A 55,944-nucleotide genomic window follows, 5' to 3' on the forward strand; every position below is an offset into this window, starting at 1 on the left:
GTCGCCCATCGTGGCAGCTTTGCCCAAGTGTGGCGCTACTTCCCATGTGCCGGACGGCTCGCGTAATGCACCGCCGCGCGCTGTTGTCGCGCCACGTACCGCCAATCTATAGGCAGGCGGTGCGGGTAGCGGCACATAGGTGGGATCGAACAGGCCCGCAACGCTTTGCCCCTCCCGCACGTGAATGCCCCACGAAGTGCGCAGCGTTTCGGTAATTCGGTCACCGTTGCTCAACCGGCTGCCGACCAGCGCGAACGGCTTGCCTCCGCTATGGTTGTCTCCCGCGCCGTCGATAATCGCGGCCTCGCTACCGTCGTCGTAGGTCACTACATCGCCGACGCAGGCGACTTCCAATCCGGCCAATGTCAGGCCGCCGGTTGCGGTGGTGACACGTCCACCGCGTTCCGTGAGCGCGCCAACGGTGGCGAAAAGATGGGTCGGTGCTTTGAGTTCGTTTTTCATCCGGCTTCCCTGTCTCAGTAAATGGAATGGCTGCCTAGAGACGCTATTCCAGATAAGAAACGTCGATCAATCGGACGAATATGATTCAGAGCTGGTAACTTCTATTACTTGTTCCGTTCTGCCTGTTGCATTGACCGCGCGTGCGCGAATGCGCTAGCTCAATCGCGGATACTCAGTCCCTGCGCACGCGCAGCAGGAACTTCTGCAGCTTGCCCGTCGGCGTGCGCGGCAGCGCCTGCGCGAACGTGAATTCGCGCGGGATCTTGTACGCGGCCAGCCGCTCGCCGCAGAACGCGCGCAGTGCATCCGCGTCGGGCACGCTGCCCGCGCGCAGCACCACGTGCGCGACGACCGTCTCGCCCCAGTCGGGATGCGGGACGCCGACGACGGCCGCCTCGGCGATGTCCGGGTGCGCGCCGAGCACGTCCTCCACTTCCTTCGAATAGACGTTCTCGCCGCCCGTCACGATCATGTCCTTCAGCCGGTCGACGATGAACAGGTAGCCATCCTGATCGATCCGTACGATGTCGCCGGTGCGATACCAGCCGTCCGGCGCGAACGCGGCGCGCGTCGCGGCCGCATCGTCGAGATAGCCGAGCATCATGCTGTCGGTCTTCAGCCAGATCTCGCCGGTCTCGCCCGGCTGCGCGTCGAGGCCGTCCATCCGCACGACGCGCAGATCGACGCCCGGGCCGCCGGTGCGGCCGATCGACCCGGCCTTCGCGATCTGCTCGTCCGGATACAGCGTCGTGCCGGCCGGCCCTGCTTCGGTCATGCCGTACACCTGGAAGAACGCGTTGCTGCGATACGCACGCGTGAGACGTTCGGCCTGCGCGGGGCCGATCGGGCCGCCGCCGTACAGCCACGCGCGCACGCTCGACAGGTCGAACGCCGCGAACCCGTCGATCGTGTCGAGCGGCAGCAGGTACGACACCGGCGCGCCGAAATACAGCGTCACGCGCTCGCGCTCGATGGCCTGCAGGAAGCGCAGCGGATGGTATTCGCGCAGCAGCACGACGGTGCCGCCCGCGTACAGCGTGCCGCCGAACCAGTTGTTGAGCGGCGACGAATGCCAGATCGGCATCGCCATCAGCGTGCGCTCGTGGCGGCCGATGCCGGTCGCGAGCGCCGCCTGCATCGCCGCGAGCGTCACGGTGCGGTGGCTGTGCACGCAGCCTTTCGGGTGGCCGGTCGTGCCGGACGTATAGAGGATCTGCGCGATGTCGCCCTCGGCCGGCTCGATGCCCGCGAGGCCGTCCATCGTCGCGCACAGCGTGTCGAAGCACGGCACGCCGTCGAGTTCGCCTTCGGTCACGAGCCGCCGCGCGGGATGCACGAGGCGTTCGACCACCGGCGCGAGCGCCACGTCGAACAGCAGCGCCTTGCTGCGGCTGTGTTCGAGCACGTAGTCGACTTCCGGCGCCTGCAGCTTGTGGTTGACCGGCACGAACGTCGCACCGAGCCGCCACGCGCCGAACATCAGGTCGACGAAGGCCGGCGTGTTGAAGCACATCGCGGCGACACGGTCGCCGGCCGCGACGCCGAGCGCGCTCAGCACGGCTGCCGCGCGGTGCGAGCGCTCGCGCGCGGCGGCATAGGTGATCGTCGCGGATTCGCTGACGAGGAACGGCTGGTCGGGCGTCGCACGGGCGGCGCGGTCGAGGGCGGCGACGAGGTTCATCGGGACTCCGGGCGGGCGAACGAAGGCGAACTGGGCCTTACCGAGCTATCCAAAGGGCATCAGGCCGGGTACGCGCGCTGCAGCAGCGCGGCGACGTCGATCGCGTGCGGATCGAAGCCGCCTGCGATGCGGCCCCAGTCGGGCGCGGCGAGCCGCGTCACGACGAATGCGTCGGCAACGGCCGCCGGCGCATCGCGGCGCAGCAGGCACGCCTGCGCGAGCACCGCGAGCCGCTGCGCGAACACGCGGCCCGACGCCTCGAGCGTGTCGGCCGGCGCCGCGAGCATCGCGCGCAGCGCATCGAGCGCCATGCGGATGCGCGGTTCGCCCGCACCGAGATCGGCGAGTTCGTCGAACAGCGCAGCGACCGCGTCGGGCTCGCGCGATATCGCGCGCAGCACGTCGAGGCACATCACGTTGCCCGAGCCTTCCCAGATCGAGTTGACGGGCGCCTCGCGGAACAGCCGCGCGATCGGGCCGTCGTCGACGTAGCCGTTGCCGCCGAACACTTCCATCACCTCGCCGGTCAGCTCGACCGCGCGCTTGCACACCCAGAATTTCGCGGCGGGCGTGACGATGCGCTTCCATGCGCGTTCGCGCGGCGAGTCGTCGCGCTCGAACGCGTCGGCGAGACGCATCGACAACGACAGCGCGGCTTCGCTCTCGAGCGCGAGATCGGCGAGCACGGTGCGCATCAGCGGCTGCTCGGCGAGCGCGCGGCCGAACGCATGGCGCCGGCGCGTGTACGCGATCGCCTGCACGACGCCCTGGCGCAGCATCGCCGCGCTGCCGAGCACGCAGTTCAGCCGCGTGGTGGTGGCCATCTCGATGATGGTCGGGATGCCGCGGCCTTCGTCGCCGAGCATGATGCCCCACGCGTCGTTCAGCTCGATCTCGCTGCTCGAGTTGCTGCGGTTGCCGACCTTGTCCTTCAGCCGCTGGATCTCGATCGCGTTCTTCGTGCCGTCCGGCCGCCAGCGCGGCACGTAGAAGCACGACGGGCTGCCGGCTTCGGTGCGCGCGACGACGAGGTGCGCGTCGCACATCGGCGCCGAGAAAAACCACTTGTGGCCGCGCAGCCGGTATTCGCCGCCGCGGCCGCCCGCGCCGACGGCGGTCGCGAGCGTCGTGTTCGCGCGCACGTCGGAGCCGCCCTGTTTCTCGGTCACGCCCATGCCGAACCAGATCGAGCGCTTGTCGGCGACCGGCACGTCGCGCGGATCGTAGTCGTTGCTGTAGAGCTTGTCGCGCAGCAAGTCCCACAGCACGGGCTCCTTCTGCAGCACGGGAATCGCGGCCTGCGTCATCGTCGCCGGGCACAGCGTGCCGGCCTCGATCTGGCCATGCAGGTAGAAGCCGGCCGCGGTCGCGGCCCAGCGGCCGCGGCGCGTGTCGCGGAACGCGAGCGACACGAAGCCTTCGTGGCGGTACTGGCCGAGCAGCGTGTGCCACGCCGGGTGGAAGTCGACGCGGTCGATGCGCCGGCCGCGCCGGTCGAAGGTGTGCAGTTCCGGCGTGTGGCGGTTCGCTTCGTCGGCGAGCCGTGCGGTGTCGGCGCTACCGAGCCGCGCGCCGTAGGCGTCGAGCTGCGGCACGGCCCAGTCGGCGCCCGCGCGGGTGAGCGCATCGCGCAGCGCGATGTCCGTCGCGAAGAGGTTATAGTCGACCAGTTCGTCGAACTGGTTCGTGACGGCGTGAGTCGATTCGGTCATCGAGGTGTCTCCGGTCTCATGCTGCGCGGGCGGCCGGCGTCATGCCGCACGGATGACGCTTCGGCGCCGGCTCCGGCCCCCGGTAAAACGCATGCCCTGCTGATTTCCAGAGTAGCAAATATGCCGCCGCGACATGTTCAGGTTCCGGCGCCGCCCGGCCAGCCGGCGGCGCAACCCGCGCCCGCCTTGCGCCGCCGGCCGCGCCAGTCGCGCGCGCAGGCGAGTTCCGACGCGCTGCAGCAGGCGTTCGTTCAGCTTTTGCTCGAACGCGGCTACGCGAAGGCGACGATCCGCGAGATCGCGGCGGTCGCGGGCGTGAGCATCGGCACCTTCTACGAATACTTCGGCGACAAGCAGAGCCTCGCGGCGCTCTGTATCCACCGGCACGTACAGGCGATGGCCGACCGGCTGCGCGACGCCATCGCGCGACTGCATGGCGCGCCGCGGGCCGAACTGGCCGCCGCGCTCGTCGACCTGCAGGTCGACGCGATCGGCGCCGACGCGGCGCTGTGGGGCGCGCTCTTCGCGCTGGAACGGCAGGTGTCGCCGCTCACCGCCTACCGTCGGCATTACGACGCGTACGTCGCGCTGTGGCGTGACGCGCTCGCGCATGCGGCCGATCCGCCGCCGGCCGCGCGGCTCGACGGGCTCGCGCGGATGGCGCACACGATCTGCTACGGCGGGCTTTCGCAGGCGTTGCTGACGCTCGGGTCCGCGTTCGACATCGCCGCGCTGCGCGACGAACTGCGGGCCGTGCTGCTCGCCTACCTGGCGGCGGCCGGCCGGTAGCATCCCTGGGGCCTGCTCACACTGATAACAGCCTAGGGGAAATGCCTGATTCGCATGTCGCCCCGACAGGCTAGCCTTGCCGCTGCGTACCCCTCCCCACGAGCCATGAGAAAAATGCATGGCTGCCATGACGAACTTTCGATTGTCCACCGATATTGGCTCGGGCTAAATCGTGCGACAGATGCAGGCCGTGCGTGTCGCGCGCGGCCGCCCGAAGGACATCAGAAGGAGGAGTCATGCGAAGCGCGACCGCGCCCCGTTCGAAACTACCCGACGTCGGGACGACGATCTTCACGGTGATCGGCCAACTGGCTGCCCGTCACGATGCGTTGAACCTGTCGCAGGGGGCGCCGAATTTCGCGCCCGATCCGGCGCTGGTCGAAGGCGTCGCGCGCGCGATGCGCGACGGGCACAACCAGTACGCGCCGATGGCCGGCGTCATGGCGCTGCGCGAGCGGCTCGCCGAAAAGATCGAGGCGCTGTACGGCCCACACTACGATCCGGCTACCGAGATCACGGTGATCGCGAGCGCGAGCGAAGGGCTCTACGCGGCGATCAGCGCGCTCGTGCATCGGGGCGACGAGGTGATCTACTTCGAGCCGTCGTTCGACAGCTATGCGCCGATCGTGCGGCTGCAGGGCGCGACGCCGGTGGCGATCAAGCTGTCGCCCGAGCATTTCCGCGTGAACTGGGACGAAGTCGCCGCGGCGATCAACCCGCGCACGCGGATGATCATCGTCAACACGCCGCACAACCCGACCGCGACGGTGTTTTCGGCCGACGATCTCGAACGGCTCGCGCAGCTCACGCGCGATACCGGCATCGTGATCCTGTCCGACGAGGTCTACGAGCACGTCGTGTTCGACGGCGCGCAGCACCAGAGCATGGCGCGCCATCGCGAGCTGGCCGAGCGCAGTGTGATCGTGTCGTCGTTCGGCAAGTCGTTCCACGTGACGGGCTGGCGGGTCGGCTATTGCCTCGCGCCGGCCGAGCTGATGGACGAGATCCGCAAGGTGCACCAGTTCATGGTGTTCGCGGCCGACACGCCGATGCAGGTCGCGTTCGCGGAAATCCTCGCGCGGCCGGACAGCTATCTCGGCCTGTCGGCGTTCTACCAGGCCAAGCGCGACCTGCTCGCGCGCGAGCTGGCCGATTCGCGTTTCGAGCTGCTGCCGAGCGAAGGCTCGTTCTTCATGCTCGCGCGCTTCCGGCACTTCTCGGACGAAAGTGACAGCGATTTCGTGCTGCGCCTGATCCGCGACGCGCGCGTCGCGACGATTCCGCTGTCGGCGTTCTATACCGACGGCACCGACGCCGGCGTGATCCGGCTCAGTTTCTCGAAGGACGACGCGACGCTGATCGAAGGCGCGCGGCGGCTGCGTTCGCTGTAAGGCCCGTACGTCAACCGGCGACGGGAGCGTCGCACCGACCAGACACAGGAGATCACGATGAAGCACACGGCCACCCTGAAACTCGCGTTCGCACTCGCGTGCGCCATCGGCTCGGGCGCGGCGCTCGCCGAGGCGCAGACGCTGCGCTTCGGCCTCGAGGCGCAATATCCGCCGTTTGAATCGAAAGCGCCGAACGGCGACCTGCAGGGCTTCGACATCGACGTCGGCAATGCCGTCTGCCAGACGGCGAAGCTGTCGTGCAAATGGGTCGAGACGTCGTTCGACGGCCTGATTCCCGCGCTGCAGGGCCGCAAGTTCGACGCGATCAACTCGGCGATGAACGCGACCGAGCAGCGGCGCCAGGCGATCGACTTCACGACGATCATCTATCGCGTGCCGACCCAGCTGATCGCACGCACCGGCAGCGGCCTGCTGCCGACGCCGGAATCGCTCAAGGGCAAGCGCGTCGGCGTGCTGCAGGCATCGATCCAGGAAACCTTCGCGAAGGCGCACTGGGAGCCGGCGGGCGTCGCGGTCGTCGCGTACCAGGACCAGAACCAGGCGTACGCGGACCTCGTGGCCGGCCGTCTCGACGCGACGCTCGTGCTCGCACCGTCCGGCCAGCGCGGCTTCCTGTCGCGTCCGGACGGCAAGGGCTTCTCGTTCGTCGGCCAGCCCGTGCGCGACGACAAGATTCTCGGCAATGGCATCGCATTCGGGCTGCGTAAAGGCGACAGCGCGCTGAAGGCGAAGCTCGACGCGGCGATCGACAAGCTGAAGGCGGACGGCACGGTGAAGTCGCTCGGCCTGAAGTATTTCGGCGATATCGACATCTCGGCGAAGTAAGCGGAGCCGCGCGCGATGCAGAACGGGAACACGGCCGCCGCGGGTGGCGAACAGGGCCGCGGATCGTTGTCGGGTGACGCGGTCGAGGCCGTGCTCGTCGCCGAACTGGGCGATGCGCTCGTGACGCGCGCGGTGGATATCGATCCGCGTTACTTCACCGCGTACAACGAGCCGGCCGGCGTGCGGCCGCGTGCGCTGGTGCGACCGCGCAGTGTCGACGACGTGTCGCGCACGCTCGCGCTGTGTGCGCGGCTCGGCCAGCCGGTCGTGCCGCAGGGCGGTTTGACGGGACTCGCGCGCGGCGCGGTCGCGCTCGGCGGCGAGGTGGTGCTGTCGATGGAGCGCTTCGCGGGCATCGAGGCGCTCGACGCGGCGGCCGGCACGATGACGGTACGCGCCGGAACGCCGCTGCAGACGGTGCAGGAAGCCGCGGAAGCGGCGGGTTTCACGTTCGGCGTCGATCTCGGCGCACGCGGCTCATGCCAGATCGGCGGCATGCTCGCGACCAATGCGGGCGGCACGCGCGCGATCCGCTACGGGATGATGCGCGAGCAGGTGCTCGGGCTCGAGGCGGTGCTCGCGGACGGCACGGTCGTGTCGTCGATGAACCGGATGCTGAAGAACAATGCGGGCTACGACCTCAAGCAGCTGTTCATCGGCAGCGAAGGGACGCTCGGCGTCGTCACGCGTGCGGTGCTGCGGCTGCATCCGCTGCTGGCCGCGCCGGCCACGGCGCTCTGCCGCGTGCGCGACTACGACGCGGTGGTCGCGCTGTGGAACCGCGTGCGCATGTTGCCGGAGGTCGTCAGTTTCGAGGCGATGTGGCCGGCGTTCTACGACTACGTCGCGCGTCATACGCCGGGCATTTCGGCGCCGTTCGTCGGCGACGATGGCTTCGCGATCCTGATCGAATGCGCGACGAGCGCGCCGGGCAGCGATGCGCACCAGGCGCTGGAAACCGGTCTCGCGGCGGGGTTCGACGCAGGGCTCGTGGAGGATGCGGTGCTCGCGACGTCGGAGCGGCAGGCGCGCGACTTGTGGACGCTGCGCGAAGGCCTCGCGATCGACGCGCTGCCGCAGCTCGTCAACTTCGACGTGAGCCTGCCGACGGGCGAACTCGGCGCATTCGCCGAGCGCTGCAACGCGGCATTGCGGGCGCGCTGGCCGGACGTCACGTGCCTGTTCTTCGGCCATGTCGGCGACGGCAACGTGCATATCGGCGTGTCGCTGGCCGGGATGACCGACACGGATCTCGATGCGCTCGATCACTGCGTGTACGCGGTGGTGCGCGACATGGGCGGCTCGGTGTCGGCCGAGCACGGGATCGGCGTGCTCAAGCGCCCCTATCTCGCGCATACGCGCAGCGATGCGGAAATCGGATTGATGCGACGCCTGAAGGCCGCGCTGGATCCGCTCGGCATCCTGAACCCCGGCAAGGTGCTTTGATCGGGGTGACGCACGTTGCCGGCGGGAGCCGGCGTGCGTGACGCGTCAGCCGTCCACCCAGCGCAGCGCACCGATCTTCAGGTGCTCGACGACGCTGCGCGCCCAGTCGAGTTCGGCATTGAGCAGGACGAGCGCATGCTCGTTCTGCAGCAGGAACAGGCGCGGCACCTGGTCGGCCTGCGCGGTGGCGCGCAGCGTTTCGAGGCGTTCGCGCTCCGCGTCGAGCCGCGTGATTCGAAGCTCGAGCTGGTGGCGGGCATCTTCGGCGTCGAGCAGCGGCAGGAATGCCAGGCCGGCGCCGAATGCCGGAAATTCACGCGCGGGTTCCGCGAGCAGCGCATGCAGCCACGCCTGCCCGGCCGTGTGGCCGGCCTCGGTCAGCGCATACAGCGTGCGCTCCGGAAACGCGCCGTCGCGCTCGGTGTCGTGCACGGCGATCAGCCCGTCGCGCAGCAGCCGGTCGATCGTCTGGTAGAGGCTGGTGCGCTGGCGCACGTTGACGACTTCGTCATACCCGCGCGCCTTCAGTTGCTGCAGCATCCCGTAGGGATGCATCGGTGTTTCGGTGAGCGTCGCGAGGACGGCCAGCGCGAGCGGGGACGGGCGACTGGTGGACATGAATAGTGATTAAATACCTAGTAAGAATATAACTATTCTTAACTAGACTATCATATTTCACAAGGGTTTCAGCCGAGGTGCGAGCGCTTCGCGGCCGGGGCGACGGTTTCCATCGTCGCGAGACCGTGCACGATGCCGCAATCTTCGACCGAATGCTCGCCGACGCACTGGCGGCGCAATTCGGTGAGCTGGTCGCGTAGATGTGTAAGTTCCGCGAGGCGCGCATCGACGTGTCCGATGTGCTCGTCGAGCAGCGAATTGATCGAGTCGCAGGGGTCGGCCGGCGTGTCGGTGAGCTGCAGCAGCGCACGGATTTCGTCGTGGGCCATGTCGAGCGCGCGGCAGTTGCGGATGAAGCGCAGCCGCTCGACGTGCACGTCGGTGTAGTTGCGGTAGTTCGAGTCGGTACGCTCCGCATCCGGCATCAGACCCTCTTTCTCGTAGAAACGGATCGTCTCGGGTGTGCAGCGGGCCGCTTTGGCCAGTTCGCCGATCTTCATGACCTTTCTCCCGTGTAAGGGTTGACCTTGTAGTGGCTTCAGGGTGTTAACTCTACACCGTTGCCATTGAGGAGGTTGTCATGACCGACGCCCAGCGTACCCACGACCCACGACACCGTCATGCCGGCGGCGCCGCTCCGTGCTGCGCCGACGCGCACGATACGGATACGGCCACCGTCGCCGACGCGGCGCCGGTGGCCGGCGAGCACGCGCACGGCGAGGTCGCCGCAGCGCGCGGCGCGCAGTCGCGGGCCCACAGCCACGACCACGATCATCAACATGATCACGCACATGCCGGTGGTGAAGAGGGTCACGCCCACGGCGCCGGTTGCAGCCACGGCAGCGGCAAGGAACACGACCACGATCATGGTCATGACCATGCGCACGAGCATGGCGACGGCCATGTCCATGGCGCCGCCTGTGCACACGGCAGCGCCGCACACGACCATGCCGACCACGACCACGACCACGACCACGACCACGACCACGACCACGACCACGCGGCCGGCGACTGCTGCGCGCCTGCCGCGCTGACGCTCGCGCCGCTGCCGGTCGCGCAGGCGACCGCGTCGGGCCACGTGCGCTCCGCATTCCGGATCATGCAGATGGACTGCCCGACCGAGGAAACGCTGATCCGCAAGAAGCTCGGCGGGATGAGCGAAGTGTCGGCGCTCGAATTCAACCTGATGCAGCGGATGCTGACGGTCGAGCACGTGCCGGACGCCCAGCCGGCGATCGAAAGCGCGATCCGCTCGCTCGGGATGACGCCCGAGGCGGCAGCGCCCGGCGCACCGGCCGCGCGCGTCGCCGACGCGCCCCCGAAGCCGTGGTGGCCGCTGGCGCTCGCCGGTGTCGCCGCGATCGCGTCCGAAGGCGCGACCTGGGCCGGCCTGCCCGTGTGGCTCGCGGCGGCGCTTGCGCTCGCTGCGGTGCTCGCATGCGGGCTCACCACGTACAAGAAGGGCTGGATCGCGATCCGCAACGGCAACCTGAACATCAACGCGCTGATGAGCATCGCGGTGACGGGCGCGATGGCAATCGGCCAGTGGCCGGAAGCGGCGATGGTGATGGTGCTGTTCACGATCGCCGAGCTGATCGAAGCGAAGTCGCTCGACCGCGCACGCAACGCGATCCAGGGCCTGATGCAGCTCGCGCCGGACACCGCGACCGTGCAGGACGCCGACGGGTCGTGGCGCACGATCGAGGCCGCGCAGGTGGCGCTCGGCGCGGTCGTGCGCGTGAAGCCGGGCGAGCGGATCGGGCTGGACGGCGAAGTCGTCGCGGGCCGCTCGACGGTGAACCAGGCGCCGATCACCGGCGAGAGCCTGCCCGTCGAAAAGACGACCGGCGACGCCGTGTACGCGGGCACGATCAACGAATCGGGTTCGTTCGACTATCGCGTGACGGCCGTCGCGGCCAACTCGACGCTCGCGCGGATCATCCACGCGGTTGAAGAAGCCCAGGGCGCGAAGGCGCCGACGCAACGCTTCGTCGACCAGTTCGCACGTGTCTACACGCCGATTGTGTTCGCGGTCGCGCTGCTGGTCGCGGTGGCGCCGCCGCTCGTGATGGGCGGTGCGTGGCACGACTGGATCTACCGCGCGCTGGTGCTGCTCGTGATCGCGTGCCCGTGCGCGCTGGTGATCTCGACGCCGGTGACGATCGTGTCGGGGCTCGCGGCAGCCGCACGACGCGGGATTCTCGTGAAGGGCGGCGTGTACCTGGAAGAAGGGCGCAAGCTCGCGTGGCTCGCGCTCGACAAGACCGGCACGATCACGCACGGCAAGCCGGTGCAGACCGACTTCGACCTGCACGCGACCGACGCCGACGAGGCACGCGTGCGGCACCTCGGCGCGAGCCTCGCGGCGCGCTCCGATCACCCGGTGTCGCAGGCGATCGCAGCCGCAGCGCGCGACGCGGGCACGACGGTATTCGCCGATGTGCAGGACTTCGAAGCGATCGTCGGGCGCGGCGTGCGCGGCGCGATCGACGGCACGCGCTACTGGCTCGGCAACCACCGGCTCGTCGAGGAACTCGAGCGCTGCTCGACGGCCCTCGAAGCGAAGCTCGATGCGCTCGAGCGGCAGGGCAAGAGCGTCGTGGTGCTGGTCGACGAAGCGCGCGTGCTCGGCATCTTCGCGGTGGCCGACACGATCAAGGACACGAGCCGTGAAGCGATCGCGGATCTGCATGCGCTCGGCATCCGCACCGCGATGCTGACCGGCGACAACCCGCATACCGCGCAGGCGATCGCGCAGCAGGCCGGCATCGACGACGCACGCGGCAACCAGTTGCCGGAAGACAAGCTCGCGGCGGTCGAGGAGCTGTCGGCCGGCGGCGCGGGCGCGGTCGGGATGGTCGGCGACGGGATCAACGACGCACCGGCGCTCGCGCGCGCCGACATCGGCTTCGCGATGGGCGCGATGGGCACCGACACGGCGATCGAGACGGCCGACGTCGCGCTGATGGACGACGACCTGCGCAAGATTCCCGCGTTCGTGCGGCTGTCGCGTGCGACGCATCGCGTCCTGGTGCAGAACATCGGCTTCGCGCTCGGCGTGAAGATCGTGTTCCTCGGCCTCACGGTCGCGGGGCTCGGCACGATGTGGATGGCGGTCTTCGCCGACGCGGGCGCCAGCCTGATCGTCGTGGCCAACGGTTTGCGGCTGCTGTCGTCCTCGGGGGCGTTCGGCGGCGGGCAGGCCAAGCGTTGAGGAGCGGGCGATGAGCTTTCTGAAACGAATCCTGGGCGGCCACGGCGGTGGCCATGGCGGCGGGCACGGCAACAGCGGCGACGGTGGCGGGCATCACGGCGGGCAGCGCCGGGACGGGCACGACGGCCACGATGCGCGCGGCCGCGATCGCCACGGCTGGGGCTGGCAGGCGCCGGCCGACAGTCGAAGCGGGCAGGCCGGCGGCAACGTGCCGCTGACCCAGCTGGCCTGCGCGGGCTGCGGCGCACTCAACGCGGCGGATGCGCGCTTCTGCGCGCAGTGCGGTGCCGCGCAACGCGGCAAGTCCTGCAGCCGGTGCCACTCGGCGCTCGCGGACGACGCGCGGTTCTGCCCCGGGTGCGGGACGCAGGCTGCGTAAGCCGGTCGGTCCGCGCATTCGCGCCGGCGGCGTGTGAACGCCAGCCGGCGCGCTTCGTTTCAGGGCCGCCGCGCACGCCTTCCGATCAGCGCAGCGGCAGGTAGATCTCGGTGCGCAGGTCGGCCGGCGCGGCATCCATCGGCGTATTGAGGTACAGCTCGAACGGCGGCGCGTCGGCGGCTTCACGGCCCGAGTGGCGCAGCCAGTCGCCGTAGAGCCACTGGTAGGCCGTTTTCAGGTCCGCATACGGCCCCGTATGCAGCAGCACCGCATATTCGCCGCCTGCGACCGTCGCACGCTCCACCGGCGGCGCGGGTTCGATGTCCGGCGCGCCGTCGGCCGGCATGAAGCACGCTTTCGCGCGCAACTGCGCTTCGGGCGTCGTGTCCGGATCGTCGTAAAAAATCCCGATCATCTTCGCGCCCGGGCCGATCAGCCCGCGCGGACCGGCCCACGCACCGATCCGGGCGAACGCGTCGCCGACCTTCAAGTACGACCCGGTGTGCGCCACCGCATAGCCGTGTAATTCCGGCAGCCGCCGGATCTCGACTTCATGCTTGAACATGTCTTCCTCTCCTCGCTGTAACGGATAGATGGGCCGGTGGCTGCCCGTGCGACGGTGCTGCACGGGCGGCACGCCGTAGGCGTCGCGAAACGCCCGCGCGAACGCGTGCGTCGAACCGTAGCCCGCGCGCCGCGCGATTTCGTCGATCGGCCGCGCCGTGCACACGAGATCCTCGGATGCGCGCACGATCCGCATCCGCCGCACCGTCAGCACGATCGACTCGCCGTACAGCGCGCGATAGACACGCTGCCAGTGATACGGCGACAGGCACGCAACTTCGGCGAGCCGGTTCAGGTCGAGCGGGCCGTCGAGGTGTGCGCGGATGTACTCGTGCACGCGCGCCACGCTCGCCGCATAGCGAAGCCAGGCGGGCGGGTCGGGTTTCGTTTCGATGGTCATCGGCGTGTCAGGGCAGGAACCGACGTCACGGTAGCACGGCCCGATTTGATAAATCTTGCGGAAATGCGTAGGAGACCAACGAGTCGAGCCCCATTTTATTTTGGCGAAATGGGGTCTTGCCCCCCTGCGATCTATGACTAAAGTTAAAGACGGTGAAATCGGGTGATCGCGTCATTTTTCTCGGGTAAGTTGCTCTGTCGGGGCAGCACGTTTTTCGAAGTACGCAGGTAGTTCGTCGATGTTCAATCGCAACACCACGTTTTCGGGAGAAGAAGAAATGGATGCTTCCAGCTTCATCACGTCGCTGCAGACCACGCTAGGGGGGTATCTGCCAAAGATCGCCGGCGCGATCGGCATCCTGGTGATCGGCTGGCTGATCGCCGTCGTGGTGCGGGCCGGCGCGATGCGCCTGCTGAGCGCGCTGAAGGTCGATCAGCGGATCAACGAAAGCACCGGCCAGGGCGCCTGCGTCGAGCGCATCATCGCGGGCGGCCTGTTCTGGCTCGTGCTGCTCGTCACCGCGGTGGGCATCTTCAACGTGCTCAACCTGTACGCGGTCTCCAACCCGTTCTCGCTGCTCGTCACCCACATCGTCAACTACCTGCCGAACCTGATCGGCGGCGCGGCGCTGACGCTGATCGCGTGGCTCATCGCGTCGCTGCTGCGCAGCCTCGCGAACCGCGCGCTGAAGGCGAGCAAGATCGACGACAAGCTGTCCGAAGGCGCCGGCATGCAGCCGATGACCGGCTATCTCGGCGACGTGCTGTTCTGGCTCGTGATCCTGATGTTCCTGCCGGCGATCCTCGCGTCGTTCGCGCTGTCGGGGCTGCTGTCCCCGGTGCAGGGGATGGTCGACAAGCTGCTCGCGATCGTGCCGAACATTTTCGCGGCCGCGGTGATCGGCATCGTCGGCTGGATCGTCGCGCGCGTGCTGCGCGGCCTCGTGACGAACCTGCTCGTCGCCGCCGGCGCCGACCGCCTCACGCAGCGCCTCGACAGCCCGACGCCGGTGCGCGTGTCGAGCCTGGTCGGCACGATCGTCTATGTGTTCGTGTTCGTGCCGACGCTGATCTCCGCGCTCGACGCGCTGAAGATCGACGCGATCTCGGTGCCGGCCACCAACATGCTGAACCAGTTCCTCGGCGCGGTGCCGGACATCGTCGCGGCGATCGTGATCGTGCTCGTGACGTTCTACTTCGCGCGCTTCGTCGCGTCGCTCGCGCAGAAGCTGCTGGAAGCCGCGGGCGCCGACGGGCTGCCGGCCGTGCTCGGCGTCGAGCGCGTGTTCTCGGGGATCCTGCAGCCGTCGGTGCTGGTCGCGCGGCTGATCGTGTTCTTCGCGATGCTGTTCGCGTCGGTCGAAGCGGCGAACCGGCTCGGCTTCTCGCAGGTGCGCGACGTCGTCACGCTGTTCATCGAATTCGGCGGCCACGTGCTGATGGGCGGCGTGATCCTCGTGATCGGCGTGTGGCTCGCGGGCCTCGCGCGCCGCGTGATCGAGCAGGCCGACCGCGAGCACAGCGTGCTGTTCGCGCGCATCGCGCAATTCGCGATCCTGGGCCTCGTGTTCGCGATGGGGCTGCGCGCGATGGGCATCGCGAACGAGATCGTCCAGCTTGCCTTTGGCCTCGTGCTCGGCGCGATCGCGGTGGCGGTGGCGCTGTCGTTCGGCCTCGGCGGCCGCGAAGCGGCCGGCAAGCTGCTCGACCGCTGGTTCAACCAGCGCGGCGGCGGCCAGTAACGCCACCGTCGCGCCTCCGTCCGGCCGCGCTGCATGGCCGGACGGCGCTGCGGCCGCGTATGTATCCAGCCGGGCGGGAACGCCACGCGACAGTGTCCGCTCGGGCGGCGCCGCCAGCGCCCGGCTGTCGGCGTTCGGCGAAGGCTGCCGCTGTGCCGTCTGCGGCGTGTCGGCTTCGTCACGCGTTCCGTGTCGGCATTTCCGCAAGCGAAATGTCAGCCGCGATCTTTGCCGAATTTCGATAACACGTCGTTTAATGACTCTCTAGCATCGATTCTCAGTCGCGCAGGCCGGCAGGCATGGCGCCTTTGAGGAGAGAGTCCGATGAAAGCAGAGTCGAATGGCCGGCCCGCCGCCGGCGCCAAGTCGTCCGGCCAGCCCGCGCTGCAGCAGACGCTCGGGACCTGGCAACTGTGGGGCATCGCGGTCGGCCTCGTGATTTCCGGCGAGTACTTCGGCTGGAGCTACGGCTGGGCGAGCGCCGGCACGCTGGGCTTCGTCGTCACCGCGCTGTTCGTCGCGGCGATGTACACCACCTTCATTTTCAGTTTCACCGAGCTGACGACGTCGATCCCGCATGCGGGCGGCCCGTTCGCGTATGCGCGCCGGGCGTTCGGCCCGACCGGCGGCTATCTCGCCGGTGCGGCGACACTCGTCGAGTTCGTGTTCGCGCCGCCCGCGATCGCACTCGCGATCGGCGCGTACCTGCACGTGCAGTTCCCCGGCCTCGAGCCCAAGCATGCGGCGATGGGCGCGTATCTCGTGTTCATGGCGCTGAACATCGTCGGCGTGCAGATCGCGGCGACCTTCGAGCTGGTCGTCACGCTGCTCGCGATCTTCGAGCTGCTGGTGTTCATGGGCGTCGTGTCGCCGGGCTTCGCGTGGAGCAACTTCATGAAGGGCGGCTGGTCGGGCGCCGATCATTTCAGCGTGGGCGCGTTCCACGGGATGTTCGCGGCGATCCCGTTCGCGATCTGGTTCTTCCTCGCGATCGAAGGCGTCGCGATGGCCGCCGAGGAAGCGAAGAACCCGAAGCGCTCGATCCCGATCGCGTACGTGGCCGGGATCCTGACCCTCGTTGCACTGGCAATCGGCGTGATGGTGTTCGCCGGCGGCGCGGGCGACTGGACCAAGCTCGCGAACATCAACGATCCGCTGCCGCAGGCGATGAAGTACATCGTCGGCGCGAACAGCGGCTGGATGCACATGCTCGTGTGGCTGGGATTGTTCGGGCTGGTCGCGTCGTTCCACGGGATCATTCTTGGCTATTCGCGCCAGATCTTCGCGCTGGCCCGCGAAGGCTACCTGCCCGAATGGCTCGGGAAGGTGCATCCGCGCTTCAAGACGCCCCATCGCGCGATTCTCGCGGGCGGCGTGGTGGGCATCGCGGCGATCTACAGCGACGAGCTGATCCAGTTCGGCGGGCAGACGCTGACCGCGAATATCGTGACGATGTCGGTATTCGGTGCGATCGTGATGTATATCGTGAGCATGGCGTCGCTGTTCAAGCTGCGCCGCTCGCAGCCGAACATGGCGCGGCCGTTCCGCGCGCCGCTGTACCCGATCTTCCCGGCATTCGCGATCCTGGCCGCGCTCGTCTGTCTCGGTACGATGGTGTACTTCAACGGGCTGGTCGCGCTGGTGTTCCTGGGCTTCCTCGCGTTCGGCTACGCGTACTTCCTCGCGACGCGTGCGCAGCGTGCGAGTGCGCCGGGCGACGCGCTGCTGGAGGAGTGAGCAGGTGCAGGTGAACGGCCGTTCCTGACGGCATCCGGCGCGCCCCGTCGAACGGGCGCGCCGTCGGCTTTTGGCAAGGAGATTCGCAGATGTCCTATACGGAGACGATCGGCCCGCGCACGTACCGTTTCGCGGACCTGAAGACGCTGCTCGCGAAGGCGAGCCCGCTGCGTTCCGGCGACCAGCTCGCCGGTGTCGCGGCGGCGAGCGAGGAGGAGCGCGTCGCCGCGAAGATCGCGCTCGCGGGCGTGCCGCTGAAGGCATTCCTGAACGAAGCGGTGATCCCGTATGAAGACGACGAGGTCACGCGCCTCATCGTCGACGATCACGACGCGGCTGCCTTCGCGGAAATCTCGCACCTCACCGTCGGCGAGTTCCGCAACTGGCTGCTGTCGCCGGCCGCCGACGGCGCGGCGCTCGAACGGATCGCGCCGGGCCTCACGCCCGAGATGGTCGCGGCCGTGTCGAAGCTGATGCGCAACCAGGACCTGATCGCGGCGGCGAGGAAGCGCCGCGTGGTCACGCGTTTTCGCAACACGGTCGGGCTGCCGGGCCGGATGTCGGTGCGGCTGCAGCCGAACCACCCGACCGACGACGTGAAGGGCATCGCCGCGTCGATGCTCGACGGGCTGATGTACGGCTGCGGCGATGCGATGATCGGCATCAACCCGGCCACCGACAGCCTCGCGGCGATCGTGAAGCTGCTCGCGATGATCGACGGCTTCCGCGAACGCTACGGCGTGCCGACGCAGTCGTGCGTGCTCACCCACGTGACCAACACGATCGCGGCGGTCGAGAAGGGCGCGCCGGTCGATCTCGTGTTCCAGTCGATCGCGGGCACCGAGAAGGCGAACGCGAGCTTCGGCATCTCGCTCGCGCTGCTCGGCGAGGCGCACGAGGCCGCGTTGTCGCTCAAGCGCGGCACCGTCGGCAACAACCTGATGTACTTCGAGACGGGGCAAGGCAGTGCGCTGTCGGCGAACGCGCACTTCGGCGTCGATCAGCAGACCTGCGAAGTGCGCGCGTATGCGGTGGCGCGCAAGTTCGACCCGTTCCTCGTGAACACGGTGGTCGGCTTCATCGGGCCGGAATACCTGTACGACGGCAAGCAGATCATCCGCGCGGGGCTCGAGGATCACTTCTGCGGGAAGCTGCTCGGCGTGCCGATGGGCTGCGACATCTGCTACACGAACCACGCGGAAGCCGACTCGGACGACATGGATACGCTGCTGACGCTGCTCGGTGCGGCCGGCATCAACTTCATCATGGGAATTCCGGGCGCGGACGACGTGATGCTGAACTACCAGAGCACGTCGTTCCACGACCAGCTGTACGTGCGCGAGGTGCTCGGCCTGCGCCGCGCGCCGGAATTCGAGGAGTGGCTGGAGACGATGGAGATCGCCGACGCGCACGGTGCGTTGCGCGCCGCGACGTCGCGCGTGCCGCTGCTCGCGGGCGCGAACGACTGGATGGGGATTTCGGCATGAGCGACGCCGTCGAAAAGAACCCGTGGGCGCAGCTGAAGTCGTTCACGAATGCACGGATCGCGCTCGGCCGCGCGGGCAACAGCCTGCCGACCGCGCCGCTGCTGGCGTTCAACCTGTCGCATGCGCAGGCGCGCGACGCGGTGCACCAGCCGCTCGACGTCGACGCGCTGCGGCGCGAGCTCGACGCGGCCGGCTTCGCGACGCTCGGCGTGCAGAGTGCGGCGCCCGATCGCCAGCATTACCTGCGCCGGCCCGACCTCGGCCGCAAGCTGTCGGATGAAGGGCGCGCGCTGCTGGCCGCGCACGGCGATGCGGTGAGCGGCGATGGGCCCGACGTCGTGTTCGTGGTCGGCGACGGGCTGTCGGCGTTCGCGGCCGCGAAACAGGCGCTGCCGTTGCTGCAGGCCGTGCGGCCGCGGCTCGATGCCGATGGCTGGCGGATCGGCCCGGTGGTGGTCGCGACGCAGGCGCGCGTCGCGCTCGGCGACGAGATCGGCGAATTGCTGCGCGCGAAGGTGGTCGCGATGCTGATCGGCGAACGGCCGGGGCTCAGCTCGCCGGACAGCCTAGGCGTGTACCTGACGTGGGCGCCGAAGGTCGGCTGCCACGATGCATTGCGCAACTGCATCTCGAACGTGCGGCCCGAAGGGCTGCCGTACGCGGGGGCCGCGCACAAGCTGCATTACCTGATGACGCACGCGCGCCGGCTCGGGCTGACGGGCGTCGGGCTGAAGGACGACAGCGATGCGTTGCTGCCGCAGGCAGAGGCGGAGCGGATCGGGGCGGATTGAAAAGGGCCATGCGCTGGCCGCCGCGTGGCGGTGTTCGAGCCGTTCGGGCGGCCCGACGGGCGGCTATCTGAACAACCGCTCGCACAGAAAATCGACGAACACGCGCAGTTTGGGCGACAACTGCCGGCTCGACGGCCATACGATCGAGAATTGCCCGGGCGCGATCCGGTAGTCGTCGAGCACGGTGACGAGTGCGCCGTGTTCGAGCGCGTCGCGCGCGAGGAAGTCGGGCATGTAGCCGATGCCGAGCCCCGCGAGCACGGTGCCGCGCAGCGCCTCCATGTTGTTGCAGGTCAGCGCGGTGCGCAGCTTCAGCGGCGTGCCGTCGTCGGCCGCGAGCGCCCAGTCCTGCAGCTTGCCGGTGGTCGGGAAGCAGTAGCGCACGCATTCGTGCGCTTCGAGATCGCGCGGCGTGCGCGGCGTGCCGGCCTGCGCGAGATACGCGGGCGTCGCGCACAGCACGAACGCGAACGGGCCGAGCCGCCGCGACATCAGGCTCGAATCCGACAGCGGGCCGCTGCGGATCACCGCGTCGAAGCCGCCTTCGACGACGTCCACCATCCGGTCGTTGAAATCGAGATCGAGTTCGACGTCCGGGTAGCGCTGCCGGAATTCGGGCAGCACCGGCAGCAGGAACCGGTAGCCGATCACCGGCAGGCTCACGCGCAGCTTGCCGCGCGGGCGCTGTGCGGAGGCCGTCACGGTCGCTTCCGCGTCGCGAAAATCCTCGAGGATCCGCTGGCAGCGTTCGTAGAAGTGCCGCCCCTCTTCGGTGAGCGTGACGCGCCGCGTGGTGCGGTTGAACAGGCGCACGCCGAGCGACTGCTCGAGTTTCGCGATCGTCTTGCCGACCGCCGACGCCGAGATGCCGAGCGCGCGGCCGGCCGCGACGAAGCTCAATGCTTCCGCGGTGCGGACGAAGGCGACGATGCCGGTCAGGTTGTCCATCGAGTCGAAGGCGTGCGTCGACGCACGTGGCCGAGTGAATTGCGGAATTATAGTCCGTTATATGCGGAGCTTTGCGTGGTTTTTCGTGGATTGAATCGGATTTATCTTCTGTCGCTCTGACGGCGCATCCGCGCCGGCTTTTCGAGGAGCGATGATGGATCACCCTTTTTCAGCCGCTTCGGACCCGTCGGCACGCCGGCGCGCATGGGTGCTGGCCGCCGTCTGCCTGGCCGCCGTCGCGCTGCCGCTGTCGTTTTCGGGCGGTGCGGTCGCGACGCCCGCGATCGGCCGCGACCTGCACGGCGGGACGGTCGCGATGAACTGGATCACCAACGCGTTCATGCTCGCGTTCGGCAGTTTCCTGATGGCGGCCGGTGCGCTGTCCGACCAGTTCGGCCGCAAGCGCCTGTTCGCGATCGGCGTTGGCGGCTTCACGCTGATGTCGGTCGCGCTCGCGTTCGCGCCGTCGATGCTCGCGGTCGACCTGCTGCGCGCCGCGCAAGGGCTCGCGGCGGCCGCGGCGCTCGCGGGCGGCACGGCCGCGCTCGCGCAGGAGTTCGACGGCGCGGCGCGCACACGCGCATTCAGCCTGCTCGGCACGACCTTCGGCATCGGGCTTGCGTTCGGGCCGGTGCTGGCCGGCGCGCTGATCGGGCATTACGGTTGGCGCGCGATCTTCGTAACGAGCGCGGTGGCCGGCGGGCTGTCGCTCGTAGTCGGGCTGCCGCGCATGCACGAGTCGCGCGACCCGCACGCGACGGGGCTCGACTGGCCCGGCACGGCCGCGTTCACCACTGCGCTGACGCTGTTCACGTTCGGCGTGATCGAGGCGCCCGCGCGCGGCTGGTCGAGCCCGCTGGTGATCGCGCTGCTGGCAGGCGCGGCGCTCGGCGCGGGTGCATTCGTCGCGATCGAGACGCGCGTCGCGCGGCCGATGCTCGACCTGTCGCTGTTCCGGATCGCGCGCTTCGTCGGCGTGCAGGTGCTGCCGGTGTCGACCTGCTGCTGCTACATCGTGCTGCTCGTCGTGCTGCCGCTGCGCTTCATCGGCATCGACGGCTTCAGCGAGATCGACGCCGGCTGGCTGATGCTCGCGATTTCCGCGCCGATGCTGATCGTGCCGTTCATCGCGGCGACGCTCACGCGCTGGCTGTCGGCCGGCGTGATCTCGGGGTTCGGGCTCCTGATCGCGGCAGCCGGGCTCGTGTGGCTGGGCATCGCGCTGCGCGGCGGCGCGGGGGCGGCGGCGATCGCGCCGATGGTGACGATCGGCGTCGGCGCCGGGATGCCGTGGGGGCTGATGGACGGGCTGTCGGTGAGCGTCGTACCGAAGGAGCGCGCGGGGATGGCGACGGGGATCTTCAGCACGACGCGCGTGGCCGGCGAGGGGATCGCGCTCGCGATCGTGGGTGCGGTGCTGGCCGGGCTCGCGCGGACGGGGTTGACGCAGGCGGCGGGTGCCGCCGGCACGCCTGAAGCGACGCTGCGTGCAGCCGCGCGGCTCGCGACCGGTGATCTCGCGGGTGCGGCGGCTGCGTTGCCGGGTGTCGGGCGTGCGGCGCTGCTCGCGAGTTACACGCATGCGTTCGATCGGTTGTTGATCGGACTGGCGGTCGTGACGGTGCTGTGTGCGGGGGTGGTGTTTGCGTTTCTGGGTGGGCGACCGGCGGCGGCTGAAACGGATGACGACACCGACGGGCACGCACATGCCGACGTGCCGGCGCGCAGCCGGATCGAACCGGCTTGTGCGGAGATGCACGCGCGTTGAGTGTCGCGTCGTCGCGCACGGGCGCTCCGGCCACGGCGGCCGGCGCGTCGTCCTGTTTCGTCATCGCCGCATTCGCACGCTGACGATCCGCCTTGCCCCTCAAGCCAGCACCAGCGGCGGCAGCGTCGCATCCGCCCGTGCCTGCGCATGCGCCACTTCAACCACCACATGGCGACGCGCATCGGGCCACAGATGCGCACGGCTGCCCGCCTCCTCGTCGATCGTCGCGCGGCCCTGCACGAGCCAGGTTGTCTGCCGCACGAAGTCGACGAACAGTAGCGCGACGGCCGGATTCACCAGCAGGTTGCCGATCGTGTTGAACAGGTGGTTGCCCGCGAAGTCGGGCAGCACGAGCGTGCGGCGGTCAGGCAGGTCGACGAGCGGCTCGAACGAGCCGTCCGCGCGTGGCTGGCGCCCGCGGTACGAGCAGTCGCTGTTGCCGGCCGCGTCGGCGGTCGCGATGATCAGGAACGCCTGCTCGCGGATGAACGCGATGGCGTCGTCGGTCAGGGGGCCGCGGTCGTTCATGGTGTCGGTCGGCGCACACGCCGCTGCATGGGAATGCGAAGGGCGCACGCAAGCGACATGCCACGCGGCACGGCCTGCCTCCGCGCGCGGAGGCGCCCGCGCACTGTGGAGATTTCGAACACCGTCCCGGCGCGCTGCGCAACCAGGCTGTTCAGAATCGGCACACCCGCCGTGCTGCGTCGGTGAACACGGCCCGTTGCGCCCGCGGGCCGGCCGCGGTTGCCGTGCTTCCGTCCTGTTTGGCACGCATGTTGCATAAACGAGGGCAGCGCAATTCCAACCGGCGCTGTACTCACACAAGCACGATGAACAGGAGACATGTATGAACCCGTTTGACCTGAAGCAACTGGGCCTCGACGTCGAATACCCGTACCGTCAGCAATACGACAACTACATCGGCGGCAAGTGGGTTCCGCCGGTGAAAGGTGAGTACTTCGAGAACGTGTCGCCGATCAACGGCCAGCCGTTCTGTCGCATCCCGCGCTCGGGCGCCGACGACATCGAGCTCGCCCTCGACGCCGCGCACGCCGCGCGCCGCAAGTGGGGCAAGACGTCGGTCGCCGAGCGCGCGAACCTGCTGCTCGCCGCCGCCGACCGGATGGAAAAGAACCTGAAGCTGCTGGCGGTGGCCGAGACGATCGACAACGGCAAGCCGCTGCGCGAGACGATGGCGGCCGACCTGCCGCTCGCGATCGACCACTTCCGCTATTTCGCGGGCTGCATCCGCGCGCAGGAAGGCGGCATCTCCGAAATCGACGACAACACCGTCGCGTACCACTTCCACGAACCGCTCGGCGTCGTCGGCCAGATCATCCCGTGGAACTTCCCGCTGCTGATGGCCGCGTGGAAGCTCGCGCCGGCGCTCGCGGCCGGCTGCTGCGTGGTGATGAAGCCGGCCGAGCAGACGCCCGCGTCGGTACTGGTGCTGATGGAGCTAATCGGCGACCTGTTCCCGGCCGGCACGATCAACATCGTGAACGGCTTCGGCAAGGAAGCGGGCGAAGCGCTCGCGACCAGCAAGCGCATCGCGAAGATCGCGTTCACCGGCTCGACGCCGGTCGGCAAGCACATCCTGCGCGCGGCGGCCGACAGCCTGATCCCGTCGACGGTCGAACTGGGCGGCAAGAGCCCGAACATCTTCTTCGCCGACGTGCTCGACCAGGACGACGCGTTCCTCGACAAGGCGCTCGAAGGGCTCGCGATGTTCGCGCTGAACCAGGGCGAAGTGTGCACGTGCCCGTCGCGGATCCTGATCCAGGAATCGATCTACGAGAAGTTCATCGAGAAGGCGGTCGCGCGGGTCGAGCGCATCAAGGCCGGCCACCCGCTCGACCTGCAGACGATGATCGGCGCGCAGGCGTCGCAGCAGCAGCTCGACAAGATCCTGTCGTACATCGACATCGGCCGCGGCGAAGGAGCGCAATGCCTGACCGGCGGCGAGCGCACGGCACCGGCGGCGGAACTCGGCACGGGCTATTACGTGAAGCCGACGATGCTGCTCGGCAACAACAAGATGCGCGTGTTCCAGGAAGAGATCTTCGGGCCGGTCGCGTCGGTGATGACGTTCAAGGACGAGCAGGACGCGATCGAACTCGCGAACGACACGTTCTACGGGCTCGGCGCGGGCGTGTGGACGCGCAACGGCACGCGCGCGTACCGGATGGGCCGCGAGGTCGAAGCCGGCCGCGTGTGGACCAACTGCTACCACCTGTATCCCGCGCATGCGGCGTTCGGTGGCTACAAGCAGTCGGGGATCGGCCGCGAGACGCACAAGATGGCGCTGTCGAACTACCAGCAGACGAAGTGCCTGCTGGTGAGCTATCAGGCCGAGGCGCTCGGGTTCTTCTGATCCGTGCGCGGGCGTCCTGGCCGGCCGGCGGCGCGGTATGCGTCGGCCGGTCGGGGCGCCGTCTCGAGCGGCGAAGCTTTGGATACTGGAGGGTCGTCGAACGCATGTCGCGCCGGGCGAGGGTGGCCGCCTGGCCGACGACCGGTACGCGGATGCGTGCCGCGCGACCGACCGGCGATCCGGAGATTGACCGTTTTCGCTCATTCGCATTTGCAATCTGGTTCCGGCCGCGGATTGTCGCGGTCTTCGCCGGAAACGATACCGATAGTCGTTTGCTCGCGGCGGCAAGTCGAGCCGGCGCGCCGGACGTAAAACCCCATGTCAGAACCGCCCCGATCCTATCCATGCCATCCCGTGTTCCACGCGGGTGAACTCGACGCGCATCACCGCTTCGGCGTCGCCGACGAGGCCGAGCGGATGAGCGACGTCGTGACGACGCGGCTGAGCATGGGCGTGCGTCAGTTCATCGAGACGCAGCCCTTCATGTTCGTCGGCACGGGGTGCGGCGGGCAGGCGGGCGTGACCTGCGACATCGTGCAGAGCCGGCGCGACGCGAACGGCGACCTGCTGCCGGTCGTGCGCGTGATCGATACGAAGACGCTGCGCTTCGTGCTGCCGGTGTACGGCGAGCGCGACGGCGGCCGGATTGACGCGGCGCGGTGTAATGGCAGCGGCGTCGGGTTGCTGTTCGTCGACTTCGTGCGCGGCATCCGTTACCGGATCAACGGGCGCGCGACGCTGCGGACGGATCTGGCCGATGCGGACGCGGCGCCGTGGCCGGCCGGCAGCGCGATCGTCGAGTTGGCGGTGACTCAGGCGTACGGCAATTGCGGCACGCGGGTCGTGCGGTTGCGGCCCGCGAACGGTGGCTAGCCGGCCGCCGCGCAGTGCCGGGCGGGGCGCCGCGTACCGGATGCGCCGGCGCGGCGCGTGCCGCACCGACGGGGTGCGTGCGACAAGGCGTTCGGGCATGCCCGCATGGCGCGTCCGTGCCGCGCAGCGTCGAATGACGGACTTTGCGCGGGTCGCGCGCCGTTCGGCACGGGACTTGCGTGGCAGGTGCGGTTCCGGGCAGGTGAGGGAGGACACGATGGACCAATACGTGGCGTGCAGCGAAGAACCGACGGCCGAAGACACGCGGCGCAACGCGCAGGGCGACGACGCGCTGGCCGGGCAGGCGGTCGTCAGCGTCGCGCATGACGCCGACGAGCAGGCGCGCAACCTGATCGGCTGGCGGCAGACCTACGACCAGCTCGCGGCCGGCCGCTTCGTCGGCACATTGACCGAGCTGCCGCTCGACACGATGAAGCTGTTTCGCGAATCGACGAGCCACCTGCTGCGGCAGGCATGCGAGGTGCGCGGCGATGCGTACTGGTTCGGCATTCCGCTCGTGAGCGACGGCACCGCGCGCGTCGATGCGTGCCGCATCGGGCCGGGTGCGCTCGCGTTCCGGCCCGGCAACGTGGAGTTCGAACTGGTGACGCCCGCGCAGTTCTCGATCTACGGTGTGGTCGTGCGCGGCGACGTGCTGCGTCACTACGCGGAAGACGTCGAACACCGCGCGCTCGACGAGCGGCTGTTCACGCAGCGCGTGATGCAGGTCGGCGATGCGCGGCTCGCGCGCCTGTGTACGCTGCTCGGCCGCCGGCTCGACGGCGCGGTGGCGATGGCCGGCCCGCTGGCCGATGCGCAGCGCGACGACCTGCAGGCCGAGGTGCTGGCCGCGCTGTTCGACGCGTGCGCGCAGCCGGCCGACGACGATTCGGGCCGTGCGCCGTCGATGCGCCGCTGGATCGTCGACCAGGCGCGCGACTACGTGCTCGCGCACCGCACGCGCCCGGTCGGCGTGCCCGAGCTGTGCGAGCAGTTGCACGTGAGCCGGCGCACGCTGCAGTACTGCTTCCAGGACGTGCTCGGCATGGCGCCCGCCACTTACCTGCGCACGCTGCGGCTGAACGGCGCGCGGCGTGACTTGTGCGGCCGCGCGGCTGGCTCGGTGCAGGACGTGGCGGAGGCGTGGGGCTTCTGGCACCTCAGCCAGTTCGCGACGGATTACCGGCGGCTGTTCGGCAAGCGGCCGTCGGAGACGCTGCGCGAGCGCGCGGTGATGGTGGCGGTGGGGTGAGCGCGGGGCGGTAGGCGAAGCGGTTCTGGTTTAGACGCGGCCTTCGGCTCAGGAGCAGGCTCAGGGTTCGGCACCGGCTCAGGCTCAGGCTCAGGCTCAGGCTCAGGCTCAGGCGGCGACGCTTTCGGCCTCGCAACCGGCCGCCGCATCCTGTCTCCCTATTCGGCCGTAGCCGTCGTTTCGCGTAGCGCGGGCCACGCCAACGCATCCCAGTCGATCGCCCGGTAAGCGGCCTCGACCGCGGCGAGATCGGCCGGCCGCTCGCTGCGATGCATCCCGTGCAATTCGGCGGGCACGTCGAGCGCGACCGGCACGCAATGCGGGTAGTCGCGCACGCGCAGCGCCGGCCCGATCGTCGTGAAGCACGCGAGCGTCGGCACGTCGAAACCGTCGGCGAGATGCAGCGCGGCGGTGTCGGGCGCGAACAGCAGGCTGGCACCCTTGACCCATGCCATGAACCGGGCCGTATCGTCGGCCGCATCGACGCTCACGTCGACATAGGCGGGATGGGCGACGGGCCCGAACCCGGCCACCGGCAATCCGTAGCGCTGCGCGAGCTGCTCGACGAACGTTGCCCGCAGCGCGGGCGGCACGCTGCGCAATGCAGTGCTCGCGGTCGGGCAGAACAGCACGTACCGGCGCCGCCATTCCTCAGGCAGCGCAGGCAGCGGCAGCCGCGCGAGCCAGCGGTTGCGCTTGGCCGACGCCGGCACCGACGCGGGCTCCGCGCCGAGCGCGTCGAGGAAGAAATCGATCATCGGCAGCCGCGCGAACGCGGGCCAGTACAGGTGATTGCCGACGTCGATGCACGGTGCATCCGCCGGCAGCGTGTCGGCGGAGTTCGGCAGTGCGCGCGACGGCGCGACGAGGTCGGCCGCGAGCGCATACAGCGCCTCGACGTAGCGCGGCGCGCGGGCCGGCCGGTACAGCGTGAAGTGCAGGCCCGGGTGCGCCGCACGCAGCGCGGCGAGGGCGGTGAGCCCGATCACCGAATCGCCGAGCGTGACGCCCATCCCGTTGATCACGTGCACGTGCCGTGCGCGGTCGTAGTCGAGCCGGAACGGCCGGTGCGCGGCGTGCAGCAGGCCTCGCGCGGACGCGGCCGGCACGTGGCCCACGGCGCGCGCGCCGCCTTGCTCGAGGTCGTATGGCGCGACGAGCGTGCCGTCCGGCGCGAGCAGCGTGCCGGGGAGCGTGAGCGCGTCGTCGTGCGACAGCGCGACGTCGGGCGGCGCGGCGTGCGTGCCCACCGTCACCCACCGCGTGCGCGGCGGCCCTGTTCGCGGATCTGTTCGAGTGTCGCGGCCGGCGTGCTGGCGTCCTGCGGGATGCGGATCTCGATCAGCGCGGGCAGCCCGCAAGTCAGCGCGCGCTCGAGCGCGGGCGCGAAATCGGCGGTGCGCTCGACGGTCTCGCCATGCGCGCCGAACGCACGTGCATACGCGGCGAAATCGGGATTCGTGAGCCCCGTGCCATGCACGCGCCCCGGGTAGTTGCGCTCCTGATGCATGCGGATCGTGCCGAAATGCCCGTTGTTGACGACGATCACGACGATGTTCAGCCCGTACTGCATCGCGGTCGCGAGCTCGTTGCCGGCCATCATGAAGCAGCCGTCGCCCGCGAGCGCGACGACGGCGCGCGACGGGTACAGCGACTTCGCGGCCAGCGCGGCCGGCACGCCGTAGCCCATCGCGCCGCTGGTCGGCGCGAGCTGCGAGCGGAAGTGCCGGTACGCGAAGTGGCGATGCAGCCAGATCGCATAGTTGCCGGCGCCGTTGGTGAGGATCGCGTCATGCGGCAGGCGCTCGCGCAGCTGCACCATCACGTCGCCGAGCTGGACGTCGCCGGGCATCGGCAACGGCGCATGCCATTCGCGATACGCGCGATGCGCGTCGGTGGCCGTGCCGGCCCAGGTCGGGCGCTCGGGCGGCTCGAGTGCGGCGAGCGGCGCGGCGATTTCGGGCATGCCCGACACGATCGGCAGGTCGGCCGCATACACGCGGCCAAGCTCGTCCGCACCCTGGTGCACGTGGATCAGCGTCTGGCGCGTCTTCGGGATGTCGAGCAGCGTGTAGCCGCCGGTCGTCGCTTCGCCGAGGCGCGGGCCGATCACGAGCAGCAGGTCGGCGTCGCGGATGCGCTTCGCGAGCGCGGGGTTGATCCCGAGCCCGACGTCGCCCGCGTAGTTCGGGTGCGCGTTGTCGATCGTGTCCTGGTAGCGGAACGCACAGGCCACCGGCAGCTGCCAGCGCTCGACGAAGGTGCGCAGGTTCGCGCACGCGTCGGGTGTCCAGCCGCTGCCGCCGACGACCGCGAACGGCCGCTCGGCGCGCGCGAGCCGCTCGCGCAGTTCGTCGAGCTGCGCGGCCGACGGCGCGGCCGCGACGCGTTTCGCGGCCGGCACGACCGGCTGCGGCGCGCATGCTTCGGACAGCACGTCTTCCGGCAGCGCGAGCACGACCGGGCCGGGGCGGCCCGACGTCGCGACGTGGAACGCATGGCTCAGGTATTCGGGGATGCGGCGCGGGTCGTCGATCTGCGCGACCCATTTCGCCATCTGGCCGAACATCCGCCGGTAGTCGATTTCCTGGAAGGCTTCGCGGTCGAGGTGCTCGCGTGCGCACTGGCCGACGAACAGGATCATCGGCGTCGAATCCTGGAACGCGGTGTGCACGCCGATCGACGCGTGGGTCGCGCCGGGGCCGCGTGTGACGAACGCGATGCCGGGGCGGCCGGTGAGCTTGCCGACGGCCTCGGCCATGTTCGCGGCGGCCGCCTCGTGGCGGCAGACGACCGTCTGGATGCGCGCGGTGTCGTCCGCCAGCGCATCGAGTACGGCGAGGAAACTCTCGCCCGGCACGCAGAACACGCGTTCGACGTGATTGGCGAGCAACGCATCGACGAGCAGTCGCGCGCCGGTGGTGGCGGGCTGCTCGAGATCCTTGGAATGCGACATGGGCTGCCGTCTCCCTGGGTAGCGGGACGTACAGCTTACGCCCGTTGGTGGGCCCCTGAATAGTGTCGGAACACGTAGGGATTCGGGGCATGCAATGCGGTTTCGGCCGAACGGCCAGCTTGTGCGTGCATCCCCAACGCGGAAGAATCGAGCGCTATGAATGTCGAGCCGGTCCGCTCGTCGTGGGCGTTACGGAAGGGGCCGCGTCCGCGAAGAAAAGGCGTGCCGGCGTTCGCGTCCGAATCGATACCGAGGTAAGCGCTGATGTACACACATGGATTTACATCGTCGGCCAAGCGGATATACTGTACATCCACAGTACATCCGGATGTTGGGGGCGACATGCATACGACGAGGGTATTTCGGAACGGCAATTCGCAGGCCGTGCGAATTCCAGCCGACCTTGCCTATGAACGCAGCGATATCGAACTGGAAATCGAGCGCATCGGTGACGAAATCCGCATTCGGCCGGTGCGGCGGCCGTTGACCCGCGTCCTCGAGAAATTCGCGAAATTCGGGCCGGATTTCATGGCCGAAGGGCGTGGCGACCACGAGCAGGCCGAACGCGAGGGTTGGTGATGCCGCGCTACATGCTCGACACCAACATGTGCATCTACCTGATGAAGAATCAGCCGGAGCAGGTTGCGAGGCGGTTTGCGCAGTGCTACACGGGGGACGTCGTGATGTCGGCGATCACGTACGCCGAGCTCGAGTACGGCGTCACGGCGTGCGCGAGCCCGGCGCGGGAGCGCGGCAATCTTGCCGCGCTGATCGACGATATTCCGGTCGCGCCGTTCGACGTCGCGGCCGCGCAAGCGTATGGTCCGGTCCGCGAGGCGACCCGGGAGCGGAAGGAGGATCACCTCGACAAGCTGATCGCCGCGCATGCGGTGTCGCTCGATGTCGTACTCGTGACCAACAACGAGCGGGATTTTGTGAGCTATCCGGGATTGCGGCTGGAGAACTGGCTGAACGATTGATCAGGGCACGCAGGGCGCCCGAGGGTCATGCGAGACGTCGGATTGTCCCGCATGACCCTTGGATCCAGCATCAGCACTCGACGATATTCACCGCCAGCCCGCCGCGCGACGTTTCCTTGTACTTCGTCTTCATGTCGGCGCCCGTCTCGCGCATCGTCTTGATCACGGAGTCGAGCGACACGTAGTGCGAGCCGTCGCCGCGCAGCGCCATGCGCGCCGCGTTGACCGCCTTCACCGACGCCATCGCGTTGCGCTCGATGCACGGGATCTGCACCATCCCGCCGACCGGGTCGCAGGTGAGGCCGAGGTTGTGTTCCATCCCGATCTCGGCCGCGTTCTCGACCTGCTGCGGCGTGCCGCCGAGCACGGCCGCGAGCGCGCCGGCCGCCATCGAGCACGCGACGCCCACTTCACCCTGGCAGCCGACTTCCGCGCCGGAGATCGACGCGTTCAGCTTGTAAAGAATGCCGATCGCGGCGGCCGTCAGCAGGAAGTCGATCACGCCCTGTTCGTTCGCGCCGGGCGTGAAGCGCGTGTAGTAGTGCAGCACGGCCGGGATGATGCCGGCTGCGCCGTTGGTCGGCGCGGTGACGACGCGGCCGCCGGCCGCGTTTTCCTCGTTGACCGCGATCGCGTACAGGTTGATCCAGTCGATCATCGACAGCGGATCCTGCAGCGCGCGCTCCGGGCTGCCCGTCAGCGTGCGGTACAGCTGCGGTGCGCGGCGCTTGACCTGGAACGGGCCGGGCAGGTTGCCGTCGGCTTCCGGGTTGCCGATCCCGCAGCCGCGCGACACGCACGATTGCATCACGGCCCAGATCTTCAGCAGGCCGTCGCGCGTCTCTTCCTCGGTGTGCCATGCGCGCTCGTTTTCCCACATCAGCTGCGCGATCGACTTGCCGGTCGACTCGGTCAGCGCGAGCAGCTCGGCGCCGGTGCGGAACGGGTGGGTCATCTGCTCGGCCGCGCTCAGCACCTTCGTGTTGGGCGCGCCGGCCGTCACGACGAAGCCGCCGCCGACCGACAGGTAGGTGCGCTCGACCAGCACGTTGCCGCTCGCGTCGGACGCGCGCAGTTTCATCCCGTTCGGGTGCTCGGGCAGCGCCTGACGGTAGAACGCGATGTTCTCCTTCAGCACGAACGGCACCGGATGCGTGCCGAGCAGTGCGAGCTGCTTCGATTGTCGGATGTCTTCCAGCCGCGCGTCGATCGTGTCGGGATCGACGGTGTCGGGCGCGTCGCCGAGCAGGCCGAGCATCACGCCGCGATCGGTGCCGTGGCCCTTGCCGGTCGCGCCGAGCGAGCCGTACAGCTCGACCTTCACGTGGGCCGTCGCCGCGAGTTGCCCGTCACGCTCGAGTCCCTGGACGAACATCAGCGCCGCGCGCATTGGCCCGACCGTATGCGAGCTGGACGGGCCGATGCCGATCTTGAAAAGGTCAAAGACGCTGACTGCCATAGTGATTTCTGCCTTGCTTTAAGAATAATGCTAGCGCGCCTGCAATGGCAGGCACGCGGCGAGCCATGCGGGCGGCGTTGGGGAAAGCTGCTGCGCGACGCGGGCGTAGCGCCCGTCGAGCCGCGCGGCCAGATGAAAGAGTTCGGTGGCGTTTTTCGGGTCCCACTGCCCCGTGTAGCCCGGCAGGCCGGCCTCGCGGCGCTTCGCGTCGAACGGCACCGGCGAATTCACGAATTCCTCGTGGGTTTTTTCGCCGAGCGCGTATGGCACGAGCCAGTCGAGCGCGGCCGCGAGCGTCGCGCCGTTCGCGCCCCGTTCGCGCAGCCAGTTGCGGTTGAAGCGGCGCGCGGCGAGCGCGGCCGTCACCAGCGGCTGCAGGTCGTACACCGCGTAATGCAGCGCATCGCGTTCCTCGAAATCCCAGGTCTTGCCGTCCGGGCCGATGTTGTCGGCGAGATGCTCGACGAACAGCCGCTGCGCGGCGTTCATCATCTTGCGGTCGCCGAGCGTGAACGCGGACAGCGCGATCAGCTTGATCCGGTGGCTCTGCCAGTTGTTGCGCCAGGTGCCCGTGAGCGGACGCTTCTGCGCGTCGATCTGCGCGACGTAGCCGGCGCCGAGCTTCGCGATGAACGCGGCCGTCGCGTTGCGGGTCTTCACCGGCAGCGCGCTCGCGGTCATGTCGTACGCGACGATCAGGCTTTCGAAACGCGTCTCGTCGATCGGGTTGAAGCTCGGCTGGTAGGTCGCGACCCACGCGGACAGGAAGCGGTCGACGAGCTGCAGGTAGCGCGGCGCGTTCGTCACGCGCCACGCGAGCGCGGCATCGCGCATCAGGTCGAGATCCTTCAGCGCGGCGGCACTCTGGTCGTAGATGCCTTCGTGCGGCAGCGTGCCCTCGGTGTGCACGCGCGCCATCGCCTTCGGCTGCTCGCCGATGCGCGCGTCGACGCTGCGGATCAGCGCCTGGATGCCCGGCTCGGCCTGTGTCGTCTCGCTCGCCTGCAGTGCCGGCGCCGCGCAGAAATTCATCGCCGCGCGCGCGCTGCCGGACGCGCCGAGACCGGCGGCGGCAAACGACAGCGACGCGACGAGCATCGGCACGACGCGGCGCGCGCGCGGCCGCCCTTGCATTGCACCATGGCCCGGAAACATCGGACGCACCATGCGGAACTCCTTCATTGGCTGGATCGCGTGTGATGTTAGCCGGATTGGCGGACGAACGTGAACCGGTTCGAGCGGCGAACAAAAAACCGCACGCAACTCCGGGTTGCGTGCGGTGCGGTCACCATCGGGCGGCTCCTGGGCTGGCGCGCGTTATGCGTATTCCGACATCGGCACGCACGAGCAGAACAGGTTGCGGTCGCCGTAGACGTTGTCCGCGCGGCCGACCGGCGGCCAGTACTTGTTCGTGCCCAGCGACGCCACCGGGTACGCAGCCTGCTCGCGCGAGTACGCGTGCGGCCATTCGTTCGCGGTGACGACGGCCGCCGTGTGCGGTGCGTGACGCAGCGGGTTGTCCTCGCGGTCGGCGCGGCCTTCCTCGACGGCACGGATTTCGTCGCGGATCGCGATCATCGCGGCGATGAAGCGGTCGAGTTCTTCCTGCGATTCCGATTCGGTCGGCTCGACCATCAGTGTGCCCGGCACCGGGAAGCTCATCGTCGGCGCGTGGAAGCCGTAGTCCATCAGGCGCTTCGCGACGTCGTCGACGGTGATGCCGCTCGATTCCTTGATCGGACGCAGGTCGAGAATGCACTCGTGCGCGACCAGCCCGCCCGGGCCCGAATACAGCACCGGGTAGTGCGGCGCGAGGCGCTTCGCGATGTAGTTCGCGTTGAGGATCGCGGTTTCCGTCGCGGCGGTCAGGTTCTTCGCGCCCATCATCGCGATGTACATCCACGAGATCGGCAGGATCGACGCCGAGCCGTACGGCGCGGCCGATACCGCGCCGATGCCGTCTTCCTCACGCGTGTAGCCGGTCGAACGCTGGTTCGGCAGGAACTTCGCGAGGTGCGCGCCGACCGCGACCGGACCGACGCCCGGGCCGCCGCCGCCGTGCGGGATGCAGAAGGTCTTGTGCAGGTTCAGGTGCGACACGTCGCCGCCGAACTGGCCCGGCGCGGTCAGGCCGACCATCGCGTTCATGTTCGCGCCGTCGACGTACACCTGGCCGCCGTGCGCGTGCACGATCTCGCAGATCTCGCGGACGTTCTGCTCGAACACGCCGTGCGTCGACGGATACGTGATCATGATTGCCGCGAGGTCCTTCGCGTGCTGCTCGGCCTTCGCCTTCAGGTCGGCGATGTCGACGTTGCCCTGCGCGTCGCATGCAACGACCACGACCTTCATGCCGGCCATGTGCGCGGACGCCGGGTTCGTGCCGTGAGCCGACGCCGGGATCAGGCACACGTCGCGATGGGCTTCGCCGCGCGATGCGTGGTAGGCGTGGATGATCAGCAGGCCCGCGTACTCGCCCTGCGAGCCCGCGTTCGGCTGCAGCGACACGGCCGCGTAGCCGGTGGCCGCGACGAGCATCTGCTCGAGCTGGTCGATCATCTCGCGGTAGCCGACGGTCTGGTCGGCCGGCGCGAACGGGTGGATGCCGCCGAATTCGGGCCACGTGACGGGCAGCATTTCCGACGTCGCGTTCAGCTTCATCGTGCACGAGCCGAGCGGGATCATCGAGCGGTCGAGCGCGAGATCCTTGTCCGACAGGCTGCGCAGGTAGCGCAGCATTTCGGTTTCGGAATGGTGGCGGTTGAACACGTGGTGCGTCAGGTACGCGCTCGTGCGCTCGAGGCCGGCCGGCAGCGCCGGGACGCCGGCGAGGCCCGCGTCCAGCGCGTCGACGGCAGGCGCGGTGCCGCCCGCGGCCTGCGCGAACACGGCGAGGAGATCGGCGAGGTCGTCGCGCGTCGTCGTTTCGTCGACCGATACGCCGACTTGCGTGTCGCTCACGCGGCGCAGGTTGATGCGCTTCGCCTTCGCGAATTCGTGAACCTGCGCGGTGCGCGCGCCGGTGTCGATCGTCAGCGTGTCGAAGAACGTGTCGTTGACGGTCGCGAAGCCGAGCTGCTTCACGCCGGCGGCGAGCAGCGCCGCGATGCGGTTCACGCGCAGCGCGATCGTCTTCAGGCCGTGCGGGCCGTGGTAGACCGCGTACATGCTGGCCATGATCGCGAGCAGCGCCTGCGCGGTACACACGTTCGACGTCGCCTTCTCGCGGCGGATGTGCTGTTCGCGCGTCTGCAGCGCGAGGCGCAGCGCGGGCTTGCCCTGCGCGTCGACCGTCACGCCGACGAGGCGGCCCGGCATCTGGCGCTTGAATTCGTCACGCACCGCGAGATACGCGGCGTGCGGGCCGCCGAAGCCCATCGGCACGCCGAAGCGCTGCGTGTTGCCGATCGCGACGTCCGCGCCCCAGTCGCCCGGCGGCGTGAGCACGGTCAGCGCGAGCAGGTCGGCCGCGACGACCACGTGGCCGCCGGCCGCGTGGATCGCTTCGGTAAGCGCGCGGTAGTCGCGCACGTCGCCGTTCACGCCCGGGTACTGCAGCAGCACGCCGAATGCATTCGCTTGCGCGGCGTCGGCGGCCGGGCCGGTCTTGACCTCGATGCCGACCGGCAGCGCGCGCGTGCGGATCACTTCGAGCGTTTGCGGCAGCACGTCGTCGGCGACGTAGAACACGTTCGACGTCGGCTTGCCGGTGCGCTGCAGCAGCGTCATCGCTTCGGCGGCGGCGGTGGCTTCGTCGAGCAGCGACGCGTTCGAGATCGCGAGACCGGTGAGGTCGGCGACCATCTGCTGGAAGTTCAGGAGCGCCTCGAGGCGACCCTGGGAAATTTCGGGCTGGTACGGCGTGTAGGCCGTGTACCACGCCGGGTTTTCGAGCACGTTGCGCAGGATCACGGCCGGCGTGTGCGTGTCGTGGTAACCCTGACCGATATACGAGCGGAACACCTGGTTCTTGTCCGCGAGAACCCGCAGCGCGGCGAGGGCTTCGGCTTCGCTCTTCGGCTGCGCGAACGGGCCGAGCGGCAGCGTTTCGGCGCGGCGGATCGAGGCCGGGATCACGGCGTCGATCAGGGCGGCGCGCGTCGGGAAGCCGAGCGTGTCGAGCATGGCCTGCTGGCTGGCGGCGTCGGGGCCGATGTGGCGTTCGGCGAACGCGTCGTGCGTTTCGAGCGCGGCGAGCGAGAGGGGCGTGCGGTTCATCAGGCGGTCCGGGTGTTCGAGCTTCATGGCGTTCCTTGGTCGGCCCAGGCTGGCGCTTCAGCGCCGACTCGGGCCCCATGCTTTGCGGTCGACCCGGGGCGGCGCGTTGACGCCGGGCCCGGGTTCCGCGCGGGGCAGGGCGGCTGACCCGCTCCGCGCGATTCAGGGAGGGTTAGTCGATCAGCTTGCTGTAGGCGGCAGCGTCGAGCAGGCTGTCGGTCGATGCGCCGGCGGCCAGCTTGATCTTGAACAGCCATGCGTCATACGCATCGCCGTTCACGTCTTCCGGGGAGTCGGCCACGTCGGTGTTGATCGCGACCACTTCGCCGGTCACGGGCGAATAGATGTCGGACGCGGCTTTCACGGATTCGACGACGCCGATCGCGTCGCCTGCCTTCACCTGCGTGCCGACTTTCGGCAGCTCGAGGAACACGATGTCGCCAAGCGTGTTCTGCGCGTGATCGGTGATGCCGATCGTCAGCGTGCCGTCCGCCTCGGTGCGGATCCACTCGTGTTCGTCGGTGTATTTCAGCTCGGCCGGGACGTTGCTCATCGGATGCTCCTGATTAAAAGGGTGTGTTCGTTTTGCTGGCGCGCCGCCGGGGCGCGCCGGGTGTGGTGTTGCGCCGGGCGCCATCTCCCGGCTTCCCGGGAGGCGGGCCTCCCGGCCGTTACGCAGCGAGGACCTTGCCGTTGCGCACGAACGGCAGTTTTACCACGCGCGCGGGAAGATTCTTGTCTCGAATTTGCACCTGGACCAGGTCGCCGATCTGGACGGCTGCCGGCACGCGCGCGAACGCGATCGATTCCTGCATCGACGGCGAGAACGTGCCGCTCGTGATCTCGCCTTCGCCGTGCGGCGTGACGACCTTCTGGTGCGCGCGCAGCACGCCGCCGGCCTTGCCGTTTTCCTTCTGCAGGATCAGGCCGACGAACGCGGCGCGGGTGCCGTTGGCTTCCAGTGCGGCGCGGCCGACGAAGTCGCGCGGCGCGGAGAGATCGACCGTCCACGCGAGGCCCGCGTCGAGCGGCGACACGGTGTCGTCCATGTCCTGGCCGTACAGGTTCATGCCGGCCTCGAGGCGCAGCGTGTCGCGCGCGCCGAGCCCGCACGGGCGCACGCCGTTTTGCTGCAGCGCGTTCCACAGCGCTTCGACGTGCACGGCCGGGACGATCACTTCGAAACCGTCTTCACCGGTGTAGCCGGTGCGCGCGACGGTGAGATCGCCGAACGGCGTGCCGGCGACCTGCGCGGCGTTGAACGGCTTCAGTTCGCTGGTGGCGGCACGCGCGGCGGGCACGGTCGCCCAGGCCTTTTCGCGGGCGTTCGGGCCCTGAACGGCGATGATCGCGAAATCGCGGCGCGGCGCGATCGTGACGCCGAAGCCGCCTTGCTCGTTCAGCTGGTTGAACCACGCGATGTCTTTCTCGGCCGTGCCGGCGTTGACGACGACGCGGAAGAATTCTTCGGTGAAGTAGTAGACGATCAGGTCGTCGATGACGCCGCCCTGCGGATTGAGCAGGCACGAGTAGAGGGCCTTGCCGGGCGTCTTGAGCTTGCCGACGTTGTTCGCGATCGCATGCTCGAAGAATGCGCGCACGCGGCTGCCGGTGAAATCGACGACGCACATGTGCGACACGTCGAACATGCCGGCGTCGGTGCGCACGGCTTCATGTTCTTCGATCTGCGAGCCGTAGTTGACGGGCATGTCCCAGCCGCCGAAATCGACCATGCGGGCATTGAGCGCGCGGTGCGCGGCGTTGAGCGGGGTGTGATTCAGTGCAGTCATCGAGGCCTCAGGCAAGGCGCTTGCGCGCGGATCAGAACGGCCATGTGCCGACCACCGCGGCCGATGGCCTGCGAGCGATCCGGTACATGCCCCTCTGTCCTCGATACCTGAGAGATTGCGCTGCCGGCCAGGCCTGGCGAACGCGCGCCCCTTCGGTGGGCAGCTTGCCCGCGCAGCGGATGCGCTGCGGGCTACTGCCGCTCTCCAGAGTGCGGGGAGAGTGTGGCCCGCGCAATGCGCGGACGGGATTCCCCGACGCGGTCGGTCCTTTTGCCTGAGAGTTTGCGGGTGTGCCCCTTCGGCGGCGCAACCGGCTGAAACAGCCCGGTTACACGCTCTCCCGACGCGTGCGGGCGACTGTACGCGAGCGGGTGGGCCTTGTCAATTTGAGCAAAAGAATGTCGCTTCGCGACAAGCGGCGGCAACCGGTGCCGCCGCTTTTTCCGCTCCGGCGGGCGCCGGTGCGTTACTCGCCGATCGCGCGTGCGGCCGTGTCGAGTTCCTGGTTCAGCACGCGCTGCTCGTCGCCGGACAGGCCGCCGCTGTGCTGCGCGGACATGTCGTTCGATTCCTGGCGGATCACGTCGAGGCGATGATGCAGCTGCGCGCCGTACGGCGGCGGGTAGTAGCCGCCGTTCACGCGCGCATCGATGCGGCGGTGCAGGTTGTCGATCCGGCCCTGGATCTGCTGCATCCGCTCGTTCGCGACGACCTGCGGATTCGGCCGCGGCGGGGGCGCCGGGCGGACCGGCTGCTGCGGCTGCACGATACAGGCCGCAAGCGAGGAAACCAGGGCGCAGCACACTGCTGCGCGAATCAACCGTTGCATCAACATTCTCCTGACGGATTGGTGTCGGATCGACTTTTTTGAGAAACGCATCAGACTAGTCTGCCGCTGACTTTCGTTCCTCCGGCATTTGTAACCGAATGTTCCGGCTGATCCGGATGCACCGGCGCCGGCCGGCCGCCACCGGCCGGCGCGCGGTGTCAGATCGTGCGGCGCACGAACGGCACCCGGCGGCCGTCGTGCTCGCTCTGCGCGGCGAGCTCGATGATCGTCATCACGTCGACGGCGTCCTGCGCGGCGACGGGGAACGGCGCGCCGTCGCGGATCGATGCGGCGAGCGCGCGGTAGAACTCCGCGTACTGGCCATCGAGCGTCGGCACCGGGCGCTCGACCTCGACTTCGCCGTCGAGCACGCGCAGCAGGCCGGGCGGGTTGCCGCCGCCGAATTCGACGTCGTCGGCGGTGAGGCCGGCCTTGAGCTGGTCTTCCTGCGTGTCGAGCCCGAACTTCTGGTAGCTGCCGCGCGTGCCGTGCAGCGTGAAGCGCGCGGGTTCGATCGCCGACAGCGCGCTCGCATGCAGCGCGACGTCCTTGTCCGGATAGCCGAGCTGCAGGTGCACGAAATCGGGCGCCGTGCCGTTGTCGCGGCGCGTCTTGACGGTCGCGCTCACCGTTTCCGGCAGGCCGAACAACGCGAGCGCCTGGTCGATCAGGTGCGGGCCGAGGTCGAGCAGCAGGCCGCCGCCGCGAGCCGGCTCCTCGCGCCAGCGCGTGCGCGGCGTCGGGCGGAAGCGGTCGAAGTGCGACTCGAAACGGGTGATGCGGCCGAGCTCGCCCGACTTGACGATGTCGCGCACGGTGAGGAAATCGCCGTCCCAGCGGCGGTTGTGGAACGGCGCGAACAGCCGGCTACGCGCGTTCGCGAGCCGCGCGAGCGCGAGCGCCTCGTCGGCGGTGAGCGTCACGGGCTTGTCGACGACCACGTGGCGGCCCGCTTCGAGCACCTGGCGCGCAAGCGCGAAGTGCGTGTCGTTCGGCGTGGCGATCACCACGCACTCGATGTCGTCGAGGCCGAGCAGCGTGTCGAGATCGGGGACGACGCGCGCGCCCGGATACGCCGCCTGCGCGCGATCGGGCTGACCCGTCGCGATCGCGGCGACTTCAGTGCGGCCGCTCGTGGCGATCACGGGCGCGTGGAACGTCGCGCCGGCGAAACCGAAACCCATCAAACCAATCCTGAGCAATGACGACATGGCAATTCCTGGCTGCGAAGGAAACTAAAGGATGGCGCGCCGGGACGGCGCGAAGACGACCGGCTATTTTGGCATGGCGCCGCCGCTTGCACCGGCGCGTTCTGGCGAAATGCACGATGCGATGCGGCGCTTGCGCAAGGAAATCCGGCATTTTGCGCAAGCCGGTCGGCCGCGCGAGCGGGGTTTGCCTGCCTACACCCGTGCAATGAACGGCTGCCGCGGGGGCGCCGCCCGGCGTCATACGGTTGCCCGCCGCAGCACGGCGGCGGCGACCTGCGCGGCCCACACCGCGCAGGCGGTTGCGCCGGGGTGGAAGCCGTCGGTGGCCATCAGGTGGCGCTCGAGCGGCAGCTCGACGCGCAGGAACGTGCAGTGCGGCTGCGTGGCGGCCCAACCGGCGAGCGCCGTGTTGAGCCGCTTCGCGCGCAGCCCGAGATACCACGCGAGCGGCTGTGGCAGCGCCGGAAAGCGCTCCATCGGCGGCACCGCCGACAGGATCGCGTGCCCGACCCGGAAGCGCGCGGCGAGCAACCGGACGAGCTCGGCCTGCTGCGCCTGCCAGCGAGCCGGCGGCACGCCGCCCGTCACGTCGTTGACGCCGAGCGACGTGACGGCCACGTCGAACGGCTCGGCCGGCTCGGCGGCGAGCCAGTCGACCAGCTCCCGCGTGGTCAGGCCGGTGCGCGCGAGCAGCTTCCAGCTCACGCGATGGGTGGCCGCGAGCGCGCTCGCCAGTTGCCCGGACAGCGCGTCGCGCTGCGTCGCGACGCCGACGCCCGCCGCGGCCGAATCGCCGACCACCAGCACGCGCAGCGGCGGGCCGTCGCCCGCCACGCCGTCGCGCGGGCCGGCGGCCTCGGGCAGCCGCGGCGTGACGCGGCGCACGTAGCGCCCCTGCGCGAACAGCAGCGGGCCGAGGGCAGCGGTGGCGAACGGGTATCCCATGATGTCGATCCGGTGGCGGTACAGGTGACGCAAACGGGCCGGCGCGGGGGCGGCGCCGAAGTGGCCATATTGTGGCCGATCGGTGCGCGAACGGGGCCGGATTGGCCGAACGGGCAGGGGGCGGCCGGCCGGTCGGCCCGCGCAGCCCCGCGCGGCGGCGCTCCCGAAAAGCGCGCCGCCGACGTGTTAACATGCGCGTCCTGCCCGCGTGTCCGCCTGCTTCGCCAGCCCGCCGCGCACGGCATCCTCCCGGCGTTCCGCCGTCAACCGCAACACCATCCGTCATCATGTCCGCAGGCCTGAATCCCGCCCAGAACGAAGCGGTGCGCTACCTCGACGGTCCCTGTCTCGTGCTCGCCGGCGCGGGCAGCGGCAAGACCCGCGTGATCACGCAGAAGATCGCGCACCTGATCGAAGCGAAAGGCTTCGAGCCGCGCCACATCGCCGCCGTCACGTTCACGAACAAGGCGGCCGCCGAAATGCGCGAGCGCGTGTCGAAGCTGCTCGAGGGCAAGACGCTCACCACGCCCGGCAAGGAAGGCCGCAAGGTGCCCGTCAACCAGCTCACCGTCTGCACCTTCCACTCGCTGGGCGTGCAGATCCTGCGCCAGGAGGCCGAGCACGTCGGCCTGAAGCCGCAGTTCTCGATCATGGATTCGGACGACTGCTTCGGGATGATCCAGGAGCAGATCGGCACGACCGACAAGGGCCTGATCCGCAAGATCCAGAGCACCATCTCGCTGTGGAAGAACGGCCTGATCATGCCCGAGGAGGCGATGACGATCGCGGCCAACGAGGACGAGCACCAGGCCGCGCTGGTCTACCGCAACTACGTCGCGACGCTGCATGCGTACCAGGCGGTCGACTTCGACGACCTGATCCGCCTGCCCGCCGAACTGTTCGCGAAGAACGAACAGGTGCGCGACCGCTGGCAGAACAAGCTGCGCTACCTGCTGATCGACGAATACCAGGACACCAACGCGTGCCAGTACGAGCTGCTGAAGCTGCTCGCCGGCCCGCGCGCGGCGTTCACGGCAGTGGGCGACGACGACCAGGCGATCTACGGCTGGCGCGGCGCGACGCTCGAGAACCTCGCGCAGCTCGGCAAGGATTTCCCGAAGCTGCACCTAGTCAAGCTCGAGCAGAACTACCGGTCGACGGTGCGCATCCTCACCGCCGCGAACAACGTGATCGCGAACAACCCGAAACTGTTCGAGAAGAAGCTGTGGTCCGAGCACGGGATGGGCGATTCGATCACCGTCACGCCGTGCAACGACGAGGAGCATGAAGCCGAATCGGTCGTGTTCCGGCTGTCCGCGCACAAGTTCGAGCGGCGCGCGCAGTTCCGCGACTACGCGATCCTGTATCGCGGCAACTTCCAGGCGCGGATCTTCGAGCAGGTGCTGCGCCGCGAGCGGATTCCGTACGTGCTGTCGGGCGGCCAGTCGTTCTTCGACAAGGCCGAGATCAAGGATCTGTGTGCGTACCTGCGGCTGATCGCGAACGCCGACGACGATCCCGCGTTCATCCGCGCGGTCACGACGCCGCGCCGCGGGATCGGCAACACGACGCTCGAAGCGCTCGGCTCGTTCGCGGGCCAGGCGAAGGTGTCGCTGTTCGAGGCCGTGTACATGGGCGGGATCGAGGCGCGGCTGTCCGCGCGCCAGGTCGAGCCGCTGCGGATGTTCTGCGACTTCATCCAGCGCCTGACCGAGCGTGCGGACAAGGATCCCGCCACCGCCGTGCTCGACGACATGATGGAGGCGATCCACTACGAGGCGTACCTGTACGACGCGTTCGACGAACGGCAGGCGCAGTCGAAGTGGCAGAACGTGCTCGAATTCCTCGAATGGCTGAAGCGCAAGGGCACCAAGCCCGAGACGGAAGCGGTCGATGGCGAGGCGGAGGGTTTCCACAACGCGGACGGGCTCGCCGATACCGGCAAGAACCTGCTCGGCCTGATCCAGACCGTCGCGCTGATGTCGATGCTCGAGGGCAAGGACGAGGATCCGGATGCGGTGCGGTTGTCGACGGTCCACGCGTCGAAGGGGCTCGAGTATCCGCACGTGTTCCTGGTCGGCGTCGAGGAAGGCATCATGCCGCACCGCGGCGGCTCCGAGGACGACGGCCCGATCGACAACGAGCGGATCGAGGAGGAGCGCCGGCTGATGTACGTCGCGATCACGCGCGCGCAGCGCAGCCTGCACCTGAACTGGTGCAAGAAGCGCAAGCGGGCGCGCGAGACGGTCGTGTGCGAACCGTCGCGCTTCATCCCGGAGATGGGGCTCGACGACGCGCCGCCACCGACGCCGGAAGAGGCGCCGATGTCGCCGAAGGACCGGCTCGCGAGCCTGAAGGCGTTGCTGCAGAAGTGACGCGGCGGCGCCGCCGCCGGGCGCACGGTGCTCCAGAGGTCCGCCCGCAAAACAAAACCCCCGCGACGCGTGTGCATCGCGGGGGTTTTTTACTGACGGCCGGGTGGGGTTACTTCGACGCGTTGACCATGTAGTCGACGGCGGCCTTCACGTCGGCGTCCGACGCGTTCGACCCGCCCTTCGGCGGCATCGCGCCCTTGCCGTGCAACGCGTAGTTGTAGACCGTATCCATCGAGTCCTTCAGGCGCGGCGCCCAGTCTTCCTTGCTGCCGAACTTCGGCGCGCCGAGCACGCCCGCCGCGTGGCAGGCCTGGCAGGTCGACGTGTACAGCGCCTTGCCGGCGTCGGCGCCGGCCGGGGCGGCGGCCGCCGCAGGCGCTTCGCCGGCTTTCGGGATCGCGGCGATCGCAGCCTGGGCCGCGGCGATTTGCGCGCTGGCGGCGTCCGCCGTGCCCGATGCGGCTGCGGTGCCGCTGGCCGGTTGCGCCGCGTTGGCGGCCGGCGCGGCCGGTTCGGGGAAGTTCGCGCCGTCGTTGTTCGCCATGTAGACGATCGCACGGGCGATTTCATAGTCGCTGACGTCGTCGGGGCTCGTGCCGCCGCGCGGCGGCATCGCGCCCTTGCCGGCCAGCGCCGTCTTCAGCAGCGTGTCGAAGCCTTGCGAGATGCGCGGCGCCCAGTCGTCCTTGTTGCCGAACTTCGGCGCGCCGGCGGCGCCCGTGCCGTGGCAGGTCACGCAGACGGCCTTGTAGACTGCCTCGCCGGTCTTGAACGTGCGGGGCGCGTTGGCGTCCTTCACGTCGACCTTCGCGAGCGGGGCGACACGTGCGGCGACCTGTTCGTCGGATAGCGCGTCCGTGCCGGCGCCGGCACGGAACGCATGGTTCGCATAGTTGGCGAACAGGACGATCAGGATGATCGGAATCGCGAACGACGCGATGATGACGGCAATCAGCTGCCCGGGGGTTTTGACGGGAGATTCGTGGGGTGCTTCGCTCATGCTTGCCTCGTCTCCGTGATTAGGAATTGTGAGCGCGGTGCAACGGCAAATGGCAGTCCAATGAAGCCCGGTCGATTATAGACGGAACGTTTACATCACGGCGAGCGGTGCGATGGCGCGTGTTTACCCGCACGCGGCGCGGCCCGGCGGGGATTCGTCGGGCAAGGTGGACGCGTCATGGGAAACCGGGTATCCTTGCCGTCTTGCCAATCGTGGGCGGCCTGTATATTGGGGTCGCTTCACTGTCACAGGCGCCCGTAGCTCAATGGATAGAGTACTGCCCTCCGAAGGCAGGGGTTGCTGGTTCGATCCCAGCCGGGCGCGCCAAGCCTAGTCAGGCTCTCAGCGGTTTTCTCCGTTCGTCGCATTGTCTCGTTGCAGCTGAATTGCAGCCGGCACCGGCACGCGCTCGGCCGTCAGCGGCGTGACCCATTGCGCGAGGTGGTCGGCCGACAGGTGCGCGTACCGCTGCACCATTTCCATCGTCTCCCATCCGCCCAGCTCCTTGAGCACCTGCAGCGGCGTGCCGCGCTGCACGTGCCAGCTCGCCCACGTGTGACGCAGGTCGTGCCAGCGGAAATCGCTCAGGCCGGCACGCTGCAGCGCCTTGGCCCAGGCGGCCGTCGCCGTCTGGTAGACCGGCCGGCCGCGATAGGTGAACACGCTGTCCGCGCACTCCGGCGCCCGCGGGTTCGCATGCTGGCGGCGCAGTACGGCGATCGCGGTTTCCGAAAGCGGCACCGTGATGGCCTTGCGCGCCTTCGCCTGGTCCGGGTGGATCCACGCGACGCGCCGCGCGAGGTCGACTTGCGACCACCGCAGCCCCGTCACGTTGGCGCGGCGCAGGCCGGTCTCCAGACTGAAACGCGCCATGTCGGCGAGATGCGCGGGCAGTTCGGCGAGCAGCCGCTCCGCTTCGGCCGGGGTCAGCCAGCGGATGCGCTTCGAGACGATCTTCGCGCGTTTCGTGACCGGCGCGCGCTCCAGCCATTCCCATTCGACCGCCGCATTCAACACCGACTTCAGCACGCCGATCACGCGACGCACGGTGCCGTCGCTGACGGCGCGGTCGGTCTCGACGATGCCGTGCCGGGTGCGCACCGTGCGCGGCTCCTGGCGCTTCGCGAGCGCGATCGCGTCGACGCGGTTGCGGTCGATATCGGCGAGCGCGACGCCGGACAGGTGCCGGTCGAGCCAGCGCAGATGAATCTTCGACGTTTCCAGGCTGGCGAGCCCCGCGCGTTCGCCGACGTAGCGCACGACCGCGTCGTTCCACGAATGGCGCGGCTTCGTGCCGAGCCGCGCCTGATTCCACAGGTCGACCTTCAGCCGGTCGTGGAATTCCTGGGCCTGCGCTTTGTCGCGGGTGCCAGTGCTTCCCTGTATCGGCGTTCCGCCGCCAGGGGGGTACAGCTTGTATTGCCAGTTGGGGCTGGTCTTGCGCTTGTAGAGCGACATGGGCGGGTTTCCTCTTGCTGATCGTGATGGGCGACGGGCGGGAGCCATTCGCCGGCGAGGTAGCGCTGCAGGGCGGCGACGGAAAAGATCCAGCGCTTGCCGACCTTGCGGCCGGGCAGCGCGCCGGCCCGGGCCTTCAGGCGCACCGTTTCGGGATGGGCGCCGAGCAGCGCCGCGGCGCCGGCCAGGTCGACGGTGGCCGGATGCGGGCTGTCGGCAGGCCGCGCGCCGGGCGGGCACGCACCGCAACTCGTGGAGTGGTGGTTCGCGTGTGAAGGGTGCATAACACGTTGATGTTCAAGCGTTTTGTTGGCCATCGGTTGCCATCATTCAGGCGTGGCGAGCGCGTGGAACCCATGGCGCGAACTCGCTGCATCGCCGGCGACCGATGGCAATGCGGCGCCGACTCGTGGCGCGCGATGGCGGCTCGTCGCCGTGGCTTCCCGGTTCTCTTTCTTCTTTTTCTTCAATGAGTTGAAGAGAGAGAAAGAAGAAGGGACCGCCGCCGGCGCGCCGGCCGGACTCATGGCAAAAGCGGCATGACACGTGGCGAACCCGGCGTGAGGCAGGGCGGCAGTTTCCTCAGGAATCAAGGACTTGCGAGCCGTCACCCGCGACAACCACGACTCGCGTGCGCTGCCTGCCCACTCCCGGCGGGTTCCGCCGTGCGGTGGTTGGCCGGACAGGGCATGGCTCATGGTCGGCCTCCCTGCAGCGCGTCGGTCGCCAGGTCCTCGCGCACCGACACGTGCAGGCCGAATGCGGCCAGGCGCTCGAGCGACACCGGCGTCAGGTACGGCACGCGGCGCATGTAGATGCGGCGCTCGACCTCCTTCTCGCCGACCACGACGCCGGCGTGCTTGAGCTGCGCCTTGAACACGCGGTCGGACTTCACCGGCAGGCCGTTCCACTTGTCGCGCAGCGCGCTCGTGTGCGCGAGGTGATCCATCACGTGCCCGGTGCGCAGCAGCAGGCAGAATTCGCCGTCGACGGTGTCGAACGTGTACGGATGCTTGTAGTTGCCGCCGTCGATTTCCGACAGCACCGTTTCCATGATCCAGACCCACGGCTCGCGGTCGGCGCTGGTTTCGGCGACGTGGCCGTTCATCTCGGCGATCAGGTCGCGCGGGAACTCGCCTTCGCTCGGGTCCATGCCGGCGAAATCGCACAGGTAGCGCCACGCGAGCCCGATCGCCGCGTAGTTGCCGGCCATGCGCCGCGCGCCGTCGTCCTCGCCGCTCGCGCGGCAGCCGGCGAGCGCCTGGTCGCGCAGCGTCGCGTACTGGTCGAGCGCGGTGCGCCGGTCGAGGCCGGTCAGGAACTCGAGCCATTGGCGGACCGGGAAGCGCGGCAGGTCGTCGGGCAGCAGCGGCCCGCGCTTGCCGGTCAGCGTCGTGCGCACGAGCTTGCCGAGCAGGCTGCGCACCGGCACGTCTTCGCCGGCCAGCATCACGGGCGCGCACAACAGGTATTCGGTCATGTCGGTGCCGCGCCGCGTCACCGTGTACTGGTAGTTCTCCTGCAGCAGCCCGACCGCCTTGTCGATCACGTCCTGCCGCCGTGCCGACAGCTCTTCCCAGCCGACCGGGTGGCTCGTGTGACTGATGCTGGTCAGGAGGCGGAATTCGGTCTGCAGCGACTGCCCCGAGAACATCGTGAACGCGAGCGAGCGCTCGAGCCGCTTGATGAGCGTCGACTTGCCCGCGCCCTTGTTCGCCTGGACCGTCAGATGCGGCCAGAAGCCGAGCAGCGCCTTCAGGTGGCCGCCGAGCGCCCACACGAGCGGGATCGTCGCGGCGTTCTGCCGGAACGTCGTCTGATAGGCGGCGATCACGCGGCGCGCGTCGCTCACCGGGCCGCCCGGGAACGTGAGGTTGTGATACGGGCACTGCTTGTCCGCTTCGGTGAAGTAGCAGTCGGGGCCTTCGTTGACGATCAGCCGCCCGTCGCGCCACGCGAGCCCGACGAAGTTCGCGGCCCGGCGCGCGCCGAGGTCGGCGCCGCGCTCGAGGATGTTCACCATCCGCTTGAACGGCGCCGGCGCCCAGATCGGGCCGAACTTGCTCCACTGGTCGACGTTGTGCAGCTGGTCGTCGAGCATCACGCGGCGGATCAGCTGCGCACCGTGCCGCGGCGCCTGCACCGACACGGCGAAGTAGACGGTGGGCGCCTGGTCGGCGTCGCCCGTCATTGTCGACGTCGCGCTCGCGACGGCCACGCGGCTGATGCCGGCGATGCGAAAGCCGCACAGGTCGGTCATCACGGGCGTCTCGACGCCGGATTCCTCGTTGCGATCCATCTTGGTGATGTAGTTCGTGAAGTCGGGCCGCACGCGAAACCGCCAGTACTGCGCGAAATCGTGCGCCGGCAGGAAGATGCGCGGCCGGCCGCGGCGCGAGGCGTCGCCGGGCAGGCCGGCGACGAGCCACGGCTCGAGCTGGTCGAGCGCGCGTGCGAGGTCGGCCGGGCCGCGCAGCTGCAGGTAGTCGTTCACGTCGTTGATCGGCGTGCGCTTGGCGTCGCCGTCCGCCAGATCCGCCAGCCAGTCCGACTGGTCGACCAGCACGGCGCTGATGTCGAGCGCGGTCAGCCGTTCGTGGAGCGCCCACGCGGCCTCGGGGCCGGGGCGCTGCCCGGCGCGCGGGTGGCCTTCCGCGAACGGCTCGTCGTTGTCCAGGCAGATCGTGACCTGCTTGCCGCGCAGGAATGCGAAGTCGATGCGTTCGACGTTCGCGAGGCCGCGCAGCGCCAGCGCGGCCGTGCCGGGCAGCGCGCAGGTGTCGATCGACAGCGCGTTGATCGCGCTCTCGACGATGACCACGCGTTTCGCGCGGTCGAGCCGGCGCGCGTCGGCGGTCCAGCCGTAGCCGGCCTTGTCGCCCTGGGTCTGCGTCTTGACGCCGCCGTTGAGCGCGGGGTCGACGTAGCGCATGTCGACCGCGACGACGCGCGCATCGCCCGGCGCGCGCACCACGAACGCGGCGGCGGGGCCGCCGTGGCCGACGTCGCCGGCGGCGATCTTCGGGCTCGTCCACGTATTGAAGCCGAGCGTGCGTGCCGCGAACGCCGCGTCGAGCGCCGCGGCGGAGATGCCGCGGCCGCCGAGGTAGTCGCGCACGCGATCGCGTTCGGCCGTGCAGCGGTCGGCGATGTATTCGACGGTGGATTTCTCGCGGCGCTCGGCGGGGGCCGGGCGCTCGGACGGGAGGCCATACGCGTCGTGGAGATAGCGGACGGCGTCGGCCACCGTGCCGCCGCGCGCGTGGATCACGAGGTCGATGCACGAGCCGCCGGCGTCGGCGCTGTGATCGCGCCAGCCGGTGCCGTACTTCGGGTGATTCGCATAGATCGACAGCGACGGGCTCCGGTCCGCGTGCTGCGGCGAGTGATAGAGCGCGCGGTCGCCGCCGCGGCCGCGTTTCAGGCCGAGGCGGCCGGCGAGGTCATGCAGGTCGATGTGTCGTTTCAGTTCGTCGATCGAGGCCATATCTTCGTCATTGCTGCCGTTCGGGTTGCGGTGATGCGGGCGGCGCGGGATGGCCCGTCGTGGCCGGTGAATGGGCGAGCGCGCGCAGCGCGGCGGCGGATTGCGGGAAGCCGAGCGCGAGGCGATCGGCGAGCGCCGACACGAAGCGGCCGAGCGTGCGTTGCCGCTCGGGGCTGTCCGGCAGGGCGTCGAAGCCCAGCGTGTCGGCGGCCGCCGCGATGGCGGCGCGCAGCGCGGCGTCGTGCGGCGCGGGTTCGGTGGCGTAGCGGTTCATGGGCGCGCCTCCTGGTCATAGACCCGTACGCATCGCGCGGGGTGGCGGACCATCGCCGGGCGGGCGGGGCATCGGACGGCGCGGCCCGCTTGGATCGGGATCATGAGGTGTCCTTTTCAATGGCAAAGGCGATCCCTCGCGCCGTTCAGGCACGATGCGAGGGAAACGCGGGAACGAGGGGTTAGGGCGTCAGACGGGCAGCTCGAGTTGCGCGGCCAGGCGTTCGCGGACGTGCGGCGAAAGCGGCAAGTGCAACGCGAGGTTCGGGACGGCGGACGGCGACAGCGTGCGGGCGAATTCCATGTTGACGACGTACGTGTGGCCGCACTCCGGATTCGCGCACTGGAACGTGATTTCGCGGAACGTCAGCGACATTTCGCGGCTGCTGCGCGCGGTGGCGCGGGTGCGGCAGTGCGGGCAACGGTTCAGGATTCGCATGGGGGCGTGCTCCGGGCGAGAGTCTGCGCAGGGCCGGCCGGACGGTGGGCTTCGCGGGCGATCCGGCTGCATCGCTGGCCGATCGGCGGATGGGTGCGGGCGTGCGCGCGGTTCACAATCGATGTTGCGGGCACGGACGGTCGGACGAGTTCGACGGTGCGGAACATGACGGCGCCCGGTTCAACGGCTGGTGGTGCGCGAGCGCGGTGCCGCGATTGCGCGCAGGTGGCTCGCGCCGATGCGGATCAGTTCGCGCGCCATGCTCGAGATCGAGCGGTTGCGCTGCGCGGCGAGCTGCTCGAGCTCGCCGCGCTCGACCGGCGTCAGCCCGACGTAGACGGGTTTGTCCGACATCGTGCCGCGCGGCGAACGGCGCGGGCCTTGGGGAGTAGTCATGGTCGGTATACTTTGTCGAGATAGTCTTGCGTTACGGTAAGGCCAGTGTAATGAGCAAAAAACAGCGCGTCAATTGTTAATGGGTAATTTATGACACAAATCGGGAGTCGCTTGCGGGACGAGCGCTTGCGGATCGGGCTCAGCCAGGATGAGTTTGCGACCGTGGGCGGTGTCGCGAGGCGCTCGCAGTCGGCGTACGAGTCGGATGAGCGCTCTCCCGACGCGTCCTATCTGCTGGCCGTTCGCGAGATCGGTGTCGATATCGGCTACGTGCTGACCGGCGAGCGGTCCACGGCAGGCGAACCGGCGTCGGCGGCGGGCGGCCGCGACGCGGACGAAGCCGACGTGCTGGCCATGTACCGGCAGCTCAACGACGCCGGCAAGGCGTCGCTGCACGCGTTTCTCGCCAGCTGCATCAGCACGGGCGCGATGGTGCAGTCGGCGCCGGCGCGGCGCGCGAAGCGCCTGCCGGAGAATCGCCGGGCGGCACTCGATCAGCGCACGGCGGAAAACGTCGAGCGCGCGATGGCCGAGGTCGAACGGCTGAAGTCCGAGCGCGCGGCGAAGCAACCGAAGAAATAAGCGGCCGCGCGGCCCGGCGCACGCGCTGCTGCGTATGCCGGCAGCGCGCTGCGCACGGCCACACGCGGCCACACGCGGCCCGATCCGCGCCACGGCGCATGCGGCGGCGCGGGCGGCTCATCCCCTTTCCCTTTCCCCGATACCACGGCGGTGCGCTGAGCGCGCCGCGCAAGCGCATCGGATAAAATCGGACGAATAACTGTATATCCATACAGTATTGGTTTAGCATTCTGAAAGCCGGTGAGCTGGCGGCGGGGCGTTCCGAGGCGACCCGTCGTGTCAGGCGGCCCCCGGTGGATGACTGAGTTTGCGGAGACCGGAAAAATGGACACCAACAGGAAGCACGACATCGGGACGATCGGCGCGTCGGCGCGCGCCGACCATCGCGCGGACCCGCGCGGATCGACGATGGGCCCGCCGCGATATCGTCCGGACCTGACCGACGACGAACGGGCCGACGCGCACGCAAAGATCGACAGCGCGATGCTGTCGGTCGGGCAGGTGCTCGAGGCCGCGCTGCAGGCGATGGCCAATCTGCGCGATGCGCGGGCCACGTTGCAGCAATGCGACGACGCGCGGGACACGCGCATCACGCTCGGCGGGCGCCAGCAATCGAGCTGAAGCGCCGCCACGCCTCCCCGCCGGCCGGCATTCGCTCCGGCCGCTGCATCGAATCCGAGCCGCGCACCCCGCGCATTGCGTCGCCCCGCCCACCGAGATCCTGAGTTCGCCACCGCGATCGCCGGCACGCGATCGCGTGCCGGGCATTGCGGCCCTGGGCGTTACTTCACCCGTCAGCGCTTGCCGGTTCGACCCGACTGCTTCGGCGCATCGCGTACCTCGAGCTCGAGCGCGGTCGTGAACCCGCCGTCGCCGATCGTATGCGTCGCCTTCTTCACGAGCCACGGCGTCTCGTCGATTTCCGGCTTGAACCCCGTCACGGTGACGGGCATTTCGGGAAACAGTTCGGGCCGGCCCAGTGCGAGCGTGTAGCTCAGCGTCGACTGGCCGCGCTGCGTGCGCGCATAGTCGGCTTGCGCGGCCGCCCGGGCCTCGGCTTCCGTCGCGTAATCCTCGGGCAGCACCTTGACGTTTTTGCCTTTTGCGTCGCCGACGACCACCGACAGCCGCCGCGCGCTGCCGTTCGAGTGATAGTGCGCGCGCACCGACGTGTAATCGTCGCGCTGCGCGATGTGGTAGCGATGCTGATCGCCGCTCGCGCGGGTGATGGCCAGCACGTCGAGCGGCTGGCCGCTGACGGTCTTGCCGCTGCCGATCGGCATGAACAGCAGGCGCTTGTCCTTCACGGTCATCACCGCGTCGTAGCGCCTGGCGAGGCGCGTCAGGAACGACATGTCGGATTCCTGCGTCTGGTCGACATGGTCGATCCGCGTCGCGGCGAGCGTGGCGTCGACGGCGGCCGTGAGCCCGTGGCGCGTCGCGATGGTGCGCACGATCGCGCCGATCGTCTGCCGGTGCCAGCTTTTCTCGCGGCGCTCGTGCATGCCCTTCGTCATCGATGCCGAGCGCGCGCGGATCGTGATGACGTCCGGTGCGCCGCCGTGCTCGACTTCGTCGACCGTGAACGCGCCCTTGTCGACGAGCGGCTCGCCGACCCAGCCGATCGACAGCTTGATGCTCGCGCCGCGCTTCGGAATCGCGAACGTGCCGCGCGCGTCGTCGAGCACCAGGTCGAGCATGTCGGCCTCGTCCGCGCGCGATTCCGACAGCGACAGGCTGATGAGGTTGGGCGCGATCAGGCGCGACAGGTCGCGGCCGTCGAGCGTGATCCGATAGTCGGCCTGCGGCTGCACGCGGCCCGCGCGGGCCTGCGCATCGCCCGGCTTGCGTTCCAGCGTGCTCATTGCTCGTCCGCTCCGCTTTTGTCGTCCTGCTGCGGCTCGGCCAGCACGCCGTCGTCCACGCGCTTGAGCGTCAGCGTGAACGCGATCTTGCGCGCGATGCCTTCCTTCGTGTGATACGTGGCCGTCTCGTTGAGGCTGTCGATCACGTACGCGCCGTACACGTTGCCGTTCCCGTCGACGAGCACGTAGGCGTCGCCGGCGTCGCCCATCCGGGCGAGCGCCTCGATCGACGCGATCTCGCCGATGCCGTTGTCGGGGGCGACGATGCCGGACAGGGTGATCGTGTCGTCGCCGGCGCCGGTGAACTGGCTCGCATCGCGCACGCCGATGCGCGAGCTGGTGCGGTGCTTCCAGTTGCGCTGGCGCTGGAGCTCCTGGTACGGCGTGGTCGCCAGGCTGAAAACGAACTGGTCGAGCGACATCATCATGGGCGGGTTTCCTTCAACGAACGATCAATCGGACAGGCGCGAGCCGGCGCGCGACGCTTTCGCGCGTTCGGCGCGTTCGAGCTCGGCGCGCACCATGCGGGCGATCTCGGCCGCGTCGGCGCCGGGCGGCGGTGCGATGTTGATGGTGACGGGGCCGCTCGCGGGCGCGGCGCTGGCGGCAGCGGCGGCCGGCGCCGTGAGCGGTGCGCGGTAGTCGAGCGACAGGTTGTAGCGCTCGAGCGGGGCGGCGGCGGCGATCGCCGGGCTCGCGGCGAACGCGGGCGGGCCGACCAGCGCGGCGGTGGTCGTGAGCGCGGCGGCGGTGCGGGCCATGAGCGACGGGGCGCCGGCCGTGGCGTCGTCGGGCGTGGTCGAAGCCTTTATGCCGAGTTTTTCCTTGGCCCAGTCGCGCATCGAACTGCCGAGGCCGCCGACCGTCTCCTTCACCGCGACGAAGCGGCTCTTGATGCCGTCGACGAGCCCCGACACCAGGCTGGCGCCGATTTCCTGGAAGCGCGTGCCGATGTCGCCGAACCAGTCGCCGATGCCGCCGATCGCGGTCTTCACCCACTCGACGGTGGCGTCCCATTTCGCGGTGATCCAGTCGCCGGCCGCGCCGAACGCGCCCTTGATGGTTTCCCACAGCGCGATGAACTTCGGGCCGAGCGTGTCCCAGTTCTGCCAGACGTAGATGGCGGCCGCTGCAATCAGGCTGATCACGGCGATCACCGGATTCGCCAGCGCGAGCCGGCCGAGCACCATGAACGCCTGCCCGACGAGCCTGAAGGCGCTGACCATCGACGTCGCGAAGCGGAGCACGTTCACCGTCCCGAGCACGTTACCGAAGACGCTCGCCAGCGTGCCCACGACCGTGAGTACGCCACCCAGCCCGGCGAAAGTCGTGGCGAGGATGCGGGTGGCCGTGCCGTGTTCGCGCACGAACTTCACGATTTTCCCGAGCACGGTGGCCGTGACGTCCAGCGCCGCGTTGTACATCGGCGTGATCTTCTCGCCGATCTCGAGCTTCAGGTCGCGCAACTGCGCGAGGACGACGAGCTCGCGGCCCGCGGTCGAATCCGCGGCTTTCGCCCGCATGCCGGTGACGCCGTCGGCGGCGGCACTCTGCCGCTCGGTGTCGTGGATCTGCTCGCGCTGGTCGTACATCGTGGTGAGCAGGTTCCCCGCGGCCTTGTCGGGAAACAGTTTCGCCAGTTCGGCCTTGACCTTGTCGGGGCTCGTGATGCCCTTGGCGGCGAGCTTCGGCAGCAGCACCTTTTCGAGCCATTCGAACGGCGACGCCTGCAGCATGTCGCTGCCCGCCAGTGCGCCCGGCTTGAGCCCGGCGATCGCACCGTTCTTCCGGTGCGTGAGCCCTTTCGGATCGACGAGGCCGAGCGCCGCCAGCCGTTGCGCGGCGAGTGCGGACGCCTTGCCCTCGAGCGCGCTGCCGGACAGCGCGGCCAGGCCTGCGCCGGCCGACTTGCCGCCCAGCTTCTCGATGAGCGGCTGCATCTGGTAATAGAACGCGTCGGTGCGCAATTTCTTGGCCGCGTTGCCACCCGATTCGGCGAAGTTGTTCCACTCGTCGCCGCTGACCTTGCCGCCGGTCGCCGTCTGCATCTTCTGCACGATGTTCGCTTCGGCGCCGAACGCCGCTTCGCTCTTCGTGCCGCCGCGCAGGTCGATCACCTTCAGCATGCTCATGAACTGGTCGACGTTCTTCTTCGCATCTTCCTTGCCGTACAGCGCCTCGTTCGCGAATTTCATCGAGGACAGCAACGGCAGCGCGACCCGCGCATGCTGTTCGTCGCCGCCTAACTCGGTCAGCGATTCGCGCATCAGCGCCAGGTTGTCGATGGTCGACAGCCCCGGCGCCTGCTGCGCGCGCGCGAACTTCACCGCGTCGGCCGACGCACCCGCGGCGCGCATGCGCAGCGTTTCGCTTTCGGCCTGCTTCGCGGCGTCGAGCGGATCGGACAGCATGCCGAGCATGTTCTTGCCGACGCCCTTGACCGTCTCGCCGCGCTTCGCCCACTTCTCGCCGACGCCGCGCAGCGCGTCGATCCTGGCGCGCCGGGCGTCGGCTTGCTGCTGGCGCCGGGTGTCGTACCCGCGCACCCCCGCGTCGATCATCGATGCACGCGACGCCATCGTCGCGCGGAGGTTGCGCTCGTCCCGCGACAGGTTGCGCGTGTCGATGCCCGCGCCGGCGAGCTGGGTACGCATGGCTTGTACGCGGCCGGCCTGGTAGTGGTGCGCGGACGCCAGGTTCTCGGCCGCGCGTTGCGCCTTGTTGAAGTCGCTGATCATCTGTTGCGACGGCGAGCGGGTCGCGCGCAGCGACTGGGCGAGCGTGTCGACGCGTGCGCGTGCCGCCGAGAGCTCCGATGCCGTGGTGGCGAGGCCCTTGCGTATCTCGCGAAACTCGCCGATGCGCTTCTGCGTCTTCGCCATGTCATCCAGCTCGCGGCGGGTCGCCCGCAGCGAATCGGCCAGCCCCTTGTTGCCGGTCAGCATCATTTGCAGGGGCTTCGTCATGTTGTCGACCATGTCGAACATGACGCGCAGTTTCGTGGTGTTGTCCATCGTCGATCGTTTCGCTCATTGGGTGCCGGCGCGTACTCGGGCGCGCTCGCGCCAGTCCATCAGCTCGGCCAGGCTGAAGGCATCCATCACGGGCGGTGTCCAGCCGAACACCGTCGCGATGTCCGCCATCGGGTCTTCTACGCGGTCTGGGAGGCCAGTCGGGATTTCACGGCCTTCGGCATCAAAAAACC

Annotated in this window: 50 protein-coding genes, 1 tRNA gene and 2 riboswitches (1 of these 53 only partly in view); of the genes, 20 read left to right on the top strand and 31 right to left on the bottom strand. The window is 69.0% G+C overall.

All coding sequences use genetic code 11. From position 1 onward, the window contains the following. From LGM89_RS35770 to LGM89_RS35780, 3 genes are all read right to left on the bottom strand, one after another. Window positions 1-462: PAAR domain-containing protein (locus tag LGM89_RS35770; protein ID WP_226275627.1), on the bottom strand; the 462-nt coding region annotated here is incomplete at its 3' end. A 172-nt stretch (window positions 463-634) separates the two neighbouring features. Further along, window positions 635-2,143, bottom strand: a complete 1,509-nt coding sequence (locus LGM89_RS35775) for a class I adenylate-forming enzyme family protein (protein ID WP_226275629.1) — start codon at window positions 2,141-2,143, stop codon at window positions 635-637. 59 nt (window positions 2,144-2,202) lie between these two features. Beyond that, entirely contained in the window at window positions 2,203-3,855 is a 1,653-nt protein-coding gene (locus LGM89_RS35780) for an acyl-CoA dehydrogenase family protein (RefSeq protein ID WP_226275631.1), read from the bottom strand. Between the two features lie 120 nt (window positions 3,856-3,975). Here LGM89_RS35780 and LGM89_RS35785 point away from each other — a divergent pair, with 120 nt between their 5' ends. From LGM89_RS35785 to LGM89_RS35800, 4 genes are all read left to right on the top strand, one after another. Continuing rightward, on the top strand, window positions 3,976-4,644 hold the full coding sequence (locus tag LGM89_RS35785) for a TetR/AcrR family transcriptional regulator (RefSeq protein WP_226275633.1): 669 nt from the start codon (window positions 3,976-3,978) through the stop codon (window positions 4,642-4,644). Between the two features lie 236 nt (window positions 4,645-4,880). Further along, a complete protein-coding gene (locus LGM89_RS35790; protein ID WP_226275636.1) occupies window positions 4,881-6,035 on the top strand; it encodes a pyridoxal phosphate-dependent aminotransferase in 1,155 nt (384 codons plus the stop codon). A gap of 57 nt (window positions 6,036-6,092) precedes the next feature. Next, the gene (locus LGM89_RS35795; protein WP_226275638.1) at window positions 6,093-6,881 is read left to right on the top strand and encodes an ABC transporter substrate-binding protein; all 789 of its coding nucleotides are present in this window, start codon (window positions 6,093-6,095) and stop codon (window positions 6,879-6,881) included. Between the two features lie 15 nt (window positions 6,882-6,896). Then, window positions 6,897-8,327: an FAD-binding oxidoreductase gene (locus tag LGM89_RS35800; RefSeq protein WP_226275640.1), complete on the top strand. Its 1,431-nt coding sequence runs from the start codon at window positions 6,897-6,899 to the stop codon at window positions 8,325-8,327. Between the two features lie 45 nt (window positions 8,328-8,372). On the opposite strand, the gene LGM89_RS35805 is transcribed toward LGM89_RS35800, so the two are convergent. Together LGM89_RS35805 and cadR are read right to left on the bottom strand one after the other, a co-directional pair. Then, on the bottom strand, window positions 8,373-8,945 hold the full coding sequence (locus LGM89_RS35805) for a PadR family transcriptional regulator (RefSeq protein WP_089424169.1): 573 nt from the start codon (window positions 8,943-8,945) through the stop codon (window positions 8,373-8,375). A 68-nt stretch (window positions 8,946-9,013) separates the two neighbouring features. Further along, the gene (gene cadR, locus LGM89_RS35810; RefSeq protein WP_011350541.1) at window positions 9,014-9,445 is read right to left on the bottom strand and encodes a Cd(II)/Pb(II)-responsive transcriptional regulator; all 432 of its coding nucleotides are present in this window, start codon (window positions 9,443-9,445) and stop codon (window positions 9,014-9,016) included. Window positions 9,446-9,525: 80 nt separating this feature from the next. Here cadR and LGM89_RS35820 point away from each other — a divergent pair, with 80 nt between their 5' ends. Continuing rightward, the gene (locus LGM89_RS35820; RefSeq protein WP_319001532.1) at window positions 9,526-12,159 is read left to right on the top strand and encodes a heavy metal translocating P-type ATPase; all 2,634 of its coding nucleotides are present in this window, start codon (window positions 9,526-9,528) and stop codon (window positions 12,157-12,159) included. Window positions 12,160-12,169: 10 nt separating this feature from the next. Beyond that, window positions 12,170-12,538 (top strand): zinc ribbon domain-containing protein, encoded by a 369-nt coding sequence (locus LGM89_RS35825; RefSeq protein ID WP_226275646.1) that lies wholly within the window; start codon window positions 12,170-12,172, stop codon window positions 12,536-12,538. A gap of 85 nt (window positions 12,539-12,623) precedes the next feature. Here LGM89_RS35825 and LGM89_RS35830 read toward each other — a convergent pair whose 3' ends face one another. After that, window positions 12,624-13,502 (bottom strand): AraC family transcriptional regulator, encoded by an 879-nt coding sequence (locus LGM89_RS35830; RefSeq protein ID WP_089471892.1) that lies wholly within the window; start codon window positions 13,500-13,502, stop codon window positions 12,624-12,626. 277 nt (window positions 13,503-13,779) lie between these two features. Between LGM89_RS35830 and LGM89_RS35835 the strand changes: the two genes are divergently transcribed. From LGM89_RS35835 to eutC, 4 genes are all read left to right on the top strand, one after another. After that, a complete protein-coding gene (locus LGM89_RS35835; RefSeq protein WP_089471893.1) occupies window positions 13,780-15,243 on the top strand; it encodes a mechanosensitive ion channel in 1,464 nt (487 codons plus the stop codon). A gap of 324 nt (window positions 15,244-15,567) precedes the next feature. Next, entirely contained in the window at window positions 15,568-16,980 is a 1,413-nt protein-coding gene (eat, locus tag LGM89_RS35840) for an ethanolamine permease (protein WP_089438939.1), read from the top strand. Window positions 16,981-17,069: 89 nt separating this feature from the next. Further along, window positions 17,070-18,467: an ethanolamine ammonia-lyase subunit EutB gene (locus LGM89_RS35845; RefSeq protein ID WP_226275648.1), complete on the top strand. Its 1,398-nt coding sequence runs from the start codon at window positions 17,070-17,072 to the stop codon at window positions 18,465-18,467. Next, window positions 18,464-19,258: an ethanolamine ammonia-lyase subunit EutC gene (gene eutC, locus LGM89_RS35850; protein WP_226275650.1), complete on the top strand. Its 795-nt coding sequence runs from the start codon at window positions 18,464-18,466 to the stop codon at window positions 19,256-19,258. Before LGM89_RS35845 ends, eutC begins: the two co-directional genes overlap by 4 nt. A gap of 63 nt (window positions 19,259-19,321) precedes the next feature. Here the strand turns inward: eutC and LGM89_RS35855 are convergent, their stop codons facing one another. After that, complete coding sequence (locus tag LGM89_RS35855) at window positions 19,322-20,206, bottom strand: LysR family transcriptional regulator (RefSeq protein ID WP_039351377.1); 885 nt, start codon at window positions 20,204-20,206, stop codon at window positions 19,322-19,324. Window positions 20,207-20,360: 154 nt separating this feature from the next. Between LGM89_RS35855 and LGM89_RS35860 the strand changes: the two genes are divergently transcribed. Then, window positions 20,361-21,974, top strand: a complete 1,614-nt coding sequence (locus LGM89_RS35860) for an MFS transporter (RefSeq protein ID WP_226275651.1) — start codon at window positions 20,361-20,363, stop codon at window positions 21,972-21,974. 99 nt (window positions 21,975-22,073) lie between these two features. Here the strand turns inward: LGM89_RS35860 and LGM89_RS35865 are convergent, their stop codons facing one another. After that, window positions 22,074-22,502, bottom strand: coding sequence for a pyridoxamine 5'-phosphate oxidase family protein (locus LGM89_RS35865; RefSeq protein WP_226275653.1), 429 nt, complete (start codon window positions 22,500-22,502; stop codon window positions 22,074-22,076). 322 nt (window positions 22,503-22,824) lie between these two features. Between LGM89_RS35865 and LGM89_RS35870 the strand changes: the two genes are divergently transcribed. The 3 genes from LGM89_RS35870 (at window position 22,825) to LGM89_RS35880 (ending at window position 26,476) form a co-directional block, all read left to right on the top strand. After that, window positions 22,825-24,351 (top strand): aldehyde dehydrogenase family protein, encoded by a 1,527-nt coding sequence (locus LGM89_RS35870; protein ID WP_089424179.1) that lies wholly within the window; start codon window positions 22,825-22,827, stop codon window positions 24,349-24,351. Between the two features lie 318 nt (window positions 24,352-24,669). Then, complete coding sequence (locus LGM89_RS35875; RefSeq protein WP_226275655.1) at window positions 24,670-25,224, top strand: hypothetical protein; 555 nt, start codon at window positions 24,670-24,672, stop codon at window positions 25,222-25,224. Between the two features lie 217 nt (window positions 25,225-25,441). Next, window positions 25,442-26,476: a helix-turn-helix domain-containing protein gene (locus LGM89_RS35880; protein ID WP_226275657.1), complete on the top strand. Its 1,035-nt coding sequence runs from the start codon at window positions 25,442-25,444 to the stop codon at window positions 26,474-26,476. A 158-nt stretch (window positions 26,477-26,634) separates the two neighbouring features. On the opposite strand, the gene LGM89_RS35885 is transcribed toward LGM89_RS35880, so the two are convergent. After that, complete coding sequence (locus tag LGM89_RS35885) at window positions 26,635-27,732, bottom strand: ADP-heptose--LPS heptosyltransferase (RefSeq protein WP_226275659.1); 1,098 nt, start codon at window positions 27,730-27,732, stop codon at window positions 26,635-26,637. Beyond that, the gene (locus LGM89_RS35890) at window positions 27,729-29,432 is read right to left on the bottom strand and encodes a thiamine pyrophosphate-binding protein (RefSeq protein WP_089493846.1); all 1,704 of its coding nucleotides are present in this window, start codon (window positions 29,430-29,432) and stop codon (window positions 27,729-27,731) included. The genes LGM89_RS35885 and LGM89_RS35890 overlap by 4 nt, the downstream gene beginning before the upstream one ends. Window positions 29,433-29,774: 342 nt before the next feature. On the opposite strand from LGM89_RS35890, the gene vapB reads away from it, so the two are divergent. Both vapB and LGM89_RS35900 read left to right on the top strand, forming a co-directional pair. Beyond that, on the top strand, window positions 29,775-30,011 hold the full coding sequence (vapB, locus tag LGM89_RS35895) for a type II toxin-antitoxin system VapB family antitoxin (RefSeq protein ID WP_089493847.1): 237 nt from the start codon (window positions 29,775-29,777) through the stop codon (window positions 30,009-30,011). Further along, entirely contained in the window at window positions 30,011-30,412 is a 402-nt protein-coding gene (locus LGM89_RS35900) for a type II toxin-antitoxin system VapC family toxin (protein WP_089493848.1), read from the top strand. Before vapB ends, LGM89_RS35900 begins: the two co-directional genes overlap by 1 nt. 70 nt (window positions 30,413-30,482) lie before the next feature. On the opposite strand, the gene LGM89_RS35905 is transcribed toward LGM89_RS35900, so the two are convergent. From LGM89_RS35905 to LGM89_RS35940, 8 genes are all read right to left on the bottom strand, one after another. Continuing rightward, on the bottom strand, window positions 30,483-31,871 hold the full coding sequence (locus tag LGM89_RS35905; protein ID WP_089424185.1) for an L-serine ammonia-lyase: 1,389 nt from the start codon (window positions 31,869-31,871) through the stop codon (window positions 30,483-30,485). 30 nt (window positions 31,872-31,901) lie between these two features. Continuing rightward, window positions 31,902-33,038 (bottom strand): alginate lyase family protein, encoded by a 1,137-nt coding sequence (locus tag LGM89_RS35910; RefSeq protein ID WP_071335544.1) that lies wholly within the window; start codon window positions 33,036-33,038, stop codon window positions 31,902-31,904. 150 nt (window positions 33,039-33,188) lie between these two features. Then, complete coding sequence (gene gcvP, locus LGM89_RS35915; RefSeq protein WP_089493849.1) at window positions 33,189-36,116, bottom strand: aminomethyl-transferring glycine dehydrogenase; 2,928 nt, start codon at window positions 36,114-36,116, stop codon at window positions 33,189-33,191. Between the two features lie 145 nt (window positions 36,117-36,261). After that, window positions 36,262-36,642, bottom strand: a complete 381-nt coding sequence (gene gcvH, locus LGM89_RS35920; RefSeq protein ID WP_089493850.1) for a glycine cleavage system protein GcvH — start codon at window positions 36,640-36,642, stop codon at window positions 36,262-36,264. Between the two features lie 118 nt (window positions 36,643-36,760). Beyond that, a complete protein-coding gene (gcvT, locus tag LGM89_RS35925; protein ID WP_089438953.1) occupies window positions 36,761-37,879 on the bottom strand; it encodes a glycine cleavage system aminomethyltransferase GcvT in 1,119 nt (372 codons plus the stop codon). An 84-nt stretch (window positions 37,880-37,963) separates the two neighbouring features. After that, a riboswitch (glycine riboswitch) is annotated at window positions 37,964-38,097 on the bottom strand. Between the two features lie 33 nt (window positions 38,098-38,130). After that, window positions 38,131-38,232: riboswitch (glycine riboswitch) on the bottom strand. Window positions 38,233-38,345: 113 nt separating this feature from the next. Beyond that, window positions 38,346-38,708 (bottom strand): hypothetical protein, encoded by a 363-nt coding sequence (locus tag LGM89_RS35930; RefSeq protein ID WP_039351336.1) that lies wholly within the window; start codon window positions 38,706-38,708, stop codon window positions 38,346-38,348. Between the two features lie 158 nt (window positions 38,709-38,866). Further along, entirely contained in the window at window positions 38,867-39,919 is a 1,053-nt protein-coding gene (locus LGM89_RS35935) for an oxidoreductase (protein WP_226275661.1), read from the bottom strand. 237 nt (window positions 39,920-40,156) lie between these two features. After that, the gene (locus LGM89_RS35940) at window positions 40,157-40,864 is read right to left on the bottom strand and encodes an SGNH/GDSL hydrolase family protein (RefSeq protein ID WP_226275663.1); all 708 of its coding nucleotides are present in this window, start codon (window positions 40,862-40,864) and stop codon (window positions 40,157-40,159) included. A gap of 287 nt (window positions 40,865-41,151) precedes the next feature. Between LGM89_RS35940 and LGM89_RS35945 the strand changes: the two genes are divergently transcribed. Then, a complete protein-coding gene (locus LGM89_RS35945; protein ID WP_046547468.1) occupies window positions 41,152-43,239 on the top strand; it encodes a UvrD-helicase domain-containing protein in 2,088 nt (695 codons plus the stop codon). 109 nt (window positions 43,240-43,348) lie between these two features. Here the strand turns inward: LGM89_RS35945 and LGM89_RS35950 are convergent, their stop codons facing one another. Continuing rightward, a complete protein-coding gene (locus LGM89_RS35950; protein WP_089493854.1) occupies window positions 43,349-44,239 on the bottom strand; it encodes a c-type cytochrome in 891 nt (296 codons plus the stop codon). Between the two features lie 251 nt (window positions 44,240-44,490). Between LGM89_RS35950 and LGM89_RS35955 the strand changes: the two genes are divergently transcribed. Further along, a tRNA-Arg gene (locus LGM89_RS35955) sits at window positions 44,491-44,566 on the top strand. 15 nt (window positions 44,567-44,581) lie between these two features. Here the strand turns inward: LGM89_RS35955 and LGM89_RS35960 are convergent. From LGM89_RS35960 to LGM89_RS35990, 7 genes are all read right to left on the bottom strand, one after another. Then, entirely contained in the window at window positions 44,582-45,652 is a 1,071-nt protein-coding gene (locus LGM89_RS35960) for a tyrosine-type recombinase/integrase (RefSeq protein WP_226275725.1), read from the bottom strand. Continuing rightward, window positions 45,565-45,837 (bottom strand): DNA-binding protein, encoded by a 273-nt coding sequence (locus LGM89_RS35965; protein WP_226207632.1) that lies wholly within the window; start codon window positions 45,835-45,837, stop codon window positions 45,565-45,567. Before LGM89_RS35965 ends, LGM89_RS35960 begins: the two co-directional genes overlap by 88 nt. Window positions 45,838-46,023: 186 nt before the next feature. Beyond that, window positions 46,024-46,395, bottom strand: coding sequence for a hypothetical protein (locus LGM89_RS35970; RefSeq protein ID WP_226275666.1), 372 nt, complete (start codon window positions 46,393-46,395; stop codon window positions 46,024-46,026). Next, entirely contained in the window at window positions 46,392-49,184 is a 2,793-nt protein-coding gene (locus LGM89_RS35975) for a toprim domain-containing protein (RefSeq protein ID WP_226275668.1), read from the bottom strand. The genes LGM89_RS35970 and LGM89_RS35975 overlap by 4 nt, the downstream gene beginning before the upstream one ends. A gap of 7 nt (window positions 49,185-49,191) precedes the next feature. Next, window positions 49,192-49,458 (bottom strand): hypothetical protein, encoded by a 267-nt coding sequence (locus tag LGM89_RS35980; RefSeq protein ID WP_226275670.1) that lies wholly within the window; start codon window positions 49,456-49,458, stop codon window positions 49,192-49,194. Between the two features lie 189 nt (window positions 49,459-49,647). After that, window positions 49,648-49,896 carry an ogr/Delta-like zinc finger family protein gene (locus LGM89_RS35985; RefSeq protein ID WP_226275672.1) on the bottom strand — a complete coding sequence of 83 codons (249 nt, stop codon included), beginning with the start codon at window positions 49,894-49,896 and terminating at the stop codon, window positions 49,648-49,650. A gap of 180 nt (window positions 49,897-50,076) precedes the next feature. Next, on the bottom strand, window positions 50,077-50,292 hold the full coding sequence (locus LGM89_RS35990; RefSeq protein ID WP_226275674.1) for a hypothetical protein: 216 nt from the start codon (window positions 50,290-50,292) through the stop codon (window positions 50,077-50,079). 90 nt (window positions 50,293-50,382) lie between these two features. Between LGM89_RS35990 and LGM89_RS35995 the strand changes: the two genes are divergently transcribed. Next, window positions 50,383-50,874, top strand: coding sequence for a helix-turn-helix domain-containing protein (locus tag LGM89_RS35995; protein WP_124582294.1), 492 nt, complete (start codon window positions 50,383-50,385; stop codon window positions 50,872-50,874). A 324-nt stretch (window positions 50,875-51,198) separates the two neighbouring features. Then, on the top strand, window positions 51,199-51,495 hold the full coding sequence (locus LGM89_RS36000; RefSeq protein WP_089493860.1) for a hypothetical protein: 297 nt from the start codon (window positions 51,199-51,201) through the stop codon (window positions 51,493-51,495). 173 nt (window positions 51,496-51,668) lie between these two features. Here LGM89_RS36000 and LGM89_RS36005 read toward each other — a convergent pair whose 3' ends face one another. The 5 genes in view from LGM89_RS36005 to LGM89_RS36025 are tightly spaced (at most 24 nt apart) and all read right to left on the bottom strand, a layout consistent with a single transcriptional unit that may run on beyond the window. Next, window positions 51,669-52,739 carry a phage late control D family protein gene (locus tag LGM89_RS36005; protein ID WP_089493861.1) on the bottom strand — a complete coding sequence of 357 codons (1,071 nt, stop codon included), beginning with the start codon at window positions 52,737-52,739 and terminating at the stop codon, window positions 51,669-51,671. Continuing rightward, a complete protein-coding gene (locus LGM89_RS36010; protein WP_226275676.1) occupies window positions 52,736-53,167 on the bottom strand; it encodes a phage tail protein in 432 nt (143 codons plus the stop codon). Before LGM89_RS36010 ends, LGM89_RS36005 begins: the two co-directional genes overlap by 4 nt. 24 nt (window positions 53,168-53,191) lie before the next feature. After that, the gene (locus LGM89_RS36015) at window positions 53,192-55,753 is read right to left on the bottom strand and encodes a phage tail tape measure protein (RefSeq protein ID WP_226275679.1); all 2,562 of its coding nucleotides are present in this window, start codon (window positions 55,751-55,753) and stop codon (window positions 53,192-53,194) included. Between the two features lie 15 nt (window positions 55,754-55,768). Continuing rightward, window positions 55,769-55,882: a GpE family phage tail protein gene (locus LGM89_RS36020; protein WP_226275681.1), complete on the bottom strand. Its 114-nt coding sequence runs from the start codon at window positions 55,880-55,882 to the stop codon at window positions 55,769-55,771. An 8-nt stretch (window positions 55,883-55,890) separates the two neighbouring features. Then, a protein-coding gene (locus tag LGM89_RS36025) for a phage tail assembly protein (protein ID WP_089493863.1) crosses the window boundary here: on the bottom strand, window positions 55,891-55,944 show its final stretch. The gene runs 327 nt beyond the window's last position; only the last 54 of its 381 coding nucleotides appear in the window; its start codon lies beyond the right edge, outside the window; the stop codon is at window positions 55,891-55,893.

This window comes from Burkholderia sp. AU31624 (assembly GCF_020420065.1).
In the GTDB taxonomy this organism is placed as follows: domain Bacteria; phylum Pseudomonadota; class Gammaproteobacteria; order Burkholderiales; family Burkholderiaceae; genus Burkholderia.

What these genes read in the sequence shown, in the direction of transcription:
- LGM89_RS35845 (WP_226275648.1), top strand. Translation starts at nt 17,070, where the DNA reads ATGTCCTATACGGAGACGATCGGCCCGCGCACGTACCGTTTCGCGGAC.
- LGM89_RS35875 (WP_226275655.1), top strand. Translation starts at nt 24,670, where the DNA reads ATGTCAGAACCGCCCCGATCCTATCCATGCCATCCCGTGTTCCACGCG.
- gcvT (WP_089438953.1), bottom strand. Translation starts at nt 37,879, where the DNA reads ATGACTGCACTGAATCACACCCCGCTCAACGCCGCGCACCGCGCGCTC.
- vapB (WP_089493847.1), top strand. Translation starts at nt 29,775, where the DNA reads ATGCATACGACGAGGGTATTTCGGAACGGCAATTCGCAGGCCGTGCGA.
- LGM89_RS35805 (WP_089424169.1), bottom strand. Translation starts at nt 8,945, where the DNA reads ATGTCCACCAGTCGCCCGTCCCCGCTCGCGCTGGCCGTCCTCGCGACG.
- LGM89_RS35890 (WP_089493846.1), bottom strand. Translation starts at nt 29,432, where the DNA reads ATGTCGCATTCCAAGGATCTCGAGCAGCCCGCCACCACCGGCGCGCGA.
- LGM89_RS35870 (WP_089424179.1), top strand. Translation starts at nt 22,825, where the DNA reads ATGAACCCGTTTGACCTGAAGCAACTGGGCCTCGACGTCGAATACCCG.
- LGM89_RS36015 (WP_226275679.1), bottom strand. Translation starts at nt 55,753, where the DNA reads ATGGACAACACCACGAAACTGCGCGTCATGTTCGACATGGTCGACAAC.
- LGM89_RS36020 (WP_226275681.1), bottom strand. Translation starts at nt 55,882, where the DNA reads ATGGCGGACATCGCGACGGTGTTCGGCTGGACACCGCCCGTGATGGAT.
- LGM89_RS35800 (WP_226275640.1), top strand. Translation starts at nt 6,897, where the DNA reads ATGCAGAACGGGAACACGGCCGCCGCGGGTGGCGAACAGGGCCGCGGA.
- LGM89_RS35995 (WP_124582294.1), top strand. Translation starts at nt 50,383, where the DNA reads ATGACACAAATCGGGAGTCGCTTGCGGGACGAGCGCTTGCGGATCGGG.
- LGM89_RS35860 (WP_226275651.1), top strand. Translation starts at nt 20,361, where the DNA reads ATGGATCACCCTTTTTCAGCCGCTTCGGACCCGTCGGCACGCCGGCGC.
- LGM89_RS35940 (WP_226275663.1), bottom strand. Translation starts at nt 40,864, where the DNA reads ATGGGATACCCGTTCGCCACCGCTGCCCTCGGCCCGCTGCTGTTCGCG.
- LGM89_RS35785 (WP_226275633.1), top strand. Translation starts at nt 3,976, where the DNA reads ATGCCGCCGCGACATGTTCAGGTTCCGGCGCCGCCCGGCCAGCCGGCG.
- LGM89_RS35835 (WP_089471893.1), top strand. Translation starts at nt 13,780, where the DNA reads ATGGATGCTTCCAGCTTCATCACGTCGCTGCAGACCACGCTAGGGGGG.
- gcvH (WP_089493850.1), bottom strand. Translation starts at nt 36,642, where the DNA reads ATGAGCAACGTCCCGGCCGAGCTGAAATACACCGACGAACACGAGTGG.
- eat (WP_089438939.1), top strand. Translation starts at nt 15,568, where the DNA reads ATGAAAGCAGAGTCGAATGGCCGGCCCGCCGCCGGCGCCAAGTCGTCC.
- LGM89_RS35930 (WP_039351336.1), bottom strand. Translation starts at nt 38,708, where the DNA reads ATGCAACGGTTGATTCGCGCAGCAGTGTGCTGCGCCCTGGTTTCCTCG.
- LGM89_RS36010 (WP_226275676.1), bottom strand. Translation starts at nt 53,167, where the DNA reads ATGATGATGTCGCTCGACCAGTTCGTTTTCAGCCTGGCGACCACGCCG.
- LGM89_RS35985 (WP_226275672.1), bottom strand. Translation starts at nt 49,896, where the DNA reads ATGCGAATCCTGAACCGTTGCCCGCACTGCCGCACCCGCGCCACCGCG.
- LGM89_RS35910 (WP_071335544.1), bottom strand. Translation starts at nt 33,038, where the DNA reads ATGGTGCGTCCGATGTTTCCGGGCCATGGTGCAATGCAAGGGCGGCCG.
- LGM89_RS35790 (WP_226275636.1), top strand. Translation starts at nt 4,881, where the DNA reads ATGCGAAGCGCGACCGCGCCCCGTTCGAAACTACCCGACGTCGGGACG.
- LGM89_RS35975 (WP_226275668.1), bottom strand. Translation starts at nt 49,184, where the DNA reads ATGGCCTCGATCGACGAACTGAAACGACACATCGACCTGCATGACCTC.
- LGM89_RS35945 (WP_046547468.1), top strand. Translation starts at nt 41,152, where the DNA reads ATGTCCGCAGGCCTGAATCCCGCCCAGAACGAAGCGGTGCGCTACCTC.
- LGM89_RS35830 (WP_089471892.1), bottom strand. Translation starts at nt 13,502, where the DNA reads ATGACCATCGAAACGAAACCCGACCCGCCCGCCTGGCTTCGCTATGCG.
- gcvP (WP_089493849.1), bottom strand. Translation starts at nt 36,116, where the DNA reads ATGAAGCTCGAACACCCGGACCGCCTGATGAACCGCACGCCCCTCTCG.
- LGM89_RS35865 (WP_226275653.1), bottom strand. Translation starts at nt 22,502, where the DNA reads ATGAACGACCGCGGCCCCCTGACCGACGACGCCATCGCGTTCATCCGC.
- LGM89_RS35935 (WP_226275661.1), bottom strand. Translation starts at nt 39,919, where the DNA reads ATGTCGTCATTGCTCAGGATTGGTTTGATGGGTTTCGGTTTCGCCGGC.
- LGM89_RS35775 (WP_226275629.1), bottom strand. Translation starts at nt 2,143, where the DNA reads ATGAACCTCGTCGCCGCCCTCGACCGCGCCGCCCGTGCGACGCCCGAC.
- LGM89_RS35880 (WP_226275657.1), top strand. Translation starts at nt 25,442, where the DNA reads ATGGACCAATACGTGGCGTGCAGCGAAGAACCGACGGCCGAAGACACG.
- LGM89_RS35900 (WP_089493848.1), top strand. Translation starts at nt 30,011, where the DNA reads ATGCCGCGCTACATGCTCGACACCAACATGTGCATCTACCTGATGAAG.
- cadR (WP_011350541.1), bottom strand. Translation starts at nt 9,445, where the DNA reads ATGAAGATCGGCGAACTGGCCAAAGCGGCCCGCTGCACACCCGAGACG.
- LGM89_RS35820 (WP_319001532.1), top strand. Translation starts at nt 9,526, where the DNA reads ATGACCGACGCCCAGCGTACCCACGACCCACGACACCGTCATGCCGGC.
- LGM89_RS35950 (WP_089493854.1), bottom strand. Translation starts at nt 44,239, where the DNA reads ATGAGCGAAGCACCCCACGAATCTCCCGTCAAAACCCCCGGGCAGCTG.
- eutC (WP_226275650.1), top strand. Translation starts at nt 18,464, where the DNA reads ATGAGCGACGCCGTCGAAAAGAACCCGTGGGCGCAGCTGAAGTCGTTC.
- LGM89_RS35980 (WP_226275670.1), bottom strand. Translation starts at nt 49,458, where the DNA reads ATGAACCGCTACGCCACCGAACCCGCGCCGCACGACGCCGCGCTGCGC.
- LGM89_RS35795 (WP_226275638.1), top strand. Translation starts at nt 6,093, where the DNA reads ATGAAGCACACGGCCACCCTGAAACTCGCGTTCGCACTCGCGTGCGCC.
- LGM89_RS35970 (WP_226275666.1), bottom strand. Translation starts at nt 46,395, where the DNA reads ATGAGCCATGCCCTGTCCGGCCAACCACCGCACGGCGGAACCCGCCGG.
- LGM89_RS35855 (WP_039351377.1), bottom strand. Translation starts at nt 20,206, where the DNA reads ATGGACAACCTGACCGGCATCGTCGCCTTCGTCCGCACCGCGGAAGCA.
- LGM89_RS35990 (WP_226275674.1), bottom strand. Translation starts at nt 50,292, where the DNA reads ATGACTACTCCCCAAGGCCCGCGCCGTTCGCCGCGCGGCACGATGTCG.
- LGM89_RS35905 (WP_089424185.1), bottom strand. Translation starts at nt 31,871, where the DNA reads ATGGCAGTCAGCGTCTTTGACCTTTTCAAGATCGGCATCGGCCCGTCC.
- LGM89_RS36005 (WP_089493861.1), bottom strand. Translation starts at nt 52,739, where the DNA reads ATGAGCACGCTGGAACGCAAGCCGGGCGATGCGCAGGCCCGCGCGGGC.
- LGM89_RS36000 (WP_089493860.1), top strand. Translation starts at nt 51,199, where the DNA reads ATGGACACCAACAGGAAGCACGACATCGGGACGATCGGCGCGTCGGCG.
- LGM89_RS35780 (WP_226275631.1), bottom strand. Translation starts at nt 3,855, where the DNA reads ATGACCGAATCGACTCACGCCGTCACGAACCAGTTCGACGAACTGGTC.
- LGM89_RS35825 (WP_226275646.1), top strand. Translation starts at nt 12,170, where the DNA reads ATGAGCTTTCTGAAACGAATCCTGGGCGGCCACGGCGGTGGCCATGGC.